This is a genomic window from Veillonella sp. S13053-19 (assembly GCF_002959835.1).
Taxonomy (GTDB): domain Bacteria; phylum Bacillota; class Negativicutes; order Veillonellales; family Veillonellaceae; genus Veillonella; species Veillonella rogosae.
Window position 1 is genome coordinate 1 of the sequence record NZ_PPDA01000002.1, and the last position, 57,671, is coordinate 57,671.

Annotated in this window: 46 protein-coding genes, 3 tRNA genes, 1 rRNA gene and 1 pseudogene (1 of these 51 running past the window's edge); 4 read left to right on the top strand and 47 right to left on the bottom strand. The window is 39.8% G+C overall.

Features of this window, described 5'->3' with window-relative positions:
* The 15 genes from VEHSUH06_RS00010 to VEHSUH06_RS00080 form a co-directional block, all read right to left on the bottom strand.
* A 16S ribosomal RNA gene (locus VEHSUH06_RS00010) occupies nt 1-474 on the bottom strand; the annotation flags it as partial.
* Between the two features lie 335 nt (nt 475-809).
* Nucleotides 810-885, bottom strand: a tRNA-Lys gene (locus tag VEHSUH06_RS00015).
* Between the two features lie 4 nt (nt 886-889).
* A tRNA-Gln gene (locus tag VEHSUH06_RS00020) sits at nt 890-964 on the bottom strand.
* Nucleotides 965-988: 24 nt separating this feature from the next.
* A tRNA-His gene (locus VEHSUH06_RS00025) sits at nt 989-1,064 on the bottom strand.
* Nucleotides 1,065-1,280: 216 nt separating this feature from the next.
* Entirely contained in the window at nt 1,281-2,120 is an 840-nt protein-coding gene (speE, locus tag VEHSUH06_RS00030; RefSeq protein WP_105097338.1) for a polyamine aminopropyltransferase, read from the bottom strand.
* Nucleotides 2,121-2,203: 83 nt separating this feature from the next.
* Nucleotides 2,204-2,833: a hypothetical protein gene (locus VEHSUH06_RS00035; RefSeq protein ID WP_105097339.1), complete on the bottom strand. Its 630-nt coding sequence runs from the start codon at nt 2,831-2,833 to the stop codon at nt 2,204-2,206.
* Between the two features lie 4 nt (nt 2,834-2,837).
* On the bottom strand, nt 2,838-3,272 hold the full coding sequence (locus tag VEHSUH06_RS00040; RefSeq protein ID WP_009351000.1) for a peptidylprolyl isomerase: 435 nt from the start codon (nt 3,270-3,272) through the stop codon (nt 2,838-2,840).
* Complete coding sequence (locus VEHSUH06_RS00045; RefSeq protein ID WP_105081862.1) at nt 3,269-3,976, bottom strand: ThiF family adenylyltransferase; 708 nt, start codon at nt 3,974-3,976, stop codon at nt 3,269-3,271. The genes VEHSUH06_RS00040 and VEHSUH06_RS00045 overlap by 4 nt, the downstream gene beginning before the upstream one ends.
* Complete coding sequence (locus tag VEHSUH06_RS00050) at nt 3,976-4,350, bottom strand: VOC family protein (RefSeq protein WP_105081863.1); 375 nt, start codon at nt 4,348-4,350, stop codon at nt 3,976-3,978. The genes VEHSUH06_RS00045 and VEHSUH06_RS00050 overlap by 1 nt, the downstream gene beginning before the upstream one ends.
* A 79-nt stretch (nt 4,351-4,429) precedes the next feature.
* On the bottom strand, nt 4,430-7,513 hold the full coding sequence (locus VEHSUH06_RS00055; protein WP_105097340.1) for an AAA family ATPase: 3,084 nt from the start codon (nt 7,511-7,513) through the stop codon (nt 4,430-4,432).
* Nucleotides 7,514-8,884, bottom strand: coding sequence for an exonuclease SbcCD subunit D (locus VEHSUH06_RS00060; protein WP_105097341.1), 1,371 nt, complete (start codon nt 8,882-8,884; stop codon nt 7,514-7,516).
* A 159-nt stretch (nt 8,885-9,043) separates the two neighbouring features.
* On the bottom strand, nt 9,044-9,880 hold the full coding sequence (locus VEHSUH06_RS00065; protein ID WP_009351073.1) for a deoxyribonuclease IV: 837 nt from the start codon (nt 9,878-9,880) through the stop codon (nt 9,044-9,046).
* Between the two features lie 195 nt (nt 9,881-10,075).
* Nucleotides 10,076-10,495, bottom strand: a complete 420-nt coding sequence (locus VEHSUH06_RS00070; protein ID WP_105097342.1) for a Fur family transcriptional regulator — start codon at nt 10,493-10,495, stop codon at nt 10,076-10,078.
* A 171-nt stretch (nt 10,496-10,666) separates the two neighbouring features.
* Nucleotides 10,667-12,238 carry a DEAD/DEAH box helicase gene (locus VEHSUH06_RS00075; protein ID WP_105097343.1) on the bottom strand — a complete coding sequence of 524 codons (1,572 nt, stop codon included), beginning with the start codon at nt 12,236-12,238 and terminating at the stop codon, nt 10,667-10,669.
* Nucleotides 12,239-12,346: 108 nt separating this feature from the next.
* Nucleotides 12,347-12,742: a hypothetical protein gene (locus VEHSUH06_RS00080; protein WP_105097344.1), complete on the bottom strand. Its 396-nt coding sequence runs from the start codon at nt 12,740-12,742 to the stop codon at nt 12,347-12,349.
* Nucleotides 12,743-13,031: 289 nt separating this feature from the next.
* On the opposite strand from VEHSUH06_RS00080, the gene VEHSUH06_RS00085 reads away from it, so the two are divergent.
* A complete protein-coding gene (locus VEHSUH06_RS00085) occupies nt 13,032-13,610 on the top strand; it encodes a hypothetical protein (RefSeq protein WP_105097345.1) in 579 nt (192 codons plus the stop codon).
* An 81-nt stretch (nt 13,611-13,691) separates the two neighbouring features.
* On the opposite strand, the gene VEHSUH06_RS00090 is transcribed toward VEHSUH06_RS00085, so the two are convergent.
* From VEHSUH06_RS00090 to recQ, 7 genes are all read right to left on the bottom strand, one after another.
* Nucleotides 13,692-14,762 carry a hypothetical protein gene (locus VEHSUH06_RS00090; RefSeq protein WP_105097346.1) on the bottom strand — a complete coding sequence of 357 codons (1,071 nt, stop codon included), beginning with the start codon at nt 14,760-14,762 and terminating at the stop codon, nt 13,692-13,694.
* A 56-nt stretch (nt 14,763-14,818) separates the two neighbouring features.
* Nucleotides 14,819-15,769 carry a hypothetical protein gene (locus VEHSUH06_RS00095; RefSeq protein WP_105097347.1) on the bottom strand — a complete coding sequence of 317 codons (951 nt, stop codon included), beginning with the start codon at nt 15,767-15,769 and terminating at the stop codon, nt 14,819-14,821.
* Between the two features lie 319 nt (nt 15,770-16,088).
* Nucleotides 16,089-17,573, bottom strand: a complete 1,485-nt coding sequence (locus VEHSUH06_RS00100) for an aldehyde dehydrogenase family protein (protein ID WP_105097348.1) — start codon at nt 17,571-17,573, stop codon at nt 16,089-16,091.
* A gap of 199 nt (nt 17,574-17,772) precedes the next feature.
* Nucleotides 17,773-20,031 (bottom strand): Tex family protein, encoded by a 2,259-nt coding sequence (locus VEHSUH06_RS00105; RefSeq protein ID WP_233187852.1) that lies wholly within the window; start codon nt 20,029-20,031, stop codon nt 17,773-17,775.
* A complete protein-coding gene (locus VEHSUH06_RS00110; protein ID WP_105097349.1) occupies nt 20,028-20,522 on the bottom strand; it encodes a dihydrofolate reductase in 495 nt (164 codons plus the stop codon). The genes VEHSUH06_RS00105 and VEHSUH06_RS00110 overlap by 4 nt, the downstream gene beginning before the upstream one ends.
* Nucleotides 20,523-20,655: 133 nt before the next feature.
* Entirely contained in the window at nt 20,656-21,447 is a 792-nt protein-coding gene (locus tag VEHSUH06_RS00115; RefSeq protein WP_105097350.1) for a thymidylate synthase, read from the bottom strand.
* A gap of 115 nt (nt 21,448-21,562) precedes the next feature.
* Complete coding sequence (gene recQ, locus VEHSUH06_RS00120; RefSeq protein ID WP_233187855.1) at nt 21,563-23,356, bottom strand: DNA helicase RecQ; 1,794 nt, start codon at nt 23,354-23,356, stop codon at nt 21,563-21,565.
* A 358-nt stretch (nt 23,357-23,714) separates the two neighbouring features.
* Between recQ and putP the strand changes: the two genes are divergently transcribed.
* Nucleotides 23,715-25,202, top strand: coding sequence for a sodium/proline symporter PutP (putP, locus tag VEHSUH06_RS00125; RefSeq protein ID WP_105097351.1), 1,488 nt, complete (start codon nt 23,715-23,717; stop codon nt 25,200-25,202).
* A gap of 100 nt (nt 25,203-25,302) precedes the next feature.
* Here putP and VEHSUH06_RS00130 read toward each other — a convergent pair whose 3' ends face one another.
* The 4 genes from VEHSUH06_RS00130 to nifJ all read right to left on the bottom strand — a co-directional run bounded on the left by VEHSUH06_RS00130 (nt 25,303) and on the right by nifJ (nt 32,799).
* Complete coding sequence (locus tag VEHSUH06_RS00130) at nt 25,303-26,331, bottom strand: YafY family protein (protein ID WP_105097352.1); 1,029 nt, start codon at nt 26,329-26,331, stop codon at nt 25,303-25,305.
* 354 nt (nt 26,332-26,685) lie between these two features.
* Nucleotides 26,686-28,302, bottom strand: coding sequence for a methyltransferase regulatory domain-containing protein (locus VEHSUH06_RS00135; RefSeq protein ID WP_105097353.1), 1,617 nt, complete (start codon nt 28,300-28,302; stop codon nt 26,686-26,688).
* Nucleotides 28,303-28,589: 287 nt separating this feature from the next.
* On the bottom strand, nt 28,590-29,051 hold the full coding sequence (gene tnpA, locus VEHSUH06_RS00140; protein WP_005380067.1) for an IS200/IS605 family transposase: 462 nt from the start codon (nt 29,049-29,051) through the stop codon (nt 28,590-28,592).
* Between the two features lie 211 nt (nt 29,052-29,262).
* Nucleotides 29,263-32,799: a pyruvate:ferredoxin (flavodoxin) oxidoreductase gene (gene nifJ, locus VEHSUH06_RS00145; protein ID WP_105097354.1), complete on the bottom strand. Its 3,537-nt coding sequence runs from the start codon at nt 32,797-32,799 to the stop codon at nt 29,263-29,265.
* Nucleotides 32,800-33,185: 386 nt separating this feature from the next.
* On the opposite strand from nifJ, the gene VEHSUH06_RS00150 reads away from it, so the two are divergent.
* The gene (locus VEHSUH06_RS00150; protein WP_009351004.1) at nt 33,186-34,109 is read left to right on the top strand and encodes a LysR family transcriptional regulator; all 924 of its coding nucleotides are present in this window, start codon (nt 33,186-33,188) and stop codon (nt 34,107-34,109) included.
* Nucleotides 34,109-34,528 (top strand): hypothetical protein, encoded by a 420-nt coding sequence (locus tag VEHSUH06_RS00155; protein WP_105097355.1) that lies wholly within the window; start codon nt 34,109-34,111, stop codon nt 34,526-34,528. The genes VEHSUH06_RS00150 and VEHSUH06_RS00155 overlap by 1 nt, the downstream gene beginning before the upstream one ends.
* Nucleotides 34,529-34,674: 146 nt before the next feature.
* On the opposite strand, the gene VEHSUH06_RS00160 is transcribed toward VEHSUH06_RS00155, so the two are convergent.
* The 21 genes and pseudogenes from VEHSUH06_RS00160 to cobA form a co-directional block, all read right to left on the bottom strand.
* Nucleotides 34,675-35,565: a hypothetical protein gene (locus VEHSUH06_RS00160; RefSeq protein ID WP_009351034.1), complete on the bottom strand. Its 891-nt coding sequence runs from the start codon at nt 35,563-35,565 to the stop codon at nt 34,675-34,677.
* Between the two features lie 154 nt (nt 35,566-35,719).
* On the bottom strand, nt 35,720-37,033 hold the full coding sequence (locus tag VEHSUH06_RS00165; RefSeq protein ID WP_105097356.1) for an MFS transporter: 1,314 nt from the start codon (nt 37,031-37,033) through the stop codon (nt 35,720-35,722).
* A gap of 240 nt (nt 37,034-37,273) precedes the next feature.
* Entirely contained in the window at nt 37,274-37,630 is a 357-nt protein-coding gene (locus VEHSUH06_RS00170) for a cupin domain-containing protein (RefSeq protein WP_038125713.1), read from the bottom strand.
* A 298-nt stretch (nt 37,631-37,928) separates the two neighbouring features.
* Complete coding sequence (gene citF / locus VEHSUH06_RS00175) at nt 37,929-39,476, bottom strand: citrate lyase subunit alpha (protein ID WP_105097357.1); 1,548 nt, start codon at nt 39,474-39,476, stop codon at nt 37,929-37,931.
* Nucleotides 39,466-40,431 (bottom strand): CoA ester lyase, encoded by a 966-nt coding sequence (locus VEHSUH06_RS00180; protein WP_105097358.1) that lies wholly within the window; start codon nt 40,429-40,431, stop codon nt 39,466-39,468. The genes citF and VEHSUH06_RS00180 overlap by 11 nt, the downstream gene beginning before the upstream one ends.
* Complete coding sequence (gene citD / locus VEHSUH06_RS00185) at nt 40,431-40,700, bottom strand: citrate lyase acyl carrier protein (RefSeq protein ID WP_009351290.1); 270 nt, start codon at nt 40,698-40,700, stop codon at nt 40,431-40,433. The genes VEHSUH06_RS00180 and citD overlap by 1 nt, the downstream gene beginning before the upstream one ends.
* A gap of 123 nt (nt 40,701-40,823) precedes the next feature.
* The gene (locus VEHSUH06_RS00190) at nt 40,824-42,227 is read right to left on the bottom strand and encodes an anion permease (RefSeq protein ID WP_105097359.1); all 1,404 of its coding nucleotides are present in this window, start codon (nt 42,225-42,227) and stop codon (nt 40,824-40,826) included.
* Nucleotides 42,228-42,621: 394 nt separating this feature from the next.
* The gene (locus VEHSUH06_RS00195) at nt 42,622-43,533 is read right to left on the bottom strand and encodes a LysR family transcriptional regulator (protein WP_105097360.1); all 912 of its coding nucleotides are present in this window, start codon (nt 43,531-43,533) and stop codon (nt 42,622-42,624) included.
* A 12-nt stretch (nt 43,534-43,545) separates the two neighbouring features.
* Entirely contained in the window at nt 43,546-44,289 is a 744-nt protein-coding gene (locus VEHSUH06_RS00200) for a Bax inhibitor-1/YccA family protein (RefSeq protein ID WP_105097361.1), read from the bottom strand.
* Between the two features lie 108 nt (nt 44,290-44,397).
* The gene (gene pyk / locus VEHSUH06_RS00205; RefSeq protein ID WP_105097362.1) at nt 44,398-46,146 is read right to left on the bottom strand and encodes a pyruvate kinase; all 1,749 of its coding nucleotides are present in this window, start codon (nt 46,144-46,146) and stop codon (nt 44,398-44,400) included.
* Between the two features lie 75 nt (nt 46,147-46,221).
* Nucleotides 46,222-49,629, bottom strand: coding sequence for a DNA polymerase III subunit alpha (locus VEHSUH06_RS00210; protein ID WP_105097363.1), 3,408 nt, complete (start codon nt 49,627-49,629; stop codon nt 46,222-46,224).
* Nucleotides 49,630-49,641: 12 nt separating this feature from the next.
* On the bottom strand, nt 49,642-50,409 hold the full coding sequence (locus VEHSUH06_RS00215; RefSeq protein WP_105097364.1) for a M48 family metallopeptidase: 768 nt from the start codon (nt 50,407-50,409) through the stop codon (nt 49,642-49,644).
* A 182-nt stretch (nt 50,410-50,591) separates the two neighbouring features.
* Nucleotides 50,592-51,002 (bottom strand): hypothetical protein, encoded by a 411-nt coding sequence (locus VEHSUH06_RS00220; protein ID WP_146251387.1) that lies wholly within the window; start codon nt 51,000-51,002, stop codon nt 50,592-50,594.
* Between the two features lie 142 nt (nt 51,003-51,144).
* A pseudogene (locus tag VEHSUH06_RS00225) lies at nt 51,145-51,471 on the bottom strand (YgjP-like metallopeptidase domain-containing protein); the annotation flags it as partial.
* 137 nt (nt 51,472-51,608) lie between these two features.
* The gene (locus VEHSUH06_RS00230) at nt 51,609-52,490 is read right to left on the bottom strand and encodes a hypothetical protein (protein ID WP_105097366.1); all 882 of its coding nucleotides are present in this window, start codon (nt 52,488-52,490) and stop codon (nt 51,609-51,611) included.
* A 195-nt stretch (nt 52,491-52,685) separates the two neighbouring features.
* Nucleotides 52,686-52,811, bottom strand: a complete 126-nt coding sequence (locus tag VEHSUH06_RS10880; RefSeq protein ID WP_255404220.1) for a hypothetical protein — start codon at nt 52,809-52,811, stop codon at nt 52,686-52,688.
* 120 nt (nt 52,812-52,931) lie between these two features.
* A complete protein-coding gene (locus VEHSUH06_RS00240; protein ID WP_105097368.1) occupies nt 52,932-53,360 on the bottom strand; it encodes a hypothetical protein in 429 nt (142 codons plus the stop codon).
* Nucleotides 53,361-53,661: 301 nt separating this feature from the next.
* Entirely contained in the window at nt 53,662-54,123 is a 462-nt protein-coding gene (locus VEHSUH06_RS00245) for a helix-turn-helix domain-containing protein (RefSeq protein WP_105097369.1), read from the bottom strand.
* 91 nt (nt 54,124-54,214) lie between these two features.
* Nucleotides 54,215-55,519, bottom strand: coding sequence for a glutamate-1-semialdehyde 2,1-aminomutase (gene hemL / locus VEHSUH06_RS00250; RefSeq protein WP_105097370.1), 1,305 nt, complete (start codon nt 55,517-55,519; stop codon nt 54,215-54,217).
* 9 nt (nt 55,520-55,528) lie between these two features.
* Nucleotides 55,529-56,503, bottom strand: coding sequence for a porphobilinogen synthase (gene hemB, locus VEHSUH06_RS00255; protein ID WP_105097371.1), 975 nt, complete (start codon nt 56,501-56,503; stop codon nt 55,529-55,531).
* A gap of 9 nt (nt 56,504-56,512) precedes the next feature.
* Nucleotides 56,513-57,671, bottom strand: the 3' portion of a protein-coding gene (gene cobA, locus VEHSUH06_RS00260; RefSeq protein WP_105097372.1) for a uroporphyrinogen-III C-methyltransferase. Its footprint extends 350 nt past the window's final position; only the last 1,159 of its 1,509 coding nucleotides appear in the window; the start codon falls outside the window, past its right edge; its stop codon occupies nt 56,513-56,515.

Here is a 57,671-nt window from a genome sequence, read left to right on the forward strand (position 1 = left end):
CCTTTCGTCCCGATTAACAGAGCTTTACAACCCGAAGGCCGTCATCACTCACGCGGCGTTGCTCCGTCAGACTTTCGTCCATTGCGGAAGATTCCCCACTGCTGCCTCCCGTAGGAGTCTGGGCCGTGTCTCAGTCCCAATGTGGCCGTTCATCCTCTCAGACCGGCTACTGATCATTGCCTTGGTGGGCCGTTACCCCTCCAACTAGCTAATCAGACGCAATCCCCTCCTTCAGTGATAGCTTATAAATAGAGGCCACCTTTCATCCATCCTCGATGCCGAGATTGGATCGTATGCGGTATTAGCAGTCGTTTCCAACTGTTGTCCCCCTCTGAAGGGCAGGTTGATTACGCGTTACTCACCCGTTCGCCACTAAGATTGATAGAAGCAAGCTTCCATCGCTCTTCGTTCGACTTGCATGTGTTAAGCACGCCGCCAGCGTTCGTCCTGAGCCAGGATCAAACTCTCCAAGATATCTTGAAGCTATTTGAATAGCTCATTTGTTTTGTTGTCGTTACATTTAAGTAACTTTGAATTATGGTTGGTTTTGACATTGTCAAAACCCGCACTCTGGCATATGTTCAATCATATTGATTGATTACCTATCATTGTTCAGTTTTCAAAGATCTGTTACGTTAGTTCTAAGCCCTAACGACTTGTATAGTATATCAATCTATCCTTAAATCGTCAACCTCTTTTTCAAAGATTTTTTCGATTTATTTTTCATAGATTTTATACTTACAATCATAACCAAATACTCTATGAATAGAGATAGAAAACTCACAAACCGAAGTTTGTGAGTTTTAATTTGGTGACTCACCCGCGACTCGAACGCGGGACACCCTGATTAAAAGTCAGGTGCTCTGCCAACTGAGCTAGTGAGTCATGTTGGCAGGGGTGGCTGGGATCGAACCAGCGCATAACGGAGTCAAAGTCCGTTGCCTTACCACTTGGCGACACCCCTACAGTGATTATGATGTGTAGGTTATGGGGTGAGTAGTGGGGATCGAACCCACGCGTAACGGAGCCACAATCCGCCGTGTTAACCGCTTCACCATACCCACCACCTTGTAGGTATCGAAGACGTTGTCTTCGTAACAAAGAGAATTATATCTTTTCTAGAGGTTTGTGTCAACACCTTTTTCTCAATTTCATTTAACTTTTACAATTGAAAATAAAAAACATATTTCCTCTAATATAAACTCTTTTTCCTCATTTAAATAAGGAAGCAATTCGTAAGCTATGCCTAACGAATGGTGCTCCCCTATTATACATATTATTTACTTACTTGGCAAATAGTTTTTTACAAAATTTGGTAATGCAAAGGCAGCCTTTTGAATTCCCTCGTTATAGTACTTAGTTTCAAAAGTTTGCTCACGATTAGGAGTCCACTTTAATGGGTCAAATGTTTTGGAGCCCAACGTAAAGCAATGCATACCTGCCGGATACAATGGAATGAAAGCTGTGTACAAACGAGCAATTGGGAAATGATTATTAACATAACCGAATACTTTTTCCACTAACGGTTGATGTAACATAGGAGATTCTGTTTGTTGTACAAACAAGCCATCTGCTTTAAGAGCTTTCAATGTATTCTTATAGAACTCTTCAGTAAATAGACCTTCACCAGGACCGATTGGATCGGAGCAATCTACGATAATTACATCATAGTAATCTTCAGCTTCAGCCATAAAGCCAATGCCATCACCGATTTTTACAGTCAATTTAGGGTGGTTTTCAATCATAGCTTTAGCAATAGTTGGTAAGTATTGTTTAGCAAGTTCCACAACTTTACCATCGATTTCAACCATAGTTACTTCTTTTACGCAGTCATGACGTACACATTCTCTAGCTACGCCACCATCACCACCACCGATGATCAACACCCGTTCAGGGTTTGGATGCAAGAATAAAGGAATATGGCTCATCATTTCATGATAAATAAACTCTTCTCGCTCAGAGGTTTGGAATACACCATCTAAAGCGAGCATCATACCATACTCTTTAGACTTGAATACTTCAATTTTTTGAAACTCAGACTCTCCAGAATATAATACTTCTTCTGCTTCAGCACTGAGACGTAAATGAGGTGTTTGCTCCTCAGTAATCCATTGACTCATGTAGTACCTCCTACTATGTATACTACAATACGCACCGTAGAATCCTACGATGCGTATGTATATTACGTTAATTGCTCTATTACTTAACCTTTACGGCTAATATAACAGAAGCCACCACCTAAAATGGTATCTTTCATCCAATTCGCCAAAGAGAAATCACGGATTTCACCTTCATCAAAGATGCCACAGCGAATATCATCGCCATCCATAAAGATCTTGTGAATCGGAACCCAATGCCATGTGTAAAGAGCCTTTTCTTTCCCTTTATGACGATTCAAAAATGCAACGGGCACATCTTGTGCCAACGCATCATGAATAAACTGAGCTGCGGCTTCCACCTCTACGCGAGATGCACAGAAAGGAGATACATTCAGCATATGCACATCATAAGGCAAGTTTTCATCCTCTAGTAATCGGATAAGCCCACGTTCCATCCATTGTGTTTTATATACGCCACCACCAAAGCGTGGTTTTACATATTTCCAAACTAAGTTCATCCGTTCTAATGCGAGTGTTTGATCGGATGTAGTATTTAGATCTAATAAGCCATCCCTAAATTGTGAATAGCCCAACACTTGTGATGCCGTTGTAGGCCCACAACCAGATAAGCGTTGCCACTCATCTGTGAACCACTCTTGGTCGTAACCATGTGACGTTTCACCGTTTACATCGATATATAGCCACTCCGGATGTTTAATAGATATATCATTCATGAGATTAACCTTCGATTACTTCAACAGTTTCCATGATAGCACCTTGGTGGATACCATCAACTACGTCCATGCCTTCGATTACTTTACCAAATACTGTATGTACACCATCCAAATGAGGTTGTGGTTCGTATACGATAAAGAATTGGCTACCGCCAGTGTTAGGACCACGGTGAGCCATAGACAATGCACCACGTTCGTGTTTGTGTGGGTTACCAATTAATTCATCTTTAATTGTGTAACCAGGACCACCTGTACCATTGCCATTAGGGCAACCACCTTGTGCTACGAAACCAGGGATTACACGGTGGAAACGAAGACCGTTATAGAAACCTTTGTTAATTAAATCTACAAAGTTTTGTACTGTGCCAGGTGCTTCTTTTTCAAATAATTCAATTACGATATCGCCGCCGTCAGCCATATGGATTTTTGCTTTTTTCATTGTTCAGGTACCTCCAAAATTGTACGCAGCACATGGGCTGCTAATATAAAACCTGCCACTGGGGGCACAAAACTACATGTTCCAGGACTTGTTGCTTCGCCTCGGAACTGTGGTTTTGTCGGTTTTTCTGTAGAAAATAAAACTAATTGTTTTTTTATGCCCCGCTTTTTTAACTCCCGACGCATAACGCGCGCTAAAGGACATGTATGAGACTTATTGATATCTGCAATCATAAGTTTTTCTGGGTAAAAGCGATTACCGCCGCCCATACAAGAAATAACAGGGATGCTTTCACGTTGACAAACCTCAATAATATTGAGTTTAGCCGTTACCATATCGATGGCATCGATTACATAATCAACGTTTAAACTTTGAATAAAACCGGGATAGTTTTCCTCAGTATACATAATATCATAAGTTTCTATCAATACATCAGGATTAATAGCTAACGCTCGCGCCTTTGCCACCTCTACCTTACGCTCACCAATCGTGTCATGAGTCGTAATCATTTGGCGGTTCAAGTTACTAGGTGCTATAGCATCACCATCAATAATGACGATGCGCCCTACACCGGCTCGTACTAGCGCCTCAAGGGCACCACCACCAACGCCACCGACACCAAAGAGTGCGATAGATGTATCCTTTAATGTTTGGATCTTATCTGGTCCAACTAACCACTCCAAACGGGTTAACATATATTCCATTAATATTTACCTGCCGGAATGATTTCTGTCCAATATCCATCTGGATCTGCTACGAAATAAATGCCCATGTCAGCATTTTCATAGGCTACAACGCCCATCTCTTTGTGTTTTTTCAAAGCTGCTTCGTAGTCATCTACATAAAACGCCAAATGGAATTCATTATCCCCTAAATTATAAGGGCGATCCCAGTCGCGTAACCATGTAAGTTCTAATTCATGCGCTGTATATGGACTTTTTAAATATACTAAAGTAAAAGCACCACTTGGATCCTCCAAACGGCGAGATTCCTCGAGTAACAAAGCTTCTTTATAGAATGCTAGACTTTTATCAAGATCCTTAACATTTATATTATTGTGAGCAAATGAAAACTTCATAGGACCTCCTTTTATAAATACAGTATGTTTTTGTAGGAATTATCCTCTTTTAATAGTATCACATTTTATAATTCTATAGCTAGTTAATCACAAATTTTGCCGTACTACCATCATCACCACGTGTGACCTCTAAGTGGGCAGGTATACGAGTTTTCAATTCTGGTACATGGGAAATCATACCAATGAGGCGTCCAGAAGATTGTAATTGTACCAAAGTTTCCATGGCAAGTTCTAATGTATCTGGATCTAAAGTACCAAAGCCTTCGTCGATGAACATCGTATCCATATGAATACCACCAGCATAACTTTGAATGACATCAGCTAGGCCCAAGGCAAGGGCCATTGACGCCAAAAATGTTTCACCACCAGACAATGTATTCGCTGGTCTTGATTGACCTGTGAAAGCATCCATAACTGCCAAATCAAGGCCTTGTTTACCACGACCACCACCAGTATAATCAGATCGCTCCAAGGAATAACGACTACGACTCATCTTTTGAAGTCGTAAATTGGCGGCATACACAACTTCATCTAAAATAGCACCTAGCACATATCGTTCAAAGGTTACATTTTTAAACCCTTGTTCTCCACCATTAGCGAGGTCATTTAATCGGCTCAAGAACTCTACTTCTTCACGAGATTCGCCCATAGCTACGTCAAGCTCTTCTAATGATGCTAATGTAGTTTCAATATGTTTCGTCTCTTTTTCCCATGCCGCTAGATTGCCTACAAGCGCATCTCTACGTTCCACCGCCGCATCATACACCTCATCACTTACTGTAGCACTAGGCTCAACTATAGATTTCGCTACCTTTAAGGCCGCATCATATACAGCTTGAGCTTTATTGAAATCCTCGTCTAATGCGTATAGTTCAGTTCTAAAGGTATCTAAGGCATTATAATCACCTAACGCCTCTATGAAATCAACTTCACCTAAAGAAATAGATTGCAATGATTTTATATATTCCTTATAGATTACATCAAGGCTATTAGTTTCTTCTTGCACTTGTGCAGATAAGGTTTCTAGGCGCCCCTGTTGAGCATTGAGTTGTTTTCGAGCAGCCTCTAAATTGCTTTCACAAACCTTCACTTGCTCGTCGTATGCGTTAATTTCAGTCTCTAACGATTCGATCTGTTTACGCCATGTATCAAGATCTGTAGTTGGCAAGATTTTAGATAAGGCATCAATTTTAGCTTGCACAGAACTAAGCTGAATCTCTAAATCATGCAAGCTTTCAAGTAATTCCTTATGAGCCATCTCTAATTTCGCTAATGTTTCTTTGGCCCCACTCAGTTCACCCTCATTTGTAGCTATAGTTTTGCTCAACTGTTCAGTATCGCTACGCAAAGCTGTGAGCTGCTCCATTTGGGAGAGCAAGTCTTGTTGAATAGAATCAAAGGTGTCTTCCGAAAAACCATCAATCAACGATGTAAGTTTAGAAACTTGTTCTTTAACTTCCTCATCTAACTCATGTAAACGAATAACTAACGTTTCTTTCTGACCAATTTCACTAGCCTGCTTTTGTATCGCCTCATCCCGCACCGCACGAGCCGCTTCTACTTCCTCTTTTGTAGGATACAACTCAGGCTTGGATGCTAACTGTGGATGCTCGGTAGAACCACATACAGGGCAAGGCTCATTATCTACTACCAAATGGACAAGTTCAAAAGCGCGTCCCTCTGCCATCAAATGTTCTAAACGCTCAAGCTGAACCTTCGAGTTCTTTACAGATTCATCTATAGCCGCTAAAGACCTGTCTTTACCATCAATATCGTGTTGAAGCTTCTGTTTCTGTCCTAATAATTCAGAATATCGTTGTAACTGACTCAACTGTTCTTGAATACGAGGAATACCCTCTAAGTCTTTACTATTAGCTTGGAACTGCTTTCTCGCTTCAACTAACGCAAACTCTAAATCAGCTACTAACTTATGCTGTATCTGCAACTCAGCGTCGCTTTTCTCCCGGTCCTGTGTTTCTAAGTTACTCTTTAATGTGGTCAATTCTTTATTTAGCAGTGCCAACTCATCAAATTTCTCTGACTGTTGTTGGAGTTGCGCCAACGTAGTCCTATTAGCTTGTATAGTTTCAGCTTGAGATGCTAACACTTCATGGGCCTCTGTACATTTAGACTCCTGTTGAGATGCAATTTCCACACCTTTTTTCGTATCTGAAAGTGCCGTTTCCAATGTTTTTAATGCACTCTGTTTATCACTAAACTGTTTATATAGCTCATAGGTTGGAGTTAAAGAAGTGAGGAACTGAACCTTTTCACGTAAACTAGAACGCTCCCCTTCTCTTGCTTTTACCAAGTCTAATTTAGAAGCAGCCTCTGTAAGAGACTGTTGCGCTTGATTATATACGGCCCACTCCTTACGCAATGCATTGAACTGCTCCACCTCGGCAACAGCCTCATCTCGCTTCACAACAAGTCCATCACGATAGGGCTCTCGGTTAGCCAATAATTCACGTACATGTTGGGCCGTCAGCACTATAGTATCCTCATCATGAGGAATAGACTGTATCAACGCGGCTTGTTTTGTCAGATTTGCCTCAATGCCTGCTTTTGCGTCATCATAAGCGGCTTTGAGCGCCTCTTGTAATTTTCGGTATAGATCCGTTCTAAAGAGAGTGTGTAGTAACTCCTCACGCTCACTAGTGGAGGCAACTAATAACTTTCGGAACTCCCCTTGTGGCAATAATACTACTTGTAAAAACTGATCTTTACGAAAGCCTATAATGCGTTGAACTGTATCACGAATGGCTGCGGCAGAAGTAGCGATAACTTTCCACTCACCATCTTTCATTTCGTATACAGTGGCACTAGCATTCTGTTCACGCATACCAGTACCGCGTTTTTTAGCGACCAATTGTTTTGGCAATCTTTCAACACGATACTGAGCCTCACCGATAGCAAAGGAAAAGTCAACACGGGTCATACGTTCAGGTTCTGCAAAATCACTGCGGATAGCATCTATTTTTCGTACTTCCCCACTAGGTTCGCCATATAAGGCATACACCATAGCATCTAGTATAGATGTTTTCCCTGCCCCCGTCGGACCAGAGATAAGAAACATGGAGTGATCTTGGAGCTCACTAAAGTCCAAGTTAACCGAATCGCGGTACGGACCAAAGGCTTCTATAATTAAAGATATAGGCTTCATTTAGTCCTCCTTTAGAATTCGATCCCATACAGAGTTGATGTATTGTTGCTCACGCTCTGTTAATGGTTCTTTCCACACAGTTTCGGCAAATTGATTAAATAATTCACGCTCGTTTAACTCTTTAAAGACTGCATCCCCCATGTCATTTACAGGCGCTGCCACACGACCGACTAAGTCAATGGTCATACAACGATTGTAGACTTGGCGCAGTTTAGCCATCCCATCCATTATAGGCATCGTATCAAGCAATCGAGCCTGTACATAATGGTCTTTATGCTTAGCCTGTAATTTCTTATTGTTTAGCAAGTCTTCAAAATAGCCTTCCAATATTACAACGTCGCGCTTCGCCTCTACAGGAATGGTACTAATATCTACATTACCTTTTACATCCATATCTATGATGGTAAAAGACTTCTTCTGCATATGCTCATCAAAGGAATACTTTAATGGCGATCCGCTATAGCGAATATAGTCTGCCCCCATTCGCTGAGGCCCATGCAAATGGCCAAGGGCCGTATAGTGAAAGTCTTTAAAGACTTGAGGGTGTACCTGTTCACTACCACCTACAGACAAGGTGCGCTCAGAGCCCCCTACTTCGCCACCCATTACAAAGGCATGACTAATGGCAATACTGCGCATCCCCTTTGGTACTTGATTGCGTAAATGGTTGCTCCAAGCCTGATACATTTGGTCGTAATTATGTAGATTGAGACCACTTTCATTATGGGCGGTCAAATCTTGTGTTACACTCTTAGATGTTTCTATAGCAGCAATTTTTTCATCTACCATATCAACACTAGCAAACAAAGACTCCTCAACAACATCTATAGCTGCTTTTTTAGATTTAGAACCCTTAGTTTTTGTTTTAGTCTTCGTCGCTGGTATTTCTACATTTTCTATATTTTGAATAGTCTCCAAGGAGATATTAGTAGACCCAAGCCCTAATGCATCCCCAATACGACGAGGTTCACTAAAGGGCATAGGACAAATAGCGAGCTTACCATCAGAGCCTTCAAATTCAAAGGGTTGTAATGCATGATGAGGGGATCCCCAAATATGAATTCCTGATCGGCTCAACATAGAGCGCCCCACTTCAAGACGTTCTGCCCCATCGTGATTGCCACTTACCACGAAGAGTGGTACCTTATAATCCATAGCGAGACGGGTAATGATGGAATCCCATAACTCAATAGCTTCAATTGGTGGCACCGCTCTATCAAAAATATCCCCTGCGAGCAATATGCCATCAATTTTTTCATCTTTCAAAATAGTAAAGAACTGATTCTCCAACACATGAGCTTGGTCATCTGTTAAATACTGACCATAAAAAATACGTCCTAAATGCCAATCGGCAGTATGTAAAAAACGCATTTTATCCCCCTTCCAGTTCTCCTTAAACCTTACATAAAGTAGTAATAATTGCTAACGCAAGCTCGTACTACTCATAATTTTAGATTCATACACTAACCATTAAACAGTATTAAGTATGCTACATAATTATTATATAACTAAATTAAGTGTTTAACTTAATTATTGATTCTCTACAATAGAGCGTAACATAGCAATTTCTTTTGCATACCCATCGAGTTCGTTTGGCGTTTCCAAATAGAACGGCAAGTTCGTCAATTTAGGATGTGTCACAATGCGAGCGATGGCGTCGATACCAATGTGACCTTCACCAATTTTTTCGTGCCGATCTTTATGAGCGCCCATAGGATTTTTAGAATCATTCAAGTGAATAGCTTTTAAACGATCTAAGCCTACAATACGGTCAAACTCATCAATAACACCATCAAGATTATTGACGATATCATAACCACCTTCGTGGATATGGCATGTATCAACACATACGCCCATGTATTCTTTTAATTTTACACCGTCGATGATGCGAGCAATCTCTTCAAAGCGAGAGCCGATTTCTGTACCCTTACCAGCCATGACTTCTAAGAGAACTGTTGTTTTCATGCCTGGGAATAAAATTTCATTCAAGCACTCCACGATGTATTCTATACCTTGGTCTACACCTTGCTTTACATGGCTGCCTGGGTGAAAGTTATACATTTGGCCTGGTAAATATTCCATACGCTCTAGGTCTTCTGTCATGGCTTGCTTTGCAAAAGCGCGCAAATCTTCCTTTGCTGCACATGGATTATACGTGTAAGGCGCATGAGCTAATAAGGTGCCAAAGTTATGTTCTTTCATATACGCACTCAAGCTATTCATATCCTCTACATCAAGAGCACGCATACTACCACCACGAGGATTCCGCGTGAAGTATTGGAATGTATTGCCCCCAATTTTTGTAGCTTCCTTCCCCATGTTTAAATAACCTTTGCTAATTGATAAGTGACTGCCGATGACAAACATAATACTCCTTTATATGATTCTAATAATCTTATAGATAAATACTAATGAAATAGTAATTAATACTAACTAAATACTAATTACTAACTAAATACTAATTACTAAATACAAATTAAATACTAACTAAAACGATGACCAATAGAAATAACTAATAAAACCCCTACCGTGAAGGATCCCTTCATCGACAGGGGTTATCTATTAATGGCTTTCTTTTTTTGCACACTCAGGGCATACACCTTCAAAGGTAATATGTTGACCTGTAATTTGGTACTCGCTACCTTGATCCGCAATCGTTTTAATCGCTTGCAAATCAATGCCCATCATATCTTCTACCTTATTGCAACGAACGCAACGGATATGAGAGTGAGCTGCTGTGTCCCAATCATAATGAGCGCGCTCATCACCAACTTCTAAAATTTTTACAAGACCGATTTTTTCAAAAATCTCCATCGTCTTGTACACTGTAGCCAAGCTCATGCTTGGATGTTCAGGGCGCAACGTATGATACAACATCTCTGCTGTTGGATGATCATGATGCCCACGCAATGCATCATAAATCGCAATACGTTGTGGGGTTACTTTAAACCCTTGGCTACGCAAAATTTGTGCGATATCCATAATAATCTACCTTTCTCCACTTGGAAATCTATAAGGCATAGGCCATTATCGACCATTAACAAGAAATAATTATTATTTATTATATCAAAATCCTCAATACTTATCAAGATAGATAGTATTAACTATTAAGTAATAAAAAATGTGGATTGCTCGTAAGCAATCCACATTTTATTAGTCTTTAAAGTAAGGTTTGAAACCTTCACCTTGATGACGAGGTTTTCTATCACCACGTGGACGATCAGATCTACGATCATCTCTGCGGCGGTCATCACGACGTTCACCTCTACGGTCATCACGGCTACGACGAGGGCGGTCATCGCGACGACGATCTCCTTCACGGCGGCGATCACCATCTCTACGACGGTCACCATCACGACGGCGGCGGTCACTACGGCCACCTTCACGACGACGGCGTACGCGTAATGGTTTTTCTTCTGTAATATTTACAGGAGTCGTATCTGGTTCTTTTGTTAACAATTTAAGAGCAGCTGCCAACAGTGTTACGGAATCTGTATCATTCAACAATTCCTCTGCACTTGTTTTGAATGGTGCTAATGCTTCTAAATTATCTGTCATTTCAACGAGGCTTTCAATTGCCAAACGTTGTTGACCTTCAAGAACTTCACCTAAGGAAGGTGCACGACGGCGTGCAATTTTACGTTTTGTTAAACGCTCGATAGCATGTAAATGCTCCATTTCACGAGGGATAACAAACGTGAAAGCTTGACCAGCTTTACCGGCACGGCCTGTACGACCTACGCGGTGCGTGTAGCTTTCAGGATCTTGAGGCATATCGTAGTTATATACATGAGATACGCCAGAAATATCAAGACCACGAGCTGCCACATCAGTAGCCACGAGAATATCGATGGTACCTTCGCGGAATTGACGAATTACGCTGTCCCGTTTTTGTTGAGACAAATCGCCATGGATGCCTTCCGCCATGTAACCACGTTTTTTAAGACCTTCAGTTACTTCATCAACACGACGTTTTGTACGTGTGAAGATAATAGCAAGTTCAGGTGTTTGGATATCGAACAAGCGGCAAAGAACATCGAATTTTTGACGGTCTTGCACTTCGATATAATATTGTTCAATTAAGTCCATCGTAACTTGAGTCGGTTTCATACGAATCAATGTTGGCTCTTTCAAATATGTTTCAGCTAATTGTTGGATAGCTTTAGGCATAGTTGCGGAGAACAACAATGTTTGATGGTCTTCTGGGATAGCACCCAAGATTTTATTGATATCATCAACAAAGCCCATGTTTAACATTTCGTCGGCTTCGTCCAATACCACAACTTTCACATGGTCAAAGTTGATAGAACCACGATCCATATGGTCCATCAATCGGCCTGGAGTGGCAACGATGATTTGTGGGTTCTTTTTCAAGGCACGGAACTGACGATTAATATCTTGACCACCGTAAATAGGTAGTGCTGTGATATTCGTATATTGAGCCATTTTATTAAGCTCTTCAGCTACTTGGATAGCTAATTCTCGTGTAGGGGATAAAATAACTACTTGAACGTGACGCTCATTCCCGTCTACGCGTTCCAATACAGGCAAGCCAAATGCGGCTGTCTTACCAGTACCTGTTTGAGCTTGACCGATCATGTCTTTACCGCTCATGGCTACTGGGATAGCTTCCTGTTGAATTGGCGTAGGCTCTTCAAAGCCCATATCGTTTAACGCTCTTAGAACAGGTTCGCTAATCATTAATTGTTCAAATTTTTCTAACATCTAAATGTGTTTCCTCCTATCGCGCACGAATTATGCGCGTTAGAATAGTATATCATATTTTGAAAGTGAGCGCTATTAAATTAATAACCATTTTAAAGTATATATTTACTACTTAAGGAACATACTCTTTAATGCATAACCTAAACCTGCAACACCAAATAATATAGAAAAGATAGCAAAAAGACCGCGTTTATAATACAAACTATTTCGCTTTTGATAAAAACCTGTACACATTATCAAAAGCACGAAAATGCCACAAGCAACACCATATCTCGCCACAAATAAATAATCTTTATCAATTAAAAATTTACAATTTAATAGCACTATACTTACAATTGCAATTATTGTTAAATACTTGGTTAAATTGCCAAAAGCTCTATGTCTTTTGATATATTCATATTCTTCATCAATGACGCGTTTACTAATCTCCAGTTTATATAACCCCACAGATAATGATATAGATATGAAAATCCAAAAATATCCTAACATTTCAAGTTTTTTCATTTTTTACTAGTCTCTTTTATAATACACTCTTAGATGTCCTTAATTATAACATATGCCAGCTCTACACTTATAAGATACTGATGCACAAAAAAGGCACCTCGTTCGAGGTGCCTCTTTGTTATGGTTTATTGGAGACTTGTATGGTATTAATCAACTATATAAGTAAAAGTATGTTTTTAGGTATAATATAATTAAAAGAATGTACTTCAAATTACTGCAATAATTAAGCAATGCCTGTTAAGCAATTACAATTTACTGAACATTCTAAAGTAGTATAAAAGGAATACCAATGAAACCATTTACTCTTAAAAGATTTGTATTACTACCGTTAATTATACTATCCCTCATACTAACAACGGGTTGTCATCTTCTATCACATTATGGTGAAGATGAGGTACAACAATATATAAATAAGAATTATCCTAATCTGACCTATCACCTAGAATCACAACGGAATCATACATGGCAAGTCACCTTTGATAAATATCCACAAATGCCCATTAAAATATCTGAAGTCATGCACACCTCGGCACCAGTTGTACCACAAGTTGAGCGAATACTAATAACCAACATTCCGTTGATAACTGTATTTCCATTAATGAAAAACCATTTAACAGCAGAGGAATTATCTTATGCTACATATGACACATCTACCTTGTATATTGAAATGCCTATCCCTTATTCAGCCATACAAAACCAAGATGTAACAAACTTTTATAATCGTATGGATCAGTTCTGCAAAGAATATGCTAAAACATATCCAGATTTCAAAAAAGAGATATTTATTAGGATTATCATAAAACCTGCTGATGGTTCTGATTCGCCTGAAGAATATAGAAGAGTATTCCGTTTATCCCACTATAAATAAAACAGGTGCCTCTTAGGAGGCACCTGTTTTATTAATGAAACGATATTGCCATTTGATATTCTAGAAATATTATATGTGACATCATTTCACACTATCATCAACAATCCTTATAATCCTCCTAAAGAAATCATATCCACCATTTATATTATCGCCAATTACCATTTCACTATCTTGAAAATATGGTGAAATAGGAAGATAGCCCCACACAACACCTAATCCTCCACATATATTGCGGCCACCATCTCCACCTTTATAGGAAAACACATCATTATCATATACAATTTCTCTACAATACGGATCGTCACCTATAACAAGGCCAAAAAAGTTTTCTTTTTCTAATGTATAATCTCCATCATTATCCATCCATTCCATATGCTTTAAATTCATAGAGAAATCTATATTGTTCCCCCATGGAAAGATAGTTCTACACCCCTTGCCAGCTAAATACTCCCACTCTCTTTGTGTAGGCAAAGAATATCTATTATCTTTTATATCCTGTAAAAGTTTCTTAAATGTTGTTTCTTCATAAAGTTTGCCACACCAATTGTTATCATCTGTTTGATATAAACAAATGGTATTATGAATCATTATTTCAGAAAGGCCCTCGCTTTCGGCTTTTTCTATCATCTGTTGCCACTCTTTATTTTGTCTGAGTGTCTCATCTGAAATAGGTATCCAACAAGTTTCACTATACTCTTTTTGTACTAACAATGGATGGATTACGAACTCATCTTCTTGAGTAAAATTATGCTTAAAATACGTTTCTATGTTGGATAGTACTCCTTCATCTTCTAGTGTTTCGCTAATCTTAGTTTGAACATCGTCTTCACTAAAGATTTCCTCTTCATATCCCTCTACAAATGGATAGGCAAGCTCCGCTAAATTTTCATCATTAAAAATATCCTGAAATGGTTTATTTTTAAAATCAAACCCTAACGTAACAGTATCTCCAGGAACAAATACAAATTCTATACCATCATGTGAACGATATACTGCCGTATATGTGGATTGTCTAAATGCAGCAAAGTCTTTAAAGGATATTAATTCTAAATTATATATTTCTCCAATCTGATATAACAATTCTTCCTTATCACTAATAGATAACAGATTATATTGGGGATTATATAATTTTTTGATGGGAATATGACTCATTAATTTGATACTCCTTATTTTTATCTAGTACAAATATTCTTCACTATGCATTTACTCTATTTACTTAAGTATTGCCTTAGAGTTTGATTTTCTAATGGCCCTAATTGTAGCGCCTTCCTATTTTTAATCGCATTAATAGCTAATGCTTCAAAGGTATCTTTATCAAAATCAGAAAACTCGTTAAAGGAGTTAAACACTATGAATCGTTGATTTATTAAATTAGGTAATACCGTTAAATCATTCGTTCTTACTTTATTTAACTCATTTCGTGCATAAGATTCATATCTCTCATCTCCTGAATTATTCTTGCTAAACCGACCTATATAGAGATTATCAGAATAATAGCTATATATAGCTTTCTGAGAGAAATCAAGTTTAGTCAATTTTCCAAATTCAAAATTATAATAAGCGTTGTTTCTATAAATATGTTCACTACCATACTTACCAATAATCGTTCCTGTAGAAAGATCCACTATATCATTATGCTTACCCATATCTTCCTTTCTATATGATACATAGAAAGGTAGCTTTATAGTATATCCAGCGTGTGGACCTGTATATCGTTTCTCACTATCATAAAAGATCTCATGCCATATATCTCTATCATTTTCATCAAGACTAGAAATATTAGGGTATAACTCATCAAGGCTCACATTAAAATGTGTTTCTTTAGCATCTATTCGAGGAATGAAAGTATTATATTTATTAAGATCTTTATTCCAAGCATCTAACAAACTTATATTTTCATCAAAAATACCAATACCGTCTAACGTTATGTAATAAAGTTTATTATCTACCTCATGAACAGCAACTACATTATCAGCAATCTTACGGTTTTCATTGCCATAATATAATCCACTCTCCTTAAGATCACTTAAATAAATCAGACTATTTTTAAAGTCTCCACTTGCCAAGAAATATATCAATACTCCCAATATGAGGATATAAATCAGTATTAATACACCTATGATATAACCAATCCATTTAATTACTCTCTTAAAATTCATAAACTCCCTCTCAAAACAATACTTATATTCTTAAAATCTGAATTGATATATTTATATTTTTCATCAATGACACGTTTACTAATCTCAAGTTTATATAGCCCTATAGATAACGACATAGATATGAAAGTCCCAAAATATCCTAACATTTCAAGTTTTTTTCATTTTTACCAGGCTCTTTTACAATACACTCTTAGATGTTTTTAATTATAACATAAGGGCTCTCGATACTGATAAGATGCTGATTTCCTATATCAAGCACAAAAAAGGCACCTCCAAGGAGGTGCCTCTTTGTTATAGTTTATTGGAGAGTTATATAGTATTAATCTAAATCGTAGAAACCAGATGGTTTATCGCTTAAGTTAATAATGATATTTTTCATTTGAGTGTAGTGTTCAAGGATAACTTTGTGAGTTTCACGGCCGATACCAGATTGTTTGTAACCACCAAATGGTGCGCCTGCTGGGATGGAGTTATATGTATTTACCCACATACGACCTGTTTCGATTGCTCGAGCTACGCGGATTGCACGGTTGAGGTTTTGTGTAAATACGCCACCGCCAAGACCGTATAAGCTGTCATTAGCTTGTTCGATAACTTCTTCTTCGCTGTGGAATTTAATTACAACAGCTACAGGGCCGAAGATTTCTTCACGAGCTACGCGCATATCGTTTGTAGCGTCTACGATGAGTGTAGGTCTAATGAAGCAACCTTTACCAAGTTCGCCGTCAGTAACGCGTACACCACCAGCTGCAACGCGAGCGCCTTCTTCTTTAGCAAGTTCTACATAGCTAAGTACTTTCTTAACTTGATCTTCGTAAATCAAGGAACCAAGTTGTGTAGATTCGTCCCAAGGTAAACCAACTTTTACTTTATCAAATAAAGCAGAAAGTTCAGCTACAAATTTATCATAAATTGTATCTTGTACGAAAATACGGGAGCCTGCGCAGCATACTTGACCTTGGTTGAAGAGGATACCGAGCATTGCCCCATCAAGAGCTTGTTTCCAGTTTGCATCTTCAAAGAAGATATTCGCAGATTTACCACCTAATTCCAATGTAGCTGGAATCAAGCGTTCAGACGCTGCTTTATATACATCAAGACCTACTTCTGTAGAGCCTGTGAAAGCAAGTTTGCTGAAACCAGGATGATCAAGGATATATTGACCAGATTTAGAGCCTTTACCAGTTACGATATTCACAACACCTGGAGGTAAGATTTCTTTCAAAATATCGCCTAATACTAAAAGGCTAAGGGATGTATGGCTAGAAGGTTTGATAACAACTGTACAACCTGCTGCAAGAGCTGGTGCCAATTTCCAAGCAGCCATTAGGAATGGGAAGTTCCAAGGTACTACTTGACCTACAACGCCAATCGGTTCACGAACGATGAGGCTCAATGTATTTTCATCAAATACTTGTGCGGAGCCTTCTTCGGAACGAAGTACGCCTGCGAAGTAACGGAAATGGTCAGCACCAAGTGGAATATCTACATTCAAAGTTTCACGGATTGGTTTACCATTGTCATATGTTTCAACTTGTGCCAAGTGCTCTTTGTGAGCATCAATAGCGTCAGCAATTTTTAACAAGTAATCAGCGCGCTCTACTTGGGAAACAGTTTTCCAAGTTTTGAAAGCTTCTGTTGCAGCCTCTACAGCACGGTCAACATCATCTTTCGTAGCCTCTGCACAGATGGCAAGTTGTTCGCCATTAGCAGGGTTATATACATTGAATTCAGCACCATCAGATGCCGGTACCCATTCATTATTAATTAAAAGTCCATATCTTTCTTTAAGGTTCAAGCTCATAGCATTACCTCCTATTCAGGAACATATATTGAGGAAGATCTCCCCTGTAATCTCATCATACACTTTATATCTAAAATCTTCAATAAGGCATATCATTTTCGATATATCCATTCCGCATTATTATACATAGTTTTAAGTTATACAGAAAAAACCGCACCCTCTAAAACCATAGAGAGTGCGGTTTTACGGACCATGACTTTTAGTCACGATTATTATTACGGTTATTGTTACGATTGTTGTTTCGACGTTGTCCGTTGTTATTTCTGTTTCGGTTATTATCGTTATTCTTTGGCTTTTCTGGTTGTAATGCTTTTACAGATAAACCGATACGATTGCGTTTTACATCAACAGAAATAATTTGAGCTTCAATAATATCGCCTACAGCAAGCACATCAGATGGATGTTGACGGCTGTTACAAAGTTCACTACGATGCAAAAGACCATTCGTTTTAAGACCAAAGTCTACAAAGGCACCAAAATCAACTACGTTGTGAACAGTACCTTTTACAATAGTACCAACTTGAATATCTTCAAGGCTTACCACATGTTTTCTAGTAAGTGGTGCTGGCAAATCTTCACGAGGATCACGACCTGGTTTAGCCAAAGCCCCTAAGATATCTCGTACAGTCGGTACGCCCGCATCAAGTTTAGCAGCCATTTTTTCTGCATCTACAAGAGGTAATTTAACTTGTAACGCTTCTAGTTGTGCTTTATCTTGCAAATCTTTTAAGGTAAAACCTAATTCACCAATAATGCGTTCTGCCAATTCATAGGATTCTGGATGGACAGATGTATTATCTAGTGAATTTTTACCGTGTTGCAAGCGAAGGAAACCGGCACATTGCGTAAACGCCGCAGGACCTAAGCGAGGTACTTTCAACAATTCTTTACGGCTTTTAAATACGCCATTCTCTTGACGGTATGCAACGATATTTTTAGCCACTGTACTAGAGATGCCCGCAATATGTTGCAAAATAGCAGGAGATGCCGTATTGAGCTCTACCCCAACGTGGTTAACTACAGTTTCAACGACTTGATCTAAGGTATGAGTCAATTGCTTTTGGTTTACGTCATGTTGGTATTGACCTACACCAATAGATTTTGGATCAATCTTAACAGATTCAGCCAATGGATCTTGTACGCGCCGTGCAATCGATACAGCACCGCGTATGGTTACGTCTAAATCTGGTAATTCATCGATAGCCAATTTAGAAGCAGAGTAAACAGATGCACCTGCTTCATTGGTGATGATATAGTGGCAGTCTAATTTTTCCTCTTCAATCATGGTGGAAGCAAACTGCTCTGTTTCATAGGATGCAGTACCATTACCAATAGATAAGAGAGTAACCTTAAACTTACGGATTTTATCAGCTAATACCTTTTGCGCTTCTTTGCGAAGCTTTTCACTATTAGTTAAATAGTAGGCACCATAATCTAGCACATTACCTTGTTGGTCGATAATAGCCATCTTACAACCTGTACGGTAACCAGGGTCAAGGCCCATGATAACATGGCCTGCCAAAGGTGGCTGTAATAATAGGTTCTTAAGGTTTACACCGAATACCTTGATAGCTTGCTCATCCGCATTTTCCGTCAACTCATTGCGAATATCGCGCTCTAGAGCAGGGAAAATTAGACGTTTGTACGCATCGGCTACTGCAGCCGCTTTGTAGTCTCCGAAAATAGACTTTGGATTTTTCTCTAACTTTTGCACCATGTACGCAATATACGTATCACCTGGTACAGTAAGGGCTAATTTCAAGGCCCCTAATTTTTCACCACGATTAACCGCCAAGATACGGTGAGACGGCATTTGACGAACTGGTTCAGCATATTCTGCGTATTGCAAGAACTGTTGTTGTACCTCTTCATCACCAGTCAACTCAGCTTGAATAAAGCCTTCGTTCCACATCTTTTTACGCAAATACGCACGGAAGTCTGCACTATCGCTAACAATTTCCGCTACGATATCAGAAGCACCTTGAATAGCATCCTCTGGTGTGGGCACCTCTTCCGTTACAAAGTCTTTAGCAATCTCTAGGGGATCACCAGAGGTAACTGTATCGTTAAGAATCATGTCCGCTAACGGCTCCAACCCACGTTCACGGGCAATCATAGCACGTGTGCGTTTCTTAGGACGATACGGCAAATACAAATCCTCTAACTCTTGAAGCTTTGTTGCTGCTTCTAAGGACTTCATCAACTCGTCGGTCATCTTTTCTTGCTCTGTAATAGACGCAATGATTTCTTGACGACGTGTTTCCAAGTTACGCAAGTATTTAATGCGTTCTTCAATGGTACGTAATTGCTCATCTTGCAATTCGCCGGTTACCTCTTTACGGTAACGCGCAATAAATGGCACCGTATTGCCTTCGTCCAATAATTCTACGGCAGCTTGCACCTGCTTTGGCTTAACATTTAATTCACTGCCAATAATGGCAAACATTCTTTCACTCATTTAGATGCCTTTCTGCGATAGGTTACAAAACGATGAGGATATTTGTTCTTTTCATCCACCATGCCGTCTACAACGGATTCAATGGTGAAAGCACCCTCTTGGAACTCTGGGAAAAATGCATCCCCTTCAAATTCATGGTCTACTTCCGTGATATACATCGTATCTACGTAAGGCAAGAAAGCCTCATATACTTGAGCACCACCGAGCACAAAAGCCGCATCAAGAGCACGTGCCGCTTCTGCAGCAGCCTCAGGGCTATGGAAAATCCTAACCCCTTCTGGTGCGTCAAAGCCCTTATCACGAGTAATCACCCAGTGCTCACGATTTGGCAACAAGAACGGCAAGCTTTCAAAGGTCTTACGGCCCATAATAATAACATGACCCGTAGTTTTTTCTTTAAAGAATTTCAAATCATTCGGCAAGTGCCAAATCAAGGTATTATCTTTACCGATCACACGATTATGTGCTACGGCTACGATTAATGCTAACATACTGCCCTCTTTCGATTCATACTATATGGTAACAGTCATAATTGTAATACTATTTAGCAATGGTCACGAACATAATATTAAATGGCAACAGCTGTACATATTATGCGCTTTAGCAATGGTCATGAATACAATGCTATACAGCAACAGTCATGGACAATTTACCTAGATGTTCATAGCCATCTAATGTAACGTCCTCTGGTGTGAAATCATAGAAGTCTTTCACGTCTGGATTTACTACAATTTTTGGCGCTGGCAACGCTTGATTGCGGCGTGCTAATTGTTCACGCAATGCTTCTACGTGGTTTTCATACACGTGAGCATTGTTAATAACATGAGTAAATTTACCAGGTTTAAGACCTGTTACTTGAGCGATCATACATTGTAATGCTGCATATTGAGCGGTATTGAATGGAACGCCAAGGCCCATATCGCCACTGCGTTGGATGAGCATACAGTTCAAGTGTCCATCAGCTACATCCCATAATGTTTCATACGCACATGGTTGCAATGCCATATCATCTAAATCTTCAATATTCCATAAAGTGACAATCATACGACGGCTATCAGGATCTTCCTTAATAGTCTTGATGAGATTATCAAGTTGTTTATACTTTGCAATTTGGTAACCATAGGCCTTACCAATGGTACCATCTTCACGCATCCACTCATCCCATACACGCACGTTCATTTCTTGCAATTTGCGTACATCGTTGGACTGCATTTGCCAAATCCACAACAATTCTTTTACCGCCGTTTTGAAAGCGACAAACTTTGTAGTCAAAATTGGAAATTCCTCTTGCAAGTCAAATTGCATAATTTGATGTGGCAATTTATAGGTTGCAATACCTGTACGGTTTTGACCGTATGTGCCGTGTTCTAAAATATTTTCAATAATACCGAGGTATTGTGTATCTGCTAGACTCATATATCCCCCTAAATCTATGTATAACACGTCGAATAATACTAACCTTATATCTTACAATATATAGTACTATCATACTAAAAAATACATAGTACTACCATATATACAGTAAAATTTATTATCCTTTATATTCTGCAATGGCCTGTAAAAAACTGAGGCCATATTTTTTCAATTTTGCTTCCCCTACGCCCTTAACATTGCCAAACTCACCTAATGTAGTGGGTCGTAAATTGGCTAGGTCAATAAGTACTGTATCAGGGAAGATAAGATATGGTCGAAGCCCTGCCTCTTCGGCTAAGCGCTTACGATGTTGTCGTAAATGTTCAAATAAACCACCCGACCCAGAACTAGATTTTCCTCTTGATGTAGTAGACGTAGACCGACTAGTTCTAGATGGTACAGACACATATTGTCTGATTTCCTCCACCTCTTTATGCCCACCGAGGACCTCCTCAGCGCCAGCCGTCAAGGATAGCACAGGATACTTACCTGAAGAACTACGCAAATAACCAGAAGCTACAAATTGTTGGATGAGCCCTTTAATAGATTTCTCGTCTACATTACTTAGTAAACCAAATACAGGGAGTGCATCGTGGCCTGCTCGCATAATACGGTCAGTTCGCTCACCGCGCACGATAGAGGTAATCATAGAGGCACCATAGCGCTCATCAGTACCCATAATAGCACGGAAGATAGCCTTCGCCTCTTTTGTAACATTGACCTTATCACCGGAGCCTTTACAGGAACTACAATTATCGCAAGTAGTCCAAACGGTGCTTTCACCAAAATAGTTAAGCATATATTTACGTAAGCAATTACTACAGAAACAGTAATCAATCATAGACTGTAACTTGCGGAGCTCCACCTCTTGTCGCTCAGGCGTCTCGATGGACTGTTCAATCAAATATTTATGAACCTGTACATCCTGCCCACTGTAGAGCAAGATACATTCTGCAGGTGCTCCATCGCGACCTGCGCGGCCCGCCTCTTGATAGTAGGACTCCATGTTGCGCGGCATTTGGTAGTGCAACACATAGCGCACATTACTCTTGTCGATGCCCATACCAAAGGCATTAGTAGCCACCATGACCTGCAGTTTATCGTCTGCATAAGCGTTTTGCATCTCACGGCGCACCTCATCACTGAGACCTCCATGATAATGGCCTACCTTAATGCCTGCACGGGTTAGATTTTCATACACTCGATCTACATCCTTACGCGTCGCACAATAGATAATACCATTTTCGTTATCATGTTGGCGCACATAGTGAACCACATAATCCATGCGCTTTGGTGTACGGATGACAGAGAACGATAAATTAGGTCGATCAAAGCCTGTTACATACACATTTGCCTTATCCAGGCCTAATAATTTCTTGATATCATTTTCTACATATTTCGTAGCTGTCGCGGTGAAAGCACCTACGATAGGCCTCTTTGGCAGAGAGTTGAGCCACTCACCGATGAGGCGATAGGACGGTCTAAAGTCATGACCCCACTCAGAGATACAATGAGCCTCATCCACGATGACTTGAGCAATAGGCAACGCTCGTAGCACATTGCAGAAAAAATTAGACCCTAGTCGCTCTGGTGCAATATATAAGAGCTTGATCTTACCGCTACGCACTTCGTACATGGTCTTATTAAATTCCGCTTGCGTAAGCGTACTATTGATAAGTGCTGCTGGTATATTCTGCACCAATAGACCATCTACTTGGTCTTTCATGAGAGAAATCAGTGGAGAGAACACAATAGTAAGGCCCGCCTTACAGAGTGCAGGAATCTGAAAACAAATGGACTTACCTGCCCCCGTCGGCATGATGCCAATCACATCTTCATTGCGTAATAAGGAGGCAATCGGAGCCTCTTGAGCCGGTCTAAAGGAGGTATACCCAAAGTAAGTTTCTAACATGCGCAGTGCTTGTTGCTTTGTCACAACTGGTTGTTTAACAGTTTCTTGTTTTGTCGCAACTGGTTGTTTTAGATTGTCTTGTTTTGTTGTTTCCTGTTGATCCATGGGTACCTCCTTTCACGTGTCATTTTTCCATTTTATTATTTTATCATATTTCGAGTATTTTCGGGTTTTTAGTATATACGATTTATAGGTTAACCGTCTAATGCCCAAGATGAAAGTATATACTTAAAATTCGTATAGAAATTAATAAAATCTCACCAAATTTTTACACTCTAAAGTGCTAATATATGATACAATAAGAATTATTTATAATACTATAGAATGAAAATTTAACCTAAGGAGGTTTTATATAGGCATGACACAAGACAACTTAATGATCATTATCGCCTTTGCCTTATATCTAGGACTCATGATGTATATCGGGGTCTACTACTATCGCAAATCGAACAGTATTGGCGATTACATCCTCGGCGGCCGACAACTAGGACCATGGATCACAGCACTTAGTGCGGAAGCATCAGATATGAGTGGTTGGATGCTCATGGGTGTTCCAGGCCTCGCGTATACAACGGGTATTTCAGGTATGTGGATTGCCGTAGGCCTTACGCTAGGTACTTGGGCAAACTGGAAATTCGTTTCTAGACGCTTGCGTAACCATACAGAGGTAGCTAGCGACAGTCTTACCTTACCGGATTATTTGAAAAATCGTTTCCATGATCATTCCCATTCGGTAGCTGTTATCTCAGCCCTATTCATCTTGATTTTCTTCTTGATTTATACATCATCGGGCTTTGTGGCAGGGGGCAAGTTATTCAACACCATCTTTGGCCTTGATTACACCGTATCTCTCTTCATCACCGCAGGCATCGTCGTATTCTACACCTTCCTCGGTGGTTTCCTCGCAGTATCTTGGACGGACTGTATTCAGGGGGCATTGATGTTCTTTGCCATCTTAGCAGTACCGATTACAGCAGCCATGTTCATGGGTGGCCCTGTAGAAACATTCCAACTCATTCAACAGGAGTTTCCTCAAGGTCTTAGCTTATTTGGCAATCCATCCGATTGGTTCACTTGGGCTATCGGCTTAATCTCCGCTCTCGGTTGGGGCCTAGGTTACTTTGGTCAACCTCACATCCTCGTAAGATTCATGGCCATCTCCGATGCAAAAGAGTTAAAAAAATCTACGAATATCGCCATGGTTTGGGTTATCTTATCCCTTATGGCAGCTATCGCGGTAGGCCTCATCGGTCACGTATACATGCTACCGGATAAATTGGTAGGCACTGATGCGGAAACAGTGTTCCTCATCATGACAGAACGTCTCTTTACACCATTTGTAGCAGGTCTCATCTGGTCCGCTGTATTAGCAGCTATCATGAGTACTGCATCGGCACAATTGTTAGTAACAGCCTCCGCTATTGCTAATGACTTCTATGCCAATATCATTCATCCTAAAGCAAGCGATAAAGAGCTTGTACTAGTAAGCCGTATTGTAGTACTAGTAGTTGCATTAATAGCCATCTATATGGCAATGGATCCAGATAGCTACATCTTAACAATGGTTGCCTATGCATGGGCAGGCTTTGGTGCTGCCTTCGGTCCAGCCATCTTGTTCTCCTTATTCTGGAAGCGAATGACACGTCATGGCTGTATCGCTGGTATCGTAGTTGGTGGTTTAACAGTACTTATTTGGAAACAATTTGAATTCCTTGGTCTATACGAAATCGTACCAGGTTTCATCTTCTCTTCCATCGCGATTTACGTGGTGAGTATCATGGATAAATTACCGCCTCGTCCAGTTCTTAAGGACTATAAAGAAGCGGAGAAAATGCACATCCTATAAAATGAGTACTGTCCGTTCTACCAAATAAGAGCTGTACGTTCACCAAAACAGAATACATAAAAATAGAGCTAGTTGATTCAACGATCAACTAGCTCTTTTATTATGAATATTGTTGTAAGCCTTCTTTTATAGCTTCCTTCACTTCAGTCACCAAGGATGCTGGTGAAAGTACTTTTACACTTTGCATATATTGGAGAGCCCAATATTTAAACGCATGATGATTTACACGTACGCGACATACCACATCATCAGCTGTTACATTAGTAAATTCCACATTGCCATCGAACCAATCCAAGATTTGATTTACGATAGAACGTTTTGCTTTAAAGCTTACCGTAATGGATTCACCACCGAACATATAGATATGCTCTTTTGCGTACTGAGACACATTAAAGGTGCGTTGCTGTTGGTATCCCTTTATCTCCCGTAAAGGTTTTCTTCGTTCGCTTAGCACCGTAATGTGTGCAATACGATCGACGCGCAATGTAGACATGTCGTCGTAGTTTTCGTGGTTCCCAACTAGGTAATAGTGTCCCCGATTCATTACTAGTTGGAATGGGTTAAATACATATTTCCGTTCCTTGTTATCTGGACCGAGATTAATATGTAAGCGCTTATCCACGTCAGGTTGGCAATAAGCCAACGAAATTTTTCTCCCCTTTTGTATTGCTTCTTCTATGAGATCAATGTTAAGGAATAAGTCCTGGCTTCTATGAAGGTAACCTGTAGAACTTTCAATATCAATACCATGGGGCTTGAAATGAGAGCTACCAAGTTTAGCAACACGACTAATTAAATCCTTACGTTGAGATGCTGTAATATGGCGAGATGCCAACACACCATCAATCAATAATCGCAATTCCGAATCTTCAAAAGTATGAATCATGTAGAAATTGGTACGGCGAGTAGTGCCATCTGCTCCCACGGCAGACTCTTCACATTGAATACCAAAATCACCAGATTCATATAAATCATTTAAATGACGGCCTAAGGTCTTCCGATCCACGGACACCTCGTACCGCTCAGCTAATATACTGCGGATCTCCTCTTGAGATAAAGTATGATTAGCATCTGTTTCACTTTTCAGGATTTCTAGTATGTATACTAGAACTGCCTTCTTAGATGCCATAAAAGACTCCTTTTACAAATAATACAATTAGTACAACTAATACAATTTATATAATCATCCACAACACTCCGGATGATGTTCACAAAAATACCCATACATAGTATACCATAATTTTCATATATGGTTCATTTATTTCTCATTAATTTTATCGATTTACTATACTTTTTTGGCAAGATTAAATAACTAAATGTAATAATTATTAAATAAATTTAAATTTAATTATATAAAAGAAAACCCATTAACACTTTTTACATATAAATGTTATAAGTGTAACGGGTTTTGTTTTGCACTATGAAATTAATATGAACGGAACCTCTTTAAACGCTCAAATTTCAAATACATAGTCATTCCCTTTTAAGAAATACCATCTGTCTTTTTATTTCTAAGAAAACCTAGATCTCCCATGCGCTTTGTTAACTCATTATAAAAGGCTTCTGCCATCGCATTTTGGTGCTTACCAGTTTGCGATTTATCAGCACTAAAAATGGTATCTTTAATTTTTTTAGTTAAAGTAGACTTAGACTTTGGTTTATTCAACAACTCCATGAACATTAAATCTTCTTCAGAAATATCGCCAATAGCATCATTGAATGAATTCCCGCCATAAATATACTCACTACCACCATCAGCTATGGCTTTCACTAAGTTTGTAAATCGTGTAGGTACATAGGATAAACCTTCCATGTACTCTTGCTTTTCTGGGAATGTTTTATAGAAACGAATACCACCGCGTACCATATGCTCTACTACAGCTTTATATAAGCTGCATACAGCCGGTTCCAATTCATCATCCGATGCATTAGCCACCTCATGAGCCGCTTTTAAAATAGCTAATGCTTCAATCATGTTAAAGGTGCCACCATCCTTGATTAGTGCTTGGAACGTATCTTTTACTAAGCTGTTTTCAAACATTTCCAAAGCCTCTTCATCAAATAGAATTTGGAAGGTAAAGTTATTTATGGCAGTACGCACAGGAATTGTATTTACTTCAGCAGGATTCGATACAGCATAACTAATATCTTTCGCAGCACTTGCTTTACAGATAATAGACTTACGGAATGTCGTATCAAGCATAAAATCTAAATATTGCTCTTGATCTGCTTGGCTGTTAGGCGCTAGTTGCTGAAGTTTGTCTGCAATGCTTTCATCATAAGTACGAACCATAGACAATGTAAGATCTGCATCACCTACATAAGCGAGATTATTAGCCTTAAGATGATCATTAAATTGATAGAGATAACATGGATCATTATGAGGTTCTAAATGGTCATGACCTACATAATAGTCGTCCTTTTGCATAACGGAGCGCAAGGCACCGAGGAATTTACTATTACGTTCTTTTAGATTATCGTAGTTAAGGATTTGGGCACCTACCAAGCTTCCCACAGTCTTACCACGCAATACCTTTTCCTTATGCGTAGATTCATCATGGCCACGATTAGCAAACAACATGAGCTGACGAACCTCTTCCATCGTATGCCAGCCCGGATAGGTATTATAAGATACGTAAGCAATACCATTATCAGCTAAGTGATTGGAAATAATATCAAGCAATTTATCCTTCATTTCATCGCTGATCCAAGAGTAGAAACCATGCGCAATAATATAGTCAAAGTTTCCCATTGATTCATCAAAATTCAAGATATCCCCTTGTACTAAAGATACATTATCAAGTTTTGCATCCCCGATAATTTTATTTCCCTTCTCTACTTGGTCTTGTGAAAGTTCAATCCCTACAAAGGTCGCTTCAGGATTGTGAGCTGCTTGGGAAATGATATTACCACCATAGGTAGCACCTAATTCAAGGACACGCGCCGTTTTAGCCGTTGGTGGCTTAAGACCCACAAGTGTACCATATGCCTCTAAATAAGCAGGTGTAGTAAAAGGAAATGGATAGGATTTATAGCCTAACTCTTTATATATCGTTTGTTGCATTTCTTCATTTACCATTTGTGTATTATCCTTAGCCATATATACCTCTATATTTAATATTAGAATTATTCAAATATGTATTACTAACATTATGTATTGCTAGCATTATGCATAGCTACTTATCATTATACCAAATTCCAAATATATTACCTATGTTTCGAGCAGTTAATACGCAAATAATACAATCAGAACCACCCGTAAAACGGGTGGTTTGCTCACGGGCTATAAGCCCGTAGTACTAGGCCAGCGTCTAAAGGCGCTGGCTTTCACTACGTTCAAGCCGCATAGCCATTGACTCGTAACGGTCCCCTTAAAGGGGATATGTATTACTTGCTACCCTTAAAAGGGTCCTCATATTCTTTTACACTAAGTTTATCTTTCATTTGGTCATGTAACTCTTGCTCACGTATATATTTTTTTACGGTAGCTTCATTTAATCCTACCGTACTTACATAATATCCCTCGGACCAAAAGTGTCTATTTCCAAATTTATACTTTAAGTTTGCGTGTTTATCGAACATCATTAGCGCACTTTTACCCTTTAAATATCCCATAAAAGATGAAACTGATATTTTAGGTGGAATTAACACTAGCATATGCACATGATCTGCCATAAGCTCCCCCTCTATAATCTTGACGCCCTTATATTCACATAAACGTCTCAGTATTTCACGTAAACTATTTCTGTATTGATTATATATAACTTTACGTCTATACTTAGGTGTAAATACTATGTGGTATTTGCATAACCATTTTGTGTGCGCAAGGCTCTGTGTCTTTGTTGCCATATAAAATCACCTTTCTTTTGTATATAATGCGGCTTGAACACCTACATTATACTTAAGCAAGGTGATTTTTTTGTATAACTTTCGTTGCCGCACCCGCATAGCGGGTGGTTTTATGATTCGCGACTACGTCGCGAACCAGTCTAAAGACAATAACAAAAAGAGGCACCCTCGAAAGGGTGCCTCATATAGTTATCAGTCGTTAAATAACGGATTATTTTACGTCTTCAAAACCTTTTTGTAAGCGAACATAGCTTAAGCGACGTTCTTTAGCGTCTTGTTCAGTTTTAGCGAACAATTCTTCTGCAACGTCTGGAGCTGCTTTAGCCAAGGAAGCATAACGTACTTCACCTTTAAGGAAGTCTTGGAAGCTTTCAGTTGGTTCTTTGGAATCCAAGGAGAATGGATTTTTACCTTCTTCTTTAAGTTGAGGGTTGTATCTGTAAAGATCCCAGTAACCAGCTGCAACTGCTTTACGTTGTTCTTCTTGAGCTTTACCCATACCAGCTTTGATACCATGGTTGATACATGGGCTGTAAGCGATGATCAAGGATGGACCTGGATATGCTTCAGCTTCTGTAACAGCTTTCATCAATTGGTTTTTGTCTGCGCCCATAGCTACTTGTGCTACGTATACATAACCATAAGACATAGCCATCATGCCAAGGTCTTTTTTCTTAGTACGTTTACCAGAAGCTGCGAATTGAGCAACTGCTGCTACGTTAGTGGATTTGGAAGCTTGACCACCAGTGTTGGAGTATACTTCAGTATCGAATACGAAGATGTTGATGTCTTCGCCAGAAGCTAATACATGGTCAACACCACCGAAACCGATATCGTATGCCCAGCCGTCACCACCGAAGATCCAGTGAGAACGTTTGATCAAGAATTGTTTTTTCTCAAGAAGTTCTTTCAACTCAGGAGTTGTAGCACCTTCAGCTTCGATAGCTGCTACTAAACGTTCGGAACGTTGACGAGTAGCCGCACCAAGGTTAGCGAATTCAAGCCATTGTTCTAAAGCTTCTTTCAATTCGCCAGTAGCAGTTTCAGCAGCTTTCGCAGCCACTTCTGCTAATTGTTGACGAACTTTCTTAACGCCGATGTACATACCATAACCATACTCAGCATTGTCCTCGAACAAGGAGTTAGCCCAGGAAGGACCTTGACCTTGTTGGTTAGTTGTGTATGGAGATGCAGGCATGGAAGCACCCCAGATGGAGGAACAACCAGTTGCATTGGCAATCATCATGCGGTCGCCGAATAATTGAGTTAACAATTTAGCGTAAGGAGTTTCACCACAACCTGCGCAAGCACCGGAGAACTCGAACAATGGTTGTTCGAATTGAGAACCTTTAAGAGTCTCTTTCTTCATAGGGTTTTCTTTTACAGGAAGGTTAACACCGTAATTCCAAGCTTCAGCTTGTTCAATTTCAGTGTCGATGGAAGTCATTACGATAGCTTTGCCTTTTGGAGATGGACAGATATCAACACAGTTACCGCAGCCCAAGCAGTCTAATGGGGATACTGCGATACGGAATTGAAGATCTTTAGCGCCCATAGCAGGAATTGTATCGAAATGTTCTGGAGCCGCAGCCACTTCTGCTTCAGTTGCCAAGATTGGACGAATTGTAGCATGTGGACATACGAAGGAACATTGGTTACATTGGATACAGTTTTCTGGTAACCATTTTGGAACGAACAATGCAGGACCGCGTTTTTCGAATTTAGCAGTACCAGCAGGTAATGTACCGTCTTCGTAACCAGCGAATGTGGATACAGGAAGATCGTAACCAGCTTGAGCATTGATTGGTTGTGCAATGTTTTGAACGTAGGATGGACAAGACTCACAACCAGGTTTTACTGTGTGGTTGCCTTCATCAACAGCGTTTTTCCAGTCAGCAGGAACATCTACTTTTACCAAAGCGCCAACGCCTTGATCGATAGCAGCATTGTTCATGTCAACGATATTTTGACCTTTTTTACCGTAAGAAGTTACTACGGATTCTTTAAGGTATTTAACAGCATCTTCAACAGGGATGATTTCAGTCAATTTGAAGAACGCAGCTTGAGTTACCATGTTGATACGACCGCCCAAACCGATTTCGGAAGCGATTTTCGCAGCATTGATGATGTAGAAGTTCAATTCTTTTTCTGCGATTTGACGACGTAATTTAGCAGGTAAATGTTCGTCCAATTCTTCAGGAGACCAAGTACAGTTCAATAAGAATGTACCACCTTTTTTGATGCCGCGGATCAAGTCGTATTCATGTACGTAAGATTGACGGTGACATGCTACGAATTGAGGTTCAGTTACCAAGTAAGGTAAGTTGATTGGGTTTTTACCAAAACGAAGGTGAGACATTGTTACGCCACCAGATTTTTTGGAGTCGTAGTCGAAGTATGCTTGAGCATACATGTCAGTGTGGTCACCGATGATTTTGATAGCGGATTTATTCGCACCTACAGTACCGTCAGAACCGAAGCCCCAGAATTTACATTCAGTCAAACCAGGAGTTTCTACTTCTACGCCTTCAGCACGATCTAAGGACAAGAATGTAACATCGTCATTGATACCCAATGTGAAGAATTTCTTGCCATTTTCAGCAGCTAAGTTATCAAATACAGCCACGATGTCTGCAGGGATAACGTCTTTGGAGCTCAAACCATAACGACCAGCGATAACTTTTACATTACGGCCGCCGTCAACTACAGCTGCTTGTACATCCAAGAACAATGGTTCAGCCAAAGCGCCTGGTTCTTTAGTGCGGTCAAGCACTGCAATGCGTTCTACAGTTTGAGGAAGAGCTTTCAACAAACGATCTGTTGCGAATGGACGGAACAAGTGAACGTTGATGAAACCTACTTTACGACCCAATTTGTTGAGGTAATCAACAGTGGATTGTACTACTTGAGCGGAAGAACCCATAGTAACGACTACGTCAGTTGCATCAGGAGCACCATGGTAGTTGAACAATTGGTAGTTAGTACCAGCCAATTTGTTAACTTCGTTCATGTAATGTTCTACAACGTCTGGAAGTTCCAAGTAGAATTTGTTGGATGCTTCACGATGTTGGAAGTATACGTCAGGGTTTTCTGCAGTACCACGAGTTACAGGAGCATCTGGATTCAACGCATTTTTACGGAAAGCTTTAACAGCGTCCATGTCTACTAATGGTTTCAAATCTTCATAGTCCCAAATTTGAATTTTTTGAATTTCGTGGGATGTACGGAAACCGTCGAAGAAGTTGATGAAAGGTACGCGAGTTTTAATAGCTGTCAAGTGAGCTACTGCGGACAAGTCCATTACTTCTTGTACGGAGGATTCAGCTAGCATAGCGCAACCGGATGCACGAGCAGCCATAACGTCTTGATGGTCACCAAAGATAGACAAAGCATGTGCAGCTAATGCACGAGCAGCTACTTGGAATACACCTGGAAGTAATTCGCCTGCTACTTTGTATAAATTAGGAAGCATCAATAACAAACCTTGGGAAGATGTGAAAGTTGTTGTTAATGCGCCAGCTTGTAAGGAACCGTGGAATGCAGCAGCAGCGCCTGCTTCAGATTGCATTTCTACAACTTGAACAGTGTTGCCGAAGATGTTTTTACGACCAGCAGCAGACCATTCGTCAATGTGTTCTGGCATTGGGGAAGATGGAGTGATTGGGTAAATCGCAGCAACTTCTGTAAAACCATAAGAAACGTGAGCAGCCGCTTGGTTGCCGTCCATAGTTTTAAATTTACGACTCATGTGATTATTGCCTCCTTAAGCATTTAGCAAAAATAGAACACTTGCTTAATCTATCATTATGTTTAGGAATAACAACCATTACAAACTTGCGTACATGAAAAAATAATGCAATAATATATATGTTATATATAATACGGCATTATGTGTGAACATACTTTTTTGTAATGGGCACAACCATAATTCCTAATATCATAACTTGATATAGCCCTATAAGCTAATTATAACGTGCTGGGCCCTATCAACGCAACACATACAGTGACTGTCGCTTTGCCAATATTGCTATTCATGCTTTACATAAAGTAATAGCTAGTTGCATTCTAGTAATAACTATTCTCATTTAGTTAGGTCACTTCCTATAACCAAGTTTTATTTTTAGGGGGTTAATTATGGATTTTCATCATTTGAAATACTTCGTTGAAGTAGCTGATCAAAAAAGCTTCAGTAAGGCTGCGAGGAATTTACACATCTCCCAATCTGCTATCAGCCGTACTATCAAAGCTTTAGAAGACGAACTTGGTGTTGTTCTCTTCATGCGTAATGCTAAATCTGTAGAACTTACTGATGGGGGTACCATCTTCTTAACCCACGCTAAACGCGTTGTGTTTATGTTTGAACATCTAAAAACTGATTTTGAAAATGAATTTCGTTTGGAGCAAGGTTCCATCCGAATTGGTATTCCACCAATTACAGATGCACCAATCTTTGCCCAATTATTAGGGGAGTTCAAAAAAGTATATCCGCAAATTGAATTAGAGCTATATGAACAAGGTTCTAAAAAGGTTGAAATCAGCGTTCAAGAAGGTTTAATTGATATTGGTATCATCTGTACTAAACCAAACCCTAAAGAATTTGAGTCCTTCTACCTTACTAGTGACCCACTTTCCGTTATCATTCCAAAATCCAGCCCTCTAGCGAAGGAAAAAGAAATTCGTTTAGAAATGTTAGCTGATGAATCCTTTGTATTGCACAAAGACGACTTCAACTTACATGACGAAATCATCAAAGCTTGTAAGCACACCGGTTTCCAACCGCATATCGTGTTTGAAACAAGTCAACGTGATCTTATGTTACAAACGGTTAGTGCAGACCTTGCCATCGCATTGTTACCATCTCGCCTCTGCCCTGAGGTAGGTGAAAATACTGAGGTTGGTTCCAAGGTTGTCGTAAGACCACTAGTGCCTGAAATCATTCATACCCTCTATGTTATTTGGAAAAAAGGTCATTACCTCTCCCACGCTTCTCGCTTGTGGTTAGACTTTGTAAATTCCAAATTACCATTACCAGGATTACAACTCGAGGATCGTCAATAATGAATAAAACATCTGGGCTCGCAGCTAAATTGCGGGCCCTTTTGAAAGCTAAAGAAGCTCCTATGTGGGGCGTGATTATTGTGCTGGTTATTGTTATAATCTTCCAGCAAATACAAATTTCAGAATTACAATGGCGCGTCGATGAAGACCATGATGGCTCCACCATCAATAGCGTAGCAGGTCGCCTATACATTCTAGAAGGGATGGCTAATAAACATGGCGATCAATTAGACGAAGTCTTTAAAAGTATTCGCCAACTCCAAAACGATGGTGCTATGTACGACTGGGAGCTAAAACAACTACAATGGTTACACCCAGAACTCAAAGTACAACCGCCAGAGGCCAATCCACACCAATTCAAATCGACAGATTTAAACCTCGATATGAACCCTGGGAAAGTGCCTGATGTAAAAAAATAAAAAATGCCAGATACAACGATTAGACTCAAATGAGTAATAATACTGTATCTGGCATTTTTAGTTTATGATTTTATTTATCTATATTCAATAACAGAATAATTTTGTTACACAAACACTGAAATTTATTTAACTTACGTTCTATTACATTAATTAAAAATTGTAACATCTTTTATTTTTCTATCTAGCCGATAATAATCATATAATGCAAAAGATTTATCATATGCTTTTTCCTGCTCTCGTACCACAGAATAATGCCTATGATGGAAATTACCTTCATCATCTATATAAAGATAAAGATTTTTCTGGGCCATAACGCCAAATCCCATAGCTTCTAAGCCATAGCCTTTATGAACCCCGTCATTAGTATTTAGATAATCACGTAGTTCTGCTTCACGAGCTTTGTTTACCCAGCCCAATTCCAACACTCTACTAACTAAAGCATCTTCAGCGGCCTTATATGCTTTATCTGCGGCTACCAATCCTTTATCAGGGAACCCCTGAGTAGTCTCTTCATAACCAAATCCCGTTACACCAATTAAGTTTCCAGAGCCATATCTATTCTCATAAAAAATAATGGGATCTGCTACAGTAACAATTTTATCCACAAAAGGATTCCAATAGTTAGAATCAATATATCGCTCCTGCGCTTTATATTCAACAAAATATTGAGTTTTACCGGCATCATTAATTGTTGGTTTAATTTCTATTGTTCCATTCTCATATGTATAAATTGATGAATCAACATAATAAGCAGATACATAGTAATCACCAAGTATTGGCTTCAGTTTATTTTGCAACGCCTTAAGTGTATCAATTTGATTTTGATTATAAATAAATTTTGCTCGCCCTATATTCTTAACTGCCGTTTCCCAAGAATCATAAGGACCTGAAACTTCAACAATGTCACGATTATGTACAGCCAATCGCTCAAAGGCAGCTCGCCCTTCACCAGTCGGGTCATATAATGATATAGCATTTACAGATGCGCCTAGTGTAAAAATTGTTAATACGGCTGCTAAAAATAACTTTCTATACATATTATCCTCTCTTAATTTTATCCTGTAGATTCTATTATTCTTATTATACATAAAACAACATTATTACTAAAGGAAAAGAGCTATATCTCTATATAACCGCTATTATGCGAGAGTATTAAAGATATAGCTCTTTTTAAATTTGATTCAGGGCTACTTAGTCATCCTTATGTTCCATAGATTTTGGAAGTGTCAAAATCAATAGACCTGCAAGGAACATGCATGCACCCATTACGTAATAGCCTATTGCAAAGCTACCAGTATGACCATTGATAAAGCCAAGCATATAAGGACCTACCCAGCCCCCTACGTTACCGGAAGCATTAATAAGACCCATTGCACCTGCTGCGGCTGCACCAGATAAGAACGTGGTCGGCATGGTCCACCATACACCCATACCACCGTAAACACCAACAGCCGTTAAACAGATGAATAACAAGCTAATTTCTGGAGATGGACTATGTGGTGTAGCAATAAAACCAAAGGTGCCAATAAACAAGGTAGTAGCAATATGCCAACGTTTTTCATTGCGCTTCTCAGAGGAGTGACCGCAGTATACTTGCACAAGTAATGCAGCCGTCATTGGGATAGCAATAGACCAAGCTACCACACTTGGTGGCCAGCCAGATAAACTTTTAAGTACTTGAGGCATCCAGAAGCTAAAGCCCCAGAAGCCAATAATCCATAAGAAGTAAATTAAAGATAAAAGTAATACTTTAGGATCTCTTAAGGCTTGCCAAGTTGTATATTTCTTAACCTCTTGTTTTTTAGCTTCCTCTTTAGCTAATTCTTCTTTCATGTAAGCTTTCTCTGCATCGCTTACCCAAGAAGCCTGTTCTGGTTTTTCTTTCATCCAGAATGCAAAAATGAAAGCAAAGATTACAGCAGGTAATGCCTCTACGATGAAGAGTGTGCGCCACCCATGTAAGCCAAAGAACGTTGTATCAAGTAATATACCAGCTAACGGACCACCAATGATATTAGAGAATAACAAAGACGTAAGCATCAAGGAAATAGCCTTTGCTCGCTCCTTCGGTAAGAACCAATTAGGAATCAACAAGGAATATACGACAGGATACAATGACGCTTCACATAACCCCAATAGAAATCGATATAAGTAAAACTCCCATACAGTAGTCATGGTCGTCATAAGGACACACACTATGCCCCAACTAAACATAATGCGTGCAATCCAAAGCATAGCATTACAACGTGCAGCGATCAATGATGCAGGCACCTCAAAGAGAACATAGCCAATAAAGAAAATGCCGGCTCCCATACCGAATACCTCTGGTGTTAACCATGGTAAGTTTTGTTTCATCGTTAGACCTGCATAGGCAATATTTACGCGGTCCAAGAAGGCAATAATAGAAACAATAAATAATGGCAGGATTACATGCCACATACGTCGCCGTGTAAAATCCTTAACATCAATAGCCTCACTTCGAGACTCCGTTACAGATGAGTTCATACAATTCCTTTCTACTAACTAAGATATTACATACTATACTATCTTAAGAAAACAAAAGTCCCCTGTCAATGGAATTGTATAGAATATAGAAATAACAAATAAGAATAGCAAAATCAAAATCATAGCATCTAAAATAGAAAAGGTATATTCACAAAGAATGACTGTATAAAATAAAAAGCACTTTATGGTATAACTCTATCTCTATTACAAGATAACAAAATACTATAAAGTGCTTTCATATTAATTAGTACTAACAGGGTCATAATCAGCAGGTACAGGAGCAACGATACTTACAAAGATAACATCTTCTGTTCCAGTATTTTTTGCGCCATGACATTCACCCTTTTTAGATACTATAACTTGCCCCTTTGTAAAAGGCACCTCCGTATCAGGCGTTGGATAAAATACCCCCTTGCCTTGCAATATAACCCATATATCATCAGAGTTATGATGGTAATGCTTTGGTAAGGTTTGACCAGGTTTAATAACCCATACTGAACCACCTGTGGAATCAGTTTGATAAAATGGAGTCCTAACAGCTTTCTCTAGACTTTCAACTTTCACAAGTTCCATGTCAAAAACACGTTGATCATTCATAATGCTCACACCTTTCATCAATTACCAACTAGCGAGTGCCCGATGCATATTCGCCCAAATTAATATCTATAACAGTACGAACAGAGTTATCTGTTAGATCTTGTTTAAATACTTGGCTCATAGTCTCTCCTAAAATTAAAACATAAAGTGAAACATAGCTTCCCCCCTTATAGTATATCAAAGGTTTATAAGTATAACAATCATTTAGATATATACCTACAGGTATTTTCGAGTATATGATGCAACGCAAAAACACTCCCTACAAATCCGAAGATCATAGGGAGTATTTTGATTTTAATTATAGAGGTTTACGAACCACGTCGATGATAGAGCCATCGCGGTATTCTACGATTGCTACGATATCTTCGTCTTTGTCAGACACAGGAATGTCTTGTGGTTTACCTACTAAGTCAAATGCTAATTGTTGTAATTCTTCAATTGTGAAGATAGGCAAGTTGCTATCTTTGAAGCGTTCAATCAAATCAGTACGAGCTGGGTTGATTGCGATACCATATTCAGTAACAAGTACGTCAATGGAGGAGCCTGGTGTAATTACAGTAGCTACTTTATCACGGATCATTGGCAAGCGGCCGCGGATCAATGGGCAAGTAATAACTGTGCATTTAGCACCTGCTGCTGTATCGGAGTGACCTCCAGAAGCGCCCATCAATACACCGTTGGAGTCAGTCATTACGTTTACGTTGAAATCAAGGTCGATTTCAGTAGCACCAAGGAATACTACGTCTAAGTAGTTAGTAGTGCAGTCTGTCCAAGGGTTAGCGTACATAGAAGCGGACATTTCGATATGTGCAGAGTTTTTATCCAAAGATGCTGCTGCAGTAGTATCGAATGTTTGAGTATCGTAGATAGCACGAATCAAACCTTCTTCAAGCATGCCAGTCAAGATACCAGTAGCACCACCGATAGCAAAGCCAGCTACTTCACCGCGTTTGCGAAGTTTTTCACCGATGAATTTCGCTACAGTCAATGGAGCGCCACCAGCGCCCAATTGGAATACGAAACCGTCTTTAATGATACCGGCTTGGTCAAGGAATTCACCAGCTAATTCAGCGATTTTGATTTGGATAGGGTTTTTAGTAAAACCTACCGCACCAGAAGCGATACCTTCTGGATCACCAATGCTTTCAACCTCAACAACATAATCTACGTCAGTTTGAGGGATTGCATAGTTGTGTACATAGTCAACCAAGTTATCTGTGATAATAACAGTTGTATCTGCATAGTGGGAGTCAACTTTAGCATAGCCAAGTGCACCACATGCGGATTTGCCTGTACGACCAGTAGCATTACCACGTGGATCAGCTGTAGGAGCACCCATGAAAGCTACGTCGATATGAACTTCGCCACATTCGATAGCACGAGCACGGCCACCATGGGAACGAATGATTACAGGGCGTTTCAATACGCCTGGGTTTTGTGTTAAGAATTTACCAAGACGATCGCGCAAGCCAGATGTTTCGATAGCTGTTACAGTACCATCTTGAATCATTTCTACTAAGAACTCATGGCATGGGGATAAGGAGGAAGACGCAATTGTAATGTCTTTAATACCTTTCGCTTGAACGCGTTCCATAACCATTTTCATTACATAGTCGCCATTGCGCAAGTGATGGTGGAAAGACAATGTCATACCATCTTTTACGCCAGCTTTTTCGATTGCTTCGTCGATAGAAGCAAGAACTTTATTAGTACCCACACGACTCATGTGTACAGTTTTACCTGCGCGATGAGCATTTGGTTCGATTGCGAATTCACCTTGGTATACTTCGCGACCTTCTAGTGCTGGGATATTTGTTGGGATATCGCGACCTACTTTATTTAACATCGTATTCTGCTCCTTCCTCTAATTCAACTTTAATACCTGCTGCACGTGCTTTATCAACTACGCGTTGTGCACGAACTACGATAGGACCATCGATCATTTTGCCATCTACAGCGATTACGCCTTTATTGTTGCGCAATGCATCTGCATAGCTGTTCAATACCTTAACGGAATGAGCGATTTCTTTTTCGTCAGGAGTGAATACTTCGTGGATAATTTTAATTTGGCTTGGGTGGATACAAGATTTGCCATCGTAACCCAAAGCTTTAATGAATTCAACTTCTTCGCGGAAACCTTGAGGATCTTTCACGTCGGAGAATACTGTATCGATTACGCGGATACCTGCTTCGCGTGCTGCATGAAGGATTGTTTGACGAGCGAACAACAATTCAACAGCTGGTTTGCTTTTACCAGTGCGAAGGTCAGCACGATAGTCTTCAGCGCCAAGAGCGATAGCAACTACGCGAGGGCCATGGCAGATTTCGCGAACATTGTACAAGCCACGAACGGATTCGATAGCTACGATAATGTTGATTGTACCTTCTTCCCAACCGTTAGCTTTTTCTACTTCTTCAATTTTCTTCGCTACAATTTCAACTTCGGAAACGTCCTCAGTTTTAGGTAAACGAATCAAATCAGGTTTGGCAGGAACGATTACATCAAGATCATCATAACCATAAGGAGTTTGAGTAGGATGGTTGATACGAACAACTGTTTCACCGCGGAACTTACGGGATTTCAAAGCTTCTGCAGTTAAAAGACGAGCAGTGTCTTTTTCTGTTACAGCAACGGAATCTTCGATGTCGATCATGATGGAGTCAGCACCGTGAATGTCAGCACTGTTAATCATTTTAGGTGTATTACCAGGTACGAACATCATGGAACGAGACAAGCGTTTTTTAGCAGCCTCTGTTAATGGATTTGTTTTAACTTCTGGGAATGTTTTATCGTTAGCCATTATGCTTTGCTCCCCCTTTCCAATGCGCCTAATACGCGAGCTTTAATTGTGTAATCCCAAGCATTTTTATCTTGTACGATTACTTTCACGCCGTCAAAACCAGCTTCTTTTACTGTGTTCAAAACAACGGATTTAATTTGGTCGCCGTATTGACGGATAACTTTGGATGTTAATTCGATTTCGATACCGCTAGCAATCGGTTCAACCGTTACTAATGCATCATTTTTTTCATCGAAGCCTGCTTGAGCAGCTTTTACTAATTGTGCCATGTTGCATCCTTTCCTTGTGAAACATTTATAAAGTTCAAGTCTGTACAGGCTCGTCGCGAGAGCCCAGTACAGACGATGAATACTAACAATTAAATTCTAACACTCCATAGTGAAAGTTTCATATTACATGAAACCTGTAATTTTCCACCAAGGAATACCAATTACGTAGTTCAATACTAAACATACTACTGCAATCATTAAACCAACTGTCCACCAGTCTTTTACATTGTTATAACCAGCGGAGAAGATGATTGGACCAGGAGCAGCACCGTAGTGAGTTACGGAACCACCATAGGAGTTTGTACCGATCATAATGAATGCAAGTAATGTAGGATCGATGCCTGCGTTGATACCAACGATCAAGAATACTGGAAGCATCGCGGAGATGTATGCAGTACCAGATGCGAAGAAGTAACGAACAGCAACGGAAATAACAGAGATAAGGATAAGCATCATGAATGGATCTAAACCGAAGTTCATATGAGTTTCTAAGAATTTAGCCAACCATTCGAAGAATTTACCTTTAGTCAATGCGGAGGATAAGCCCAAGATACCGCCGAACCAAATCAATGTGTTCCAAGCAGCTTTAGTTTTGAGCAAGTCATCCCAAGTAATAATGCCACATACGAAAGTAGCAATCATTGCTACAATAGCTACAGCTGTAGCGTCAATTTTGATACCAAATGTTGGGAGAATCCAACCAGTAATTGCAAGAAGCGCGATAGCGATAAGGCCTTTTTCGGACGCTTTCATAGGTCCCAATTCTGCTAAGCCATCTTCAGCAATTTTCTTGTTGTCGATTTCTTTTACTGTAGGGCGTTCATACATGTAGCCAATAATTGGAACAAGCATTAACATGATGAAACCTGGTACGAACATAGCTGCAGCCCATTGGCCCCAGTTTAAAGATACGCCTGTCAATTTAGTAATGAAATCAAGCGCCAATAAGTTTGGTGCCATTGCTGTAGCGAACAAGAAGGATGTTACCTTTGTTGCAAAGTAACCATTCTGTAAGAGGTAAGCACCTGCTTTTTTAGCAGATTCACCAGGATAAGAACCAACCGCTTCAGCGATGGACAAGTTGATTGGATATACGATACCAGCCGCACGAGCTGTGTTGGATGGTGTGGCAGGAGATAAGATTAAGTCAAGGAATGCCGTAACATAACCTAGACGAAGTGTAGTACTACCAAAAGCGCGAACCAAGTAGTACGCAATACGGTGACCAAGGCCAGTTTTACCAAATGCAACGGATAAACCGAAAGCTGCGAAGATTAACCATAATGCTGTATTGCTGTAACCTGCCAATACGTCTTTTGTATTGCTCAATAAAATAGAAGATGTAGCAACACCTAATAATACTGTAATAGGAACTGGAAATGGTTTTAATACCAAGCCCACGATAGTAGCTAAATAAATACCGAATAATTTCCATACTTGTGGTTTTAGGCCTTCTGGTGTGCCACCAAACCACATAAATGCGACGATGGCAGCCATAATGCCAATACGCCATAATTTGTCTTTCATGTGTGTCTTTCCCTTTCTTGAATAACTTAGGCATACATAAAATCATCTAGTCTTGAACAACGTAACAGCTCGCGACGTCTGTTACATCGATTAAGTCTACACTCATTATAAATGTTTAAAAGAATTATGAAAAATAGATTACCTTTATAGGGGTTATAAAAACTTTTATATCTATCAATCATACTTTTTATGCATTTTGAGCATAGTTTTGCAGCTCCAAATGAAAAAAATGCATGTATACGTCCCCAAAGGGGGTATACATGCACTTACATGGTACTGCCTTGCTCTTTCGAGACATCTTTATTATGGGCTATTATATCGAAAAAGTCCAATACTGAAATAGCATGGATAAACAGTTATAAAAGCTCATAGATATGCTCTATTGCAAAGATCCTTATGCTTTATATTCTCTAAAAATACTATTATCTACTACGGTATGTTCTTTGTAGTAATTGCGAACATACTCAATAAATGTCTTGACTACTACTAGATTTTCCGCATCCTTTGTGTACACCATATTCGTATCACGTGTGATGCATTCACCGTCTTTATTGCGCAACGGACTTACATAAATATCTTTATCCTTGCAAGATCCAAGGCCCATATAGGTCAAAATCGACCAGCCAAGGCCTGCACGAACAAAGTGACGACAGGTACTCATGGAGTTTACATCCATCGCAACACTCGGTGGCTCTTCAAAATGTTCAGCACACCATGTTTCGATGATATTAGCTACAGACACATCTGTTTGGTATTTAATGAACGGTACCTTCTCTAACGACTCAGGTGGTACTAATTCTTTATAGACCAAACAATACGGCTCAGCCAGTAACAATTCAGATTTTCCAGATACATCATAGCCACCACGAGCAAAGGCAACCATACAATCGCCTGTATTGAACATTTTTACTACTTGATGGCTGAAAGCAGTCTTTACTTGAATATGAACATCTGGGTATTGTTCGCGGAAGGCTTTCAATAAGGCAGGTAGCTCATAGTCTGCAAAGTTGATAGATGACGCGATTTTCAAGGTTCCTTGAATCTTACCAGACGCAGAGTTCATAGCATTCTCCAATGCCTCTTGATCTTGCATCATTCTTTTACAGTAATCATAGAAAATTTCGCCTTGTGCCGTGAGGGCAATCCCTTCAGCAGTCCGCAACAATAGAGAATGGCCCAAGGCTTTTTCCATATGACGCAACCGATAGCTCAACGCCGGTTGCGATAAAAATAATTTTTCTGCAGCCCTTGTAATATTGCCTTCATCGACAACGGTTACAAAGGTTTTCCATTCTCTATCGTCCATACTATCTCCTTGTTATCGCTTATTACCAAAGATGCGCAATAAGGATAAGAATAAGTTAATGAAATCTAAGTATAGATTTAACGCACCTGTAATTTCGATGCGGTCTAAGATGCTTTCATCCTCCATCAAAGCTACTTCAGTTACATTGTTTTTAATGCGGTTAACGTCAATAGCTGTAAAAATAGAGAATACAACAACGCCTACATAGCCAAGCACGAGGCTCACTGTATCACTGAAAGCACTAAGTACAGCCACGTTAAAGTAACGAGCCCCTATCATCACAAAAGATACGATGATCATACCAATTAAGGCAGCCATTACATATGGTGTGAGTGAAGATAAGTTACGTTTCGTAGTAGCCCCTACTATAGCAAAGCCAATGAAGAATGCCAACGTACCTACTAAGGCTGGAATGACTACATCAAACACATTATATCGGAGAGATATCAAGGTCAATGTAAGACCATTCAACGCACTGTAGAGGAAGAACATACCGCGCAAAGTCATTACGTTAGCCGTATATGCTCGAGCACTAAATAGGACAATAACGCCAATCTCTACTAATAAGATGATATAGAAGTTTTGGTACGCAAAGCGCAACCAGTTTGGATTTGCTAACGCAGCAAAGCCAACACCGATAGTTGTAAGCAAACCTACAACCATCCACAAGAAAGATCCCTTCAAACGTTGGGATACGATACTTTCAACCTGAGCAACTTGAGAATTGCTAGGTCCTGTTACATTATATGGATTCATAGTCTCGCTCCTTATATTAAGCATTCATATTTTAACTAGCCTATATTTCGTCATATAGTTCCGTCACGAAATTAGGCAGTCCCTATATTATAAAATTATTATTCCTAACTATCGAGCATTGGCAATGCCTGCAAACACCTTGCCTCGTTCGCCATCGATAGTTACCTCTTGACCTTCAAGAAGTACGTCATGAGCATTTTTAGCGCCTAAAATTACAGGAATACCATAGGTAATGCCTGCAATAGCACTGTCAGAGGTATAACCATCTTCAACAGCAATAATACCGCCAGCACGTTTTGCAATAGCCATTAATTCAGGTTCCATTGTGCCCACCACAAGGATGTCGCCGTCTTTGAAGTTTTCATAATTACCCTTATGATTAGCAGCAATGAATACAGTGCCTGTAACGGATTTACGCAAAATACCATTACCAGACAAGAGTACTTGGCCTGCAATATGAACGCGAATCATATTTGTAGTACCTGTAGCGCCAGATGGTACGCCAGCCGTTACCACAACTAAATCACCAGACTCAATAGCACCTGTGCCAAGAGCACCTGTGATGGCTTGTTTAACCATTTCATCAGAGTTAACGATTTCATGACCTTTAATAGCCTCTACACCCCAGCATAATTGCATGCGGCGAATTGTTTCATCATGCGGTGTTACGGCAATAATTTTGCACGCCGGACGATGTCGTGCAGTGCTAATTGCAGTATGACCAGATTCAGTACATGTCAAAATAGCGGCAGCTCCAAGATTTTGAGCGATGCGCACGCTTGCTAAACATACAGCACTGGTAGTCGTCATATCCTCATCTTGACGAGCACGACTTTTGCTATCGTAAATAGCAGCTTGTTCTGTTACCTCAGCAATGCGAGTCATAGTCGTAACCGCCTCTACAGGATAGGAACCATTTGCGGTTTCGCCAGACAACATAATCGCATCCGTACCGTCTAAGATGGCATTGGCTACGTCACTTGCTTCCGCCCGTGTAGGACGTGGATTTTGAATCATGGACTCCAGCATTTGGGTTGCCGTAATAACTGGTTTTCCTAAGTCATTACATTTTTCAATCATCATTTTTTGAAGTACTGGTACCTCTTCGGCAGGGATTTCTACACCGAGGTCACCGCGAGCAACCATAAGACCGTCCGCTACTTCCAAAATTTCATCGATGTTTTTAACGCCTTCAGCATTTTCAATTTTTGCGATAATCTTGATATCTTTTTTCTCAGACTCAAGGATACGGCGGATAGCCACCACATCTTTGCCGCGTTGCATGAAGGATGCGGCCACAAAGTCTACACCCTGTTGACAGCCAAAGCGTAAATCTGCTTCGTCCTGTTCAGATACAGGAGGCAAGCTAAGCGCTACACCTGGCACAGCCACGCGTTTACGGTTACCGATTTCACCACTGTTTTGAACAGTAGTAATGATGTTATTTCCTTCGATGGCATCGATGTTAAGCGTTACAAGACCATCAGCCAAGAGGATTTTATCCCCAACGGACACGTCGCCTACAAGACCTTTGTGGTTCACGGAGCTAAGCTCTTTTGTGCCTTCCACTTCATCAGTAGTCAATGTAAACTTTTGACCTTCTTCAAGGAATACTTTCCCCTCTTTAAATAGACCAAGACGAACCTCAGGACCTTTCGTATCGAGCAATAAGGCGATTGGTTTATTGACAATCATCGCCGCGTCGCGCACCATTTGCATGCGTTCTGCTTGCTCCTCGTGAGATCCATGAGAGAAATTGAATCGAGCCACATTCATGCCTGCTCGCATCATATCTTCTAAAATACCAAATTTATCCGTTCCCGGACCTACAGTACATACGATTTTTGTACGTTTCATCTTTCCTCCTATGAAAGTAATCTCTAGACGAGATTTTTCATTTCTTATTATATAAGTGTTCGTGAAAGCTATGTATTATTGCACCTCTACGGATCCATCACCTAAGATAGCTTCAATAGCCTTGATGGATTCATCGCTAGGGTCAAAGCACATGTTCGGTGGCAAGTTAATGCGCTTCCGTTGACGGTGCAAATATAGTGATGTTGGCACAGAGCCTGCGGTGTTCGTTAACAGCCGTTTTAAGGCTTCACTATTTTCTGGCGTGTCATATTGGCTATAAATATGAATAGCCACATGCTTAGCCTGACTATAGTTTACCTTTAATGGCATAATGCGGTCTGCAATAATTTGCACACCCTTTTCATCCGCATCAACGCGGCCTTTTACCTTTACAATCATATCCACAGCTAGGAACTGTTGACTTTGACTAAAGACCTTAGGGAATGCCACTACGTTAGCCGCACCAGAATAATCTTCGATACGAAGAATAGACATAACCTCATTTCGTCTCGTCATGCGGTCCGTCTTATTTTCAATCAATCCCCCAAAGGTTATGGTTTGACCATCGTATTGCTCTGGATTTTCTACGAGAGCCCCCAGTTCAAATAGGCCCTCTAGCTCCTTCGCATAGCCTTGCAATGGATGGCCTGTAATGTAAAAGCCTGTATATTCCTTTTCATCTTTTAATTTATCATCTTCTGATAAATCCTCCACATTCGGTACAGGGATGAAATCTACAGACTCCTCTATATCACCAAAGAGGCTCATGGTGCCCATAGCAGCATCCTTTTGCTCTTTAGCACCAACGGCTTGAGCACTTTCATACATGTGCAATAATTGGTTTCTGTTTTCCTTGAACCCATCCATGGCACCGCATCGAATGAGACTTTCAAGAAGTCGTTTATTAACAACCTTGTTATCCACGCGTTTACAGAAATCTACTATATCTGTATAGAGGCCATGCTCATTGCGCTCGCGAATCAAACGATCAATGGCATTATCCCCTACGTTTTTGATGCCCCCAAGGCCGAAGCGAATGGCATCACCTTGTACAGCAAAGCTTCGTTCAGAATAGTTAATATCTGGGCCGAGCACCTTAACATTATGCTTCTTGCAGGCATTGATGTAGTACGTCAATTTCTGCATGTTTTGCATAAAGCTAGTCATGGTAGCAGCCATAAATTCAGGGAAATAGTGGGCCTTCAAGTACGCTGTTTGGTACGCGATGTACGCATAGGCCGCACTATGTGATTTATTAAAGCCATAGCCTGCGAAGTATACGAGCAAGTCAAATACTTCATTCGCGATGGACTCTTCTATACCATTATTTATGGAACCTTGAATAAAGGACTCGCGCTGCGCCTTTAGAACAGATTCCTTTTTCTTACCCATGGCGCGGCGCATCAAGTCCGCTTGACCAAGGGAGAACCCGCCCATGGCGGACGCAATCTGCATAACCTGTTCTTGGTACAAGATTACACCAAAGGTATCTTTCAAAATTGGTTCCAAGATAGGATGTAAATAGGTAACCTCTTTTTTACCGTGACGGCGGTCGATAAAGTCCGCTACCATGCCAGACCCCAATGGACCTGGACGGTACAAGGCTACCAATGGAATTAAGTCCTCAAAATGCTCAGGCTTAAGGTCCATAACGAGTTTCGTAATACCTTCCGATTCGAGCTGGAATACGCCAGACGTATCCCCCTTTGTAAGGATATCACAAGCCGCCTTATCATCGAGCGGTATTGCATCTAAATCGAGATCAATACCGCGGTTCGCCTTGATGAGCTTTAAGGCATCCCCCATAACCGTCAAAGTACGGAGGCCCAAAAAGTCCATCTTTAAGAGGCCTAATTCCTCGATGTTATCCTTGTCGTACTGTGTTACAAAGCCATCATCATTGGCATTTTGTACTGGTACGTGGTCATCTAAAGGATCCGCGGAAATTACGACGCCCGCCGCATGAGTGGACGAATTTCGCGCTATGCCTTCTAGCTTTTTACCAAAATCAAATAATTCTTTAACGTTTGGATCAGCTTCGTATAACGCTTTTAACTCTTTGCCTTGTAGAGCCTTATCTAAGGTAATCCCCAGTTCGTTGGGTATCATCTTCGCAATGCGGTTCACTTCCGCCAGTGGTAAGTCTAGCACGCGTCCTACGTCACGAATTACGGCACGCGCTGCCTCAGTACCAAAGGTAATAATCTGAGATACACGCTCCTGTCCGTATTTTCTCGTTACATATTCGATGGCTTGGCCACGCTTTTCATAGCAGAAGTCAATATCGATATCAGGCATGCTTACCCGCTCTGGATTTAAGAAACGTTCAAAGAGCAAGTCATACTTCAATGGATCAAGGCCTGTAATGCCAAGTAGATAGGCTACTACAGAACCGGCCGCCGAACCACGACCAGGACCTACTAAGATATCGTGCTCACGGGCATAGCGTACATAGTCCCATACGATGAGGAAGTAATCCTCAAAGCCCATTGTGCCAATAACATCGAGCTCGTAGTCGAGACGTTTTTGTAACTCTTCAAAGGTCTCACCATAGAGACGTGGAATTTCTCGTTCACAAACCTTACGCAAATAAGTCTTAGACGTTTCCCCTTCTGGCACATCAAAGTGCGGCAAGTGATGTTCGTCGAAATTAAACTCTACATTACAACGATCTGCAATTTTTAAGGTATTTTCCATAGCTCCAGGAATATGTGAGAACAACTGCGCCATCTCATCCCCAGATTTTAGATAGAACTCATCATTTGGGAACTTTAAGCGGTCTACCTCAGCACGGCGACGGCCTGTAGAAATACATACCTTAATATCTTGCGCGTCCGCATCCTCTTTTAAGACATAGTGGAAGTCATTAGACGCTACGATGCCAAGACCGTATTCCTTGCTGAGCTTAATGAGCTCCTCTTGAGCCTTTGCCTCCTCTGGTAAGCCATGATTTTGGATTTCTAAGAAGAAATTATCCTTGCCGTAGGTCTCGATATACCATTCGATGGAACGCTTAGCGCCTTCCATATTATCTTGCAAGATATATTGAGGGATCTCACCTTGAATACACGCACTGAGAGCAATTATGCCTTTGCTGTATTGACGCAATAAATCGCGGTCTGCACGGGGTCGATATAACAGGCCTTCCGTAGATGCTTTAGACACGATTTTAACGAGATTACGATACCCTTCCATGGTCTCCGCTAACAAGATAAGATGTTTTAATCGTTCACGGCTACGACCTTCGGGACGATCGAATCGGCTGTTTTCCGTTACATATACTTCACAACCGATAATCGGTTTAACGCCTTGGTCCATACATTCTTTGTAGAAATAAATGGCTGCGTACATATTGCCGTGATCTGTGATGGCAAGGGCTGGCTGATTTAACTCCTTCGCACGACGTACCATGTCAGACAAACGACTAATGCCGTCCAGCAAACTAAACTCTGTATGACTATGTAAATGTACAAATGGCTGCATGGTACACCTCCTTTAAGGGCGATGAGCAAAATACACGTTCAATGATTTCTTACGAGCCTTCCAATCTGGCAAAAACTGTGCTACTAGATTGTGAAAGTTCTTGGAATGGTCTAAATATTTAAAATGGGCAAACTCATGAACCATAACGTACTCAATATACGCCTGTGGTCCCTCTAATAAACGGGTGTTCATCTTGATGAGCTGCTTGGCTGGCGTACAAGAACCCCAACGGCTCTTCATACGCTGCTGTTTTATGGTTGGCATAGGCACATCAATACCTTGCTTGTGGTAGCGTTGATACACGACCTTAGCCCAATGGACAAAGACCTTCTCCCCTAAATTACGCCAATAATTTTGCATTAATTTATGCTTTGCTTCATAGGTCATACCACGAGGCACTACCATGGTAAGGATGGCTTTTCCGTCAAAGCCAATGTGAGGCTTTCCATCCTGCTCAACCAGGCGCAACGTAACGGGAATGCCGAGGATTGATAAGCTTTCACCATTTACATACTGCAACGCATCAACGCGTTTGGCATTCAATGCATCAATCTTGTAACGAGCCCGCTCAATGAAGGGCATATTCTCGATAACAAACTTGTCCACCCTATAATCCGGCACATAGGCATTCGCCGACACATGGATCACACCATCCTTTGTAATGCGCATGTTCATGTTCTTCACACGCTTGATGGTTAACTCATATTCAATTCTGTCGCCATTATAGGTAATAGACCTAGTTGTTGAAGTATTCATACCTTTTATTTTATCATAAAACACTTATAAAATCGTAAAATTCTGGTAATTTTGATAGAGATACTTAGATTTTAATCAATACTGATTTTTATTAATTTGTAATATAAAAATGACACCTATACCAAGCTTTTGTACATAGTATAGGTGTCATAAGAGTAAATTAAAGATTCAAGTAAGATTATTTTATACAAAATTACTTTTTAAAATTAATAAATAAACTTAACTATAGTTTTATTTTGTTCTTTTGAAACAATAATTTTTACTTTATTTATCGTATCAAATAAGGTATATGTAGAGCCTTCAGATTTATCAGAATCAATAAGGTGTATGCTATATAATTGCAATTCATTGATTACTTCTTCTACGGAGAGATTCTGATACTCAATTGTTTTTACAGCAATCTGACTATTCTTCCCCTCATATGAAGTATTCATAGCCACTACATAGCTATTATACCGATCTAAAGTAGAACTAGAATTATTCACATGATTTAGGAACATAGGATGCATCAAGGCTATAATTATTGAATATAGCAAAAATAGACTAATTATTAAAATCCAACCGCCTATTATAAATCGAGCTCGAAATGGTAATTCATAAAATTTAGATCTTAACATTGTATTCATCCACATAGTTACTCTATTAAAAACCAAAAACCTCTAATCTATTCCTTCCTCTGATGACTCTTCATTATTGTTATTAGGATTTGTAAATAAGGATGGCTTTTCCGTCAAAGCCAATATGAGGCTTTCCGTCCTACTCAACTAGGCGCAACGTAACAGGAATGCCGTGGATTGATAAGCTTTCACCATTTACATACTGCAACGCATCGACGCGCTTAGCATTCAATGCATCAATCTTGTAACGAGTCCGCTCGATAAAGGGCATATTCTCAATGACAAACTTGTCCACCCTATAATCCGGTACATTGGCATTCGCCGACACATGGATCACACCATCCTTGGTAATGCGCATGTTCATGTTCTTCACGCGCTTGATGGTTAACTCATATTCAATTCTGTCGCCATTATAGGTAATAGACTTAGTTGTTGAAGTCTTTACACCTTTTATTTTATCATAAAACACTTATAAAATCGTAAAAATCTGGTGGTTTTAATAGAACTACTTAGATTTTAATCAATACTGATTTTTTATTAATTTATCATAAAAAATGACACCTATACCAAGCCTAATAGAAGGTATAGGTGTCATTAAATCTAAACTCACTCTAGATAGTTTTCCAACCCTAGTTTATGTTGTTGTTTTAAACTCATACTTTTTCTTGCAGTAACTAACTTAACAAATAATTCTTCTATAACCTCCTTATCCTCTTTACTAAATTGACTATAATGATCTATAGCTATAATTTTATCTTTCAGTTGTTTATCATGATTTCGTTCTTTGATTAATTCATTAATACTAAACTCTTTTGATTTACTAGAAACCGTTTCATTAATAAAATTATAATTTAATAAGTTATTAGAATAGTACTTCCATACTATACCAGTTTCTAAATCTATCTTAGTAATACTACCAAAATCAACATTATAGAATATATTTTTTGAAATTTTATACTTATCAATTTTCGATAATTTAGATCCTGTAGCTAAATTATAAATTCCCCGTGTTTCACTAGAGAAAAAGAATGGAAATCTAATTATGTTGCCCTCCTCTATAGGAATTCTTTCTTTAAAGTCTGCATAAAATTTGCTTTTCCAAACTTCCTGTTCCGAATCAGAAAAACGACTAAATTCTGGATATACATTAGTAATATCATTTATTCTGATTTCATTAGGGGGCTCTTTATGTAATATAAATACATGTTCGTTATTTAATTCATTATATACACCAATACCATTTGTAGTTATATAATATATTTTCCCTCGTACTTCATCAAAACCAAGAACATTAGAAGCAATTATATTAGTTGGCTCTTTGTAATATATCATGCCATTCATACCAACTATCGGTCCCGAATACTTAATGAATGGGTGCATAAAATATGTAGTAAAAAAAAGCCAACCAAAAAAAACTATACCTTCTATTATTAGAAAAATAAGTACAGCTTGTTCAAGCCTTTTCTTTAAATTTTTTCCTATGTGCATAAAAGATTATCCAATCAACGTTATTAGCAAACTTAAAATTATATATCCATATGTTAACTCTAAGGATATCTCACCCTTAGAAGTTAGTGTATACACTAATCCCCAAAATGGCTTTTGATTATAGAGCTTAAAAGTCTCAATCATTGATAAACTTTTATTATTCAGATTTCCTCTACTATGTTTTATTTGTCTCAATTATTTAAAAATTAAAGAAAACGCTAAAACAAAAGTGGCAACAACATATAAAATACCCGCATCTGCAATATTGCCTATAATATAAAGAATTACTCCTATTATAAGCAAAACTATTCCAAAATTCATTTTACCCTCTTATTTATCAAATTCATAATAATTAAGCCAGCGCTCCTCATTAGTCCTTGGTTGAATCTTATAATAGCCAAGAGAACAAAACAGTTCTAATAAGGATCCCTCCCTAATAAATCAATTCCTTCTTTGTAATATTAAAGTCACTTTATCAGAGCCTCGTTCTTTAAATAGCTCGAGATAAATATTAGTATCATAATCATGTCCAACAATACGATTCTTGTTAATCTCATTCCAGCCTATATTTTGTTTTGAAAGTATTCCTTTAACATCATCAATTGTAAGTGAGTCGTACGTAATTTCAAGATTATTATTTTGATAGGCTCGACCAGATGCATAGTATTCTTCACTTACTTTTTTCACAGATATATCTTCTAGTTTTTGCTCGTATAATTGAAGGCTTTGCATTTGCTCCGGCCTTTTAATATATGCATTTAAAGACATAGCTCCCATTAATAAAAAGCAAAACAAAGCAAAACCAATATAAAATTTAACCGTAAAAGGTGTTCGATCTAATATAGACTTTACACCGCTCCACACTTTCATAATGTCTCCTTTAAGACTAGCTAATATTCAATTCACTTCTATATTTCAATTATATATTAAACCAACTTATATCACCAACGGATATTTTAACATTGTTATTTTTTATTTATTTTTATATTTAGCCTTAACAAAGATTGCCAAAGCGTTAGCATGTACATTTACACTATAGTAATACAAAAGCACCATCTACCTAGGTCCGACTTATATGTCGTTTCCCATTAAGATAGATGGTGCTTTTATAATTGATCTAATTAAGTTATTCAAATAAACATGTTCCACTCACATACAATGTAGTATAGCACTACTTTATATTTCGTCGTGCCGCTAAGCTACCAGCGCTGTTAGCTAGGCCCGCTCGATTGATATGTGGGTTCCCATGTTTGTACGTTTTTGGCTTGCTACTTTTATCTTCTACTTTTGATTTCTCAAATTTAGTAAATAGATTATCTAGCTCTCGCAAGAGGGCACGTTTTTGTGAGTCTTTCAACTCGAATACTTCACCTTTATAGGCGATGTATTTATTTTTGAGTACAGGACTGAGATCATAGATGGGCTCGTGTTGTTCTCCATTTACATCTAGCAGCTCATCCAAGGTCAATCCATAATAGCGAGACAGGGCACAGAGTGTATCTAAATCTGGTTCGCGATACCCTGTTTCGTAATTTGAAAGCGCCGCATTACTGATACCTACGGCCTTTGCAACTTCGATTTGGCTTTTGCCCATGCGCACGCGAGCACGCTTTAAGTTCTTGTAAAACTGCATGTTCATCACCTACATCGATACATAAACAACTACAAACTATATATTTTATAATAATGTATCACTGATTTTTATAGTAGTGTATCACTCATTTTTATAGTAGTGTATCACTGATTTTTTTGAAAGCTTCATCAGCTACGGCTAATGTGCGTTCGATTTCACTGCTCTTGTGGCAGATAGATACAAAGTTACTTTCATAAGGGCTTGGCGCATAGTAAATACCATGGCTCAAGTTATGGTGGAAGAACATTTTGAATTGTTCTTCGTTGCAAGATGTTGCATCATCAAAGTTCTTAACTGGTTTATCAGTGAAGAAGATGGTGAACATGGAGCCTACCCGTTGTACTACAACAGGCACATTGTATTGTGCTGCCAAACGTTCAAAGCCTTCACAAAGGGCGATAGTTGCGTCTTCTACTTGTTTAAAAATTGTTGGGTCTCGTTGCAAAATGGAAAGCGTTGCAAGACCAGAGGTAACGGCAATAGGGTTACCGCTCAATGTACCGGCTTGGTAAATAGGACCAGCTGGTGCGATTTGGTTCATAATCTCACGAGAGCCCCCAAATACAGCAAGTGGCATGCCACCGCCAACGATTTTACCAAGGCATGTTAGGTCAGGTTTAATATTGTAACGTTTTTGAGCACCACCACTGCTAGCACGGAAGCCACACATAACTTCGTCAAAGATCAACACTGCCCCATGAGCCTTAGTCACTTCCCGCAAGGTTTCCAGGAAGTCTGGTTCTGGAGGCACGCAGCCCATGTTACCTGCTACAGGTTCTACGATAATCGCCGCAATAGTATCGCCGATTTCGTCGAATAATTTGCGAACTGCATCAGAGTCATTGTACGGCAAGGTAATAGTGTTTTCTGCTACACCTTGTGGAACACCAGGGCTATCTGGCACACCAAAGGTAGCAAGGCCAGAACCAGCTTTTACCAAAAGTGCATCGCTATGACCATGGTAACAGCCAACGAATTTCACGATTCGATCGCGACCAGTATAGCCACGAGCTACGCGCAAAGCACTCATAGTCGCCTCTGTACCAGAGTTAACGAGGCGGATAACCTCCATAGATGGCATGAAGGCTTGTACCTTTTTAGCCAATTCTGTTTCTAGTAGTGTAGGTGCACCATAGCTAGTGCCGCGAGGAATCGCCTCTTGCAAACTTGCGATAACCTCAGGGTTCGCATGACCCAAGATCATAGGGCCCCAGCTCAACACATAGTCGATGTATTCGTTGTTATCGATATCATAAATACGGCTGCCGCTAGCGCTGCTGATAAACGGAGGGTTAGAACCTACACTACGGTAGGAACGAACAGGACTGTTTACGCCGCCTGGCATATAACGTTTAGCCTCTTCAAAGGCCTTTTCAGATTTACCGAGTTGGAACATAGTTCCTCCTTATTGTTGTAACCATTTAGCAATATCTATAGCATGGTACGTAATGATGATTTTAGCACCGGCGCGCTTCATAGAAAGCATTGTTTCCATAACGAGGCGTTCTTCGTCGATAAGACCAGCTGCAGCAGCAGATTTAACCATTGCATATTCGCCAGACACATTGTATACCGCTACAGGTAATTCATAGCGGTCACGTGTTTCACGAACGATATCCAAGTAGGACAAAGCTGGTTTAATCATGATAATATCTGCACCTTCAGCGATGTCAAGTTCGATTTCTCTGAAAGCTTCCAAGCGATTAGCTGGGTCCATTTGATAGGACTTGCGGTCCCCAAATTTTGGAGAAGAGTTTACAGCACCACGGAACGGACCATAATACGCAGATGCATATTTTGCGGCATAGCTCATAATAGATACATTTGTGTACCCTGCCGCATCAAGAGCTTCACGGATAGCACCTACACGGCCATCCATCATATCGGATGGAGCCACCATATGAGCACCAGCTTCTGCTTGGCTTACCGCTACTTTGCAAAGTAATGGTAATGTTTCATCGTTCAAGATTTCATGGTCATCAATCATGCCACAGTGACCTGTAGAGGTATATTGACACAAGCATACGTCAGAAATAACCAATAGGTTTGGCACTGCTGCGCGGATAGCTTTAATAGCTTGTTGTACAGGTTGGGACATATCCCACGCTGAGGAGCCTTGCTCATCTTTATATGTAGGAATACCAAAGATTTCTACACCGCGCACACCAAGATCATAGGCCTCTTGCGCTACTTTCACAGCCTCATCAACAGACAAGTGGTATTGACCTGGCAATGTGTCGATTTCATTTTTGATACCTTCGCCAGGAACAATAAATAATGGATAAATTAAATCAGTTACGTCGAGTGTCGTTTCCCGTACCAAATCACGCATTTCTGGATTGATACGCAAGCGGCGAGGACGGTATGTTAAATCGTACATGTAATCCTCCTAAATGTCCTTTACAATAGCATTTACCAAGCCATCAGTTGTATATACATCGCTGATGACCGCCGGTTTAAGACCTGCACTCATAGCTGTAGCAGCTGTGATAGGTCCGATGCAAGCAATCTTAGTTTTTCCTAATAGCTCTAATGCATTATCCCCCAATAATTGAATTGTATTGGTTACTGTAGAGGAACTTGTAAACGTAATATAATCTACAGTACCTTCTGTTAAGGCATTTACTAATGCTTCTTGTTGAGATGTATCTTGTGTCGTTTCATATAAACGCAAGATATCTACATCTATATCGTGATGACGCAAAGAGCGTGGAATTACGTCGCGCGCTACTTTTGGTTGGATGAGCAATACGGAGTCCCCTGCTTTGAGCTCTTCTTCAAGAGCCTCTACAGCAGATTCAGCCTTGTAGTCTACAGGAATGATATCCGGTACGATGCCATATTTTTGAAGCTCCCGAGCTGTAGCACAGCCGATAGCTGCTACTTTAGAGTTACCTAATGCACGTGTATCCTTACCCTCTTTATAAAGAGCATCGAAGAAGTAACGTACCCCTTCACCAGATGTGAATACGATGCATTGATATTGTTTTGTATTATTGATGATACGACGATCTTCATCAAACAACTCCAATGGAGATGTTTTAATCGCTGCCGCTTCTACTACATTAGCACCTTGAGCTGCTAATTTTTCGCGGAATGCACTAGCTTGGGAGCGAGCGCGTGTAACTACAATAGTTTTGCCGAATAACGGCTTATTATCGAACCATTGTAATTTTTCACGAAGGTTAACTACATCGCCTACTACGATGATAGCTGGCGCTTTTAGTTGTGCCTTTTCTACATCTTCTACTACATGTTCAAGGGTAGATACGAGAACCTCTTGAACCGTTTTTGTGCCCCAACGAATAAGCGCTACTGGTGTAGATGGTGCACGACCATGAGCCATCAATTTTTCTGCAATGGTAGGCAAGTTGCCAACGCCCATTACAAAGCAAAGTGTATCTACTGCTGTAGCAAGGCCTTCCCAGTGAATACCAGATACTTCTTTAGTTGGATCCTCATGACCGGTTACAACCGCAAAGGATGTAGCCATAGCGCGTTGTGTTACAGGGATGCCTGCATAAGCAGGGGCTGCAATTGGAGATGTT

Bases quoted from the DNA above. Each gene is read 5' to 3' on its own strand.
- speE (WP_105097338.1), bottom strand. From the start codon at position 2,120: ATGAGTCAATGGATTACTGAGGAGCAAACACCTCATTTACGTCTCAGT.
- recQ (WP_233187855.1), bottom strand. From the start codon at position 23,356: ATGTTAGAAACTTACTTTGGGTATACCTCCTTTAGACCGGCTCAAGAG.
- VEHSUH06_RS00180 (WP_105097358.1), bottom strand. From the start codon at position 40,431: ATGGCTAACGATAAAACATTCCCAGAAGTTAAAACAAATCCATTAACA.
- VEHSUH06_RS00085 (WP_105097345.1), top strand. From the start codon at position 13,032: ATGAAACCATTTACTCTTAAAAGATTTGTATTACTACCGTTAATTATA.
- VEHSUH06_RS00210 (WP_105097363.1), bottom strand. From the start codon at position 49,629: ATGCAGCCATTTGTACATTTACATAGTCATACAGAGTTTAGTTTGCTG.
- VEHSUH06_RS00200 (WP_105097361.1), bottom strand. From the start codon at position 44,289: ATGAATCCATATAATGTAACAGGACCTAGCAATTCTCAAGTTGCTCAG.
- VEHSUH06_RS00080 (WP_105097344.1), bottom strand. From the start codon at position 12,742: ATGAAAAAACTTGAAATGTTAGGATATTTTTGGATTTTCATATCTATA.
- hemL (WP_105097370.1), bottom strand. From the start codon at position 55,519: ATGTTCCAACTCGGTAAATCTGAAAAGGCCTTTGAAGAGGCTAAACGT.
- VEHSUH06_RS00075 (WP_105097343.1), bottom strand. From the start codon at position 12,238: ATGTTAGAAAAATTTGAACAATTAATGATTAGCGAACCTGTTCTAAGA.
- VEHSUH06_RS00055 (WP_105097340.1), bottom strand. From the start codon at position 7,513: ATGAAGCCTATATCTTTAATTATAGAAGCCTTTGGTCCGTACCGCGAT.
- VEHSUH06_RS00240 (WP_105097368.1), bottom strand. From the start codon at position 53,360: ATGAAAGTGTGGAGCGGTGTAAAGTCTATATTAGATCGAACACCTTTT.
- VEHSUH06_RS00070 (WP_105097342.1), bottom strand. From the start codon at position 10,495: ATGGATATCGCACAAATTTTGCGTAGCCAAGGGTTTAAAGTAACCCCA.
- hemB (WP_105097371.1), bottom strand. From the start codon at position 56,503: ATGTACGATTTAACATACCGTCCTCGCCGCTTGCGTATCAATCCAGAA.
- VEHSUH06_RS00190 (WP_105097359.1), bottom strand. From the start codon at position 42,227: ATGAAAGACAAATTATGGCGTATTGGCATTATGGCTGCCATCGTCGCA.
- VEHSUH06_RS00115 (WP_105097350.1), bottom strand. From the start codon at position 21,447: ATGAGTCTAGCAGATACACAATACCTCGGTATTATTGAAAATATTTTA.
- VEHSUH06_RS00220 (WP_146251387.1), bottom strand. From the start codon at position 51,002: ATGTTAAGATCTAAATTTTATGAATTACCATTTCGAGCTCGATTTATA.
- VEHSUH06_RS00155 (WP_105097355.1), top strand. From the start codon at position 34,109: ATGAATAAAACATCTGGGCTCGCAGCTAAATTGCGGGCCCTTTTGAAA.
- VEHSUH06_RS00050 (WP_105081863.1), bottom strand. From the start codon at position 4,350: ATGAAGTTTTCATTTGCTCACAATAATATAAATGTTAAGGATCTTGAT.
- VEHSUH06_RS00110 (WP_105097349.1), bottom strand. From the start codon at position 20,522: ATGTTAGCATTAATCGTAGCCGTAGCACATAATCGTGTGATCGGTAAA.
- citF (WP_105097357.1), bottom strand. From the start codon at position 39,476: ATGTTAAATAAAGTAGGTCGCGATATCCCAACAAATATCCCAGCACTA.
- VEHSUH06_RS00135 (WP_105097353.1), bottom strand. From the start codon at position 28,302: ATGGCTAAGGATAATACACAAATGGTAAATGAAGAAATGCAACAAACG.
- VEHSUH06_RS00035 (WP_105097339.1), bottom strand. From the start codon at position 2,833: ATGAATGATATATCTATTAAACATCCGGAGTGGCTATATATCGATGTA.
- VEHSUH06_RS00195 (WP_105097360.1), bottom strand. From the start codon at position 43,533: ATGGACGATAGAGAATGGAAAACCTTTGTAACCGTTGTCGATGAAGGC.
- putP (WP_105097351.1), top strand. From the start codon at position 23,715: ATGACACAAGACAACTTAATGATCATTATCGCCTTTGCCTTATATCTA.
- VEHSUH06_RS00095 (WP_105097347.1), bottom strand. From the start codon at position 15,769: ATGAATTTTAAGAGAGTAATTAAATGGATTGGTTATATCATAGGTGTA.
- VEHSUH06_RS00065 (WP_009351073.1), bottom strand. From the start codon at position 9,880: ATGTTTGTCATCGGCAGTCACTTATCAATTAGCAAAGGTTATTTAAAC.
- VEHSUH06_RS00245 (WP_105097369.1), bottom strand. From the start codon at position 54,123: ATGCAGTTTTACAAGAACTTAAAGCGTGCTCGCGTGCGCATGGGCAAA.
- VEHSUH06_RS00040 (WP_009351000.1), bottom strand. From the start codon at position 3,272: ATGAAAAAAGCAAAAATCCATATGGCTGACGGCGGCGATATCGTAATT.
- VEHSUH06_RS00060 (WP_105097341.1), bottom strand. From the start codon at position 8,884: ATGCGTTTTTTACATACTGCCGATTGGCATTTAGGACGTATTTTTTAT.
- nifJ (WP_105097354.1), bottom strand. From the start codon at position 32,799: ATGAGTCGTAAATTTAAAACTATGGACGGCAACCAAGCGGCTGCTCAC.
- VEHSUH06_RS00130 (WP_105097352.1), bottom strand. From the start codon at position 26,331: ATGGCATCTAAGAAGGCAGTTCTAGTATACATACTAGAAATCCTGAAA.
- VEHSUH06_RS00045 (WP_105081862.1), bottom strand. From the start codon at position 3,976: ATGGAATATATGTTAACCCGTTTGGAGTGGTTAGTTGGACCAGATAAG.
- VEHSUH06_RS00170 (WP_038125713.1), bottom strand. From the start codon at position 37,630: ATGAATGATCAACGTGTTTTTGACATGGAACTTGTGAAAGTTGAAAGT.
- VEHSUH06_RS00090 (WP_105097346.1), bottom strand. From the start codon at position 14,762: ATGAGTCATATTCCCATCAAAAAATTATATAATCCCCAATATAATCTG.
- citD (WP_009351290.1), bottom strand. From the start codon at position 40,700: ATGGCACAATTAGTAAAAGCTGCTCAAGCAGGCTTCGATGAAAAAAAT.
- pyk (WP_105097362.1), bottom strand. From the start codon at position 46,146: ATGAAACGTACAAAAATCGTATGTACTGTAGGTCCGGGAACGGATAAA.
- VEHSUH06_RS00230 (WP_105097366.1), bottom strand. From the start codon at position 52,490: ATGCACATAGGAAAAAATTTAAAGAAAAGGCTTGAACAAGCTGTACTT.
- VEHSUH06_RS00160 (WP_009351034.1), bottom strand. From the start codon at position 35,565: ATGTATAGAAAGTTATTTTTAGCAGCCGTATTAACAATTTTTACACTA.
- VEHSUH06_RS10880 (WP_255404220.1), bottom strand. From the start codon at position 52,811: ATGAATTTTGGAATAGTTTTGCTTATAATAGGAGTAATTCTTTATATT.
- VEHSUH06_RS00100 (WP_105097348.1), bottom strand. From the start codon at position 17,573: ATGAGCTTGAACCTTAAAGAAAGATATGGACTTTTAATTAATAATGAA.
- tnpA (WP_005380067.1), bottom strand. From the start codon at position 29,051: ATGGCAACAAAGACACAGAGCCTTGCGCACACAAAATGGTTATGCAAA.
- VEHSUH06_RS00150 (WP_009351004.1), top strand. From the start codon at position 33,186: ATGGATTTTCATCATTTGAAATACTTCGTTGAAGTAGCTGATCAAAAA.
- VEHSUH06_RS00165 (WP_105097356.1), bottom strand. From the start codon at position 37,033: ATGAACTCATCTGTAACGGAGTCTCGAAGTGAGGCTATTGATGTTAAG.
- VEHSUH06_RS00105 (WP_233187852.1), bottom strand. From the start codon at position 20,031: ATGAGTGAAAGAATGTTTGCCATTATTGGCAGTGAATTAAATGTTAAG.